The sequence below is a fragment of the Parabacteroides chinchillae genome (genome assembly GCF_900108035.1).
GTDB classification, from domain to species: domain Bacteria; phylum Bacteroidota; class Bacteroidia; order Bacteroidales; family Tannerellaceae; genus Parabacteroides; species Parabacteroides chinchillae.
In genome coordinates, this window is the sequence record NZ_FNVS01000002.1 from 230,687 (window position 1) to 283,856 (window position 53,170).

General features: G+C 40.0%; 49 protein-coding genes. 19 read left to right on the top strand and 30 right to left on the bottom strand.

Annotation, left to right across the window (positions count from 1 at the left end):
• Positions 1-49 precede the first annotated feature (49 nt).
• Together C4S38_RS02915 and ppdK are read right to left on the bottom strand one after the other, a co-directional pair.
• A complete protein-coding gene (locus tag C4S38_RS02915) occupies positions 50-994 on the bottom strand; it encodes a BF2992 family fimbrillin-A clan protein (RefSeq protein ID WP_103982482.1) in 945 nt (314 codons plus the stop codon).
• 162 nt (positions 995-1,156) lie between these two features.
• Entirely contained in the window at positions 1,157-3,877 is a 2,721-nt protein-coding gene (ppdK, locus tag C4S38_RS02920; RefSeq protein ID WP_103982483.1) for a pyruvate, phosphate dikinase, read from the bottom strand.
• A gap of 186 nt (positions 3,878-4,063) precedes the next feature.
• Between ppdK and rlmD the strand changes: the two genes are divergently transcribed.
• Both rlmD and C4S38_RS02930 read left to right on the top strand, forming a co-directional pair.
• Complete coding sequence (gene rlmD, locus C4S38_RS02925) at positions 4,064-5,476, top strand: 23S rRNA (uracil(1939)-C(5))-methyltransferase RlmD (RefSeq protein WP_103982529.1); 1,413 nt, start codon at positions 4,064-4,066, stop codon at positions 5,474-5,476.
• A gap of 11 nt (positions 5,477-5,487) precedes the next feature.
• Positions 5,488-6,882 (top strand): MltF family protein, encoded by a 1,395-nt coding sequence (locus C4S38_RS02930; RefSeq protein ID WP_103982484.1) that lies wholly within the window; start codon positions 5,488-5,490, stop codon positions 6,880-6,882.
• On the opposite strand, the gene C4S38_RS02935 is transcribed toward C4S38_RS02930, so the two are convergent.
• Genes C4S38_RS02935 through C4S38_RS02960 form a run of 6 tightly spaced genes read right to left on the bottom strand, consistent with a single transcriptional unit; the run spans position 6,879 to position 10,726 of the window.
• Positions 6,879-7,409 (bottom strand): hybrid sensor histidine kinase/response regulator, encoded by a 531-nt coding sequence (locus C4S38_RS02935; RefSeq protein WP_103982485.1) that lies wholly within the window; start codon positions 7,407-7,409, stop codon positions 6,879-6,881. The genes C4S38_RS02930 and C4S38_RS02935 overlap by 4 nt on opposite strands.
• 60 nt (positions 7,410-7,469) lie before the next feature.
• Complete coding sequence (locus tag C4S38_RS02940; RefSeq protein ID WP_103982486.1) at positions 7,470-8,231, bottom strand: PHP domain-containing protein; 762 nt, start codon at positions 8,229-8,231, stop codon at positions 7,470-7,472.
• Positions 8,228-8,566, bottom strand: coding sequence for a DRTGG domain-containing protein (locus C4S38_RS02945; protein ID WP_099465536.1), 339 nt, complete (start codon positions 8,564-8,566; stop codon positions 8,228-8,230). The genes C4S38_RS02940 and C4S38_RS02945 overlap by 4 nt, the downstream gene beginning before the upstream one ends.
• Positions 8,553-9,932: a [Fe-Fe] hydrogenase large subunit C-terminal domain-containing protein gene (locus C4S38_RS02950; RefSeq protein ID WP_103982487.1), complete on the bottom strand. Its 1,380-nt coding sequence runs from the start codon at positions 9,930-9,932 to the stop codon at positions 8,553-8,555. Before C4S38_RS02950 ends, C4S38_RS02945 begins: the two co-directional genes overlap by 14 nt.
• Before the next feature lie 19 nt (positions 9,933-9,951).
• Positions 9,952-10,365, bottom strand: a complete 414-nt coding sequence (locus C4S38_RS02955; RefSeq protein ID WP_103982530.1) for an ATP-binding protein — start codon at positions 10,363-10,365, stop codon at positions 9,952-9,954.
• Positions 10,366-10,381: 16 nt separating this feature from the next.
• Positions 10,382-10,726 carry a hypothetical protein gene (locus C4S38_RS02960; protein ID WP_103982488.1) on the bottom strand — a complete coding sequence of 115 codons (345 nt, stop codon included), beginning with the start codon at positions 10,724-10,726 and terminating at the stop codon, positions 10,382-10,384.
• A 619-nt stretch (positions 10,727-11,345) separates the two neighbouring features.
• On the opposite strand from C4S38_RS02960, the gene C4S38_RS02965 reads away from it, so the two are divergent.
• From C4S38_RS02965 to C4S38_RS02975, 3 genes are all read left to right on the top strand, one after another.
• Positions 11,346-12,803, top strand: a complete 1,458-nt coding sequence (locus C4S38_RS02965) for an MBOAT family O-acyltransferase (protein WP_103982489.1) — start codon at positions 11,346-11,348, stop codon at positions 12,801-12,803.
• 263 nt (positions 12,804-13,066) lie between these two features.
• On the top strand, positions 13,067-13,726 hold the full coding sequence (locus C4S38_RS02970; RefSeq protein WP_146059439.1) for a hypothetical protein: 660 nt from the start codon (positions 13,067-13,069) through the stop codon (positions 13,724-13,726).
• Between the two features lie 66 nt (positions 13,727-13,792).
• A complete protein-coding gene (locus C4S38_RS02975; protein ID WP_103982491.1) occupies positions 13,793-15,166 on the top strand; it encodes an aminopeptidase P family protein in 1,374 nt (457 codons plus the stop codon).
• Between the two features lie 73 nt (positions 15,167-15,239).
• On the opposite strand, the gene C4S38_RS02980 is transcribed toward C4S38_RS02975, so the two are convergent.
• Positions 15,240-15,740 (bottom strand): thioredoxin family protein, encoded by a 501-nt coding sequence (locus tag C4S38_RS02980; RefSeq protein ID WP_103982492.1) that lies wholly within the window; start codon positions 15,738-15,740, stop codon positions 15,240-15,242.
• Positions 15,741-16,291: 551 nt separating this feature from the next.
• Positions 16,292-16,831, bottom strand: coding sequence for a hypothetical protein (locus C4S38_RS02985; RefSeq protein ID WP_103982493.1), 540 nt, complete (start codon positions 16,829-16,831; stop codon positions 16,292-16,294).
• 154 nt (positions 16,832-16,985) lie between these two features.
• On the opposite strand from C4S38_RS02985, the gene serB reads away from it, so the two are divergent.
• From serB to C4S38_RS03000, 3 genes are read left to right on the top strand one after another with little or no spacing between them, the layout of a single operon-like run.
• Positions 16,986-18,212, top strand: coding sequence for a phosphoserine phosphatase SerB (gene serB, locus C4S38_RS02990; RefSeq protein ID WP_103982494.1), 1,227 nt, complete (start codon positions 16,986-16,988; stop codon positions 18,210-18,212).
• A gap of 18 nt (positions 18,213-18,230) precedes the next feature.
• The gene (locus C4S38_RS02995; RefSeq protein WP_103982495.1) at positions 18,231-18,533 is read left to right on the top strand and encodes a Dabb family protein; all 303 of its coding nucleotides are present in this window, start codon (positions 18,231-18,233) and stop codon (positions 18,531-18,533) included.
• Positions 18,534-18,559: 26 nt separating this feature from the next.
• Entirely contained in the window at positions 18,560-19,033 is a 474-nt protein-coding gene (locus C4S38_RS03000; protein ID WP_103982496.1) for a C-GCAxxG-C-C family protein, read from the top strand.
• Between the two features lie 5 nt (positions 19,034-19,038).
• On the opposite strand, the gene C4S38_RS03005 is transcribed toward C4S38_RS03000, so the two are convergent.
• Positions 19,039-19,743: an MgtC/SapB family protein gene (locus C4S38_RS03005; RefSeq protein ID WP_099465290.1), complete on the bottom strand. Its 705-nt coding sequence runs from the start codon at positions 19,741-19,743 to the stop codon at positions 19,039-19,041.
• Positions 19,744-19,868: 125 nt separating this feature from the next.
• Here C4S38_RS03005 and C4S38_RS03010 point away from each other — a divergent pair, with 125 nt between their 5' ends.
• Positions 19,869-20,633, top strand: coding sequence for an exodeoxyribonuclease III (locus tag C4S38_RS03010; RefSeq protein WP_103982497.1), 765 nt, complete (start codon positions 19,869-19,871; stop codon positions 20,631-20,633).
• A gap of 90 nt (positions 20,634-20,723) precedes the next feature.
• Here C4S38_RS03010 and C4S38_RS03015 read toward each other — a convergent pair whose 3' ends face one another.
• The 5 genes from C4S38_RS03015 to C4S38_RS03035 all read right to left on the bottom strand — a co-directional run bounded on the left by C4S38_RS03015 (position 20,724) and on the right by C4S38_RS03035 (position 25,558).
• Positions 20,724-21,635 carry a dihydroorotate dehydrogenase gene (locus C4S38_RS03015; RefSeq protein WP_103982498.1) on the bottom strand — a complete coding sequence of 304 codons (912 nt, stop codon included), beginning with the start codon at positions 21,633-21,635 and terminating at the stop codon, positions 20,724-20,726.
• Entirely contained in the window at positions 21,623-22,402 is a 780-nt protein-coding gene (locus C4S38_RS03020) for a dihydroorotate dehydrogenase electron transfer subunit (RefSeq protein ID WP_103982499.1), read from the bottom strand. Before C4S38_RS03020 ends, C4S38_RS03015 begins: the two co-directional genes overlap by 13 nt.
• 61 nt (positions 22,403-22,463) lie before the next feature.
• A complete protein-coding gene (locus C4S38_RS03025; protein WP_200817935.1) occupies positions 22,464-22,913 on the bottom strand; it encodes a helix-turn-helix domain-containing protein in 450 nt (149 codons plus the stop codon).
• A gap of 833 nt (positions 22,914-23,746) precedes the next feature.
• A complete protein-coding gene (gene holA / locus C4S38_RS03030) occupies positions 23,747-24,769 on the bottom strand; it encodes a DNA polymerase III subunit delta (protein WP_103982500.1) in 1,023 nt (340 codons plus the stop codon).
• Between the two features lie 12 nt (positions 24,770-24,781).
• Positions 24,782-25,558: an AMP nucleosidase gene (locus C4S38_RS03035; RefSeq protein WP_099465297.1), complete on the bottom strand. Its 777-nt coding sequence runs from the start codon at positions 25,556-25,558 to the stop codon at positions 24,782-24,784.
• A gap of 46 nt (positions 25,559-25,604) precedes the next feature.
• Here C4S38_RS03035 and C4S38_RS03040 point away from each other — a divergent pair, with 46 nt between their 5' ends.
• Positions 25,605-26,060: a type I restriction enzyme HsdR N-terminal domain-containing protein gene (locus tag C4S38_RS03040; protein ID WP_103982501.1), complete on the top strand. Its 456-nt coding sequence runs from the start codon at positions 25,605-25,607 to the stop codon at positions 26,058-26,060.
• Between the two features lie 414 nt (positions 26,061-26,474).
• On the opposite strand, the gene C4S38_RS03050 is transcribed toward C4S38_RS03040, so the two are convergent.
• The 7 genes from C4S38_RS03050 to C4S38_RS03080 form a co-directional block, all read right to left on the bottom strand.
• Complete coding sequence (locus C4S38_RS03050) at positions 26,475-26,693, bottom strand: hypothetical protein (protein ID WP_103982503.1); 219 nt, start codon at positions 26,691-26,693, stop codon at positions 26,475-26,477.
• Between the two features lie 198 nt (positions 26,694-26,891).
• A complete protein-coding gene (gene nqrF, locus C4S38_RS03055; RefSeq protein WP_103982504.1) occupies positions 26,892-28,181 on the bottom strand; it encodes an NADH:ubiquinone reductase (Na(+)-transporting) subunit F in 1,290 nt (429 codons plus the stop codon).
• A gap of 28 nt (positions 28,182-28,209) precedes the next feature.
• Positions 28,210-28,827, bottom strand: coding sequence for an NADH:ubiquinone reductase (Na(+)-transporting) subunit E (gene nqrE, locus C4S38_RS03060; protein WP_099465302.1), 618 nt, complete (start codon positions 28,825-28,827; stop codon positions 28,210-28,212).
• Between the two features lie 23 nt (positions 28,828-28,850).
• Positions 28,851-29,480 carry an NADH:ubiquinone reductase (Na(+)-transporting) subunit D gene (locus tag C4S38_RS03065; protein WP_099465303.1) on the bottom strand — a complete coding sequence of 210 codons (630 nt, stop codon included), beginning with the start codon at positions 29,478-29,480 and terminating at the stop codon, positions 28,851-28,853.
• Positions 29,481-29,483: 3 nt separating this feature from the next.
• Positions 29,484-30,296: an NADH:ubiquinone reductase (Na(+)-transporting) subunit C gene (gene nqrC, locus C4S38_RS03070; protein WP_103982505.1), complete on the bottom strand. Its 813-nt coding sequence runs from the start codon at positions 30,294-30,296 to the stop codon at positions 29,484-29,486.
• An 8-nt stretch (positions 30,297-30,304) separates the two neighbouring features.
• Entirely contained in the window at positions 30,305-31,516 is a 1,212-nt protein-coding gene (locus tag C4S38_RS03075) for an NADH:ubiquinone reductase (Na(+)-transporting) subunit B (RefSeq protein ID WP_099465305.1), read from the bottom strand.
• A gap of 22 nt (positions 31,517-31,538) precedes the next feature.
• A complete protein-coding gene (locus C4S38_RS03080) occupies positions 31,539-32,888 on the bottom strand; it encodes a Na(+)-translocating NADH-quinone reductase subunit A (protein WP_103982506.1) in 1,350 nt (449 codons plus the stop codon).
• Positions 32,889-33,020: 132 nt separating this feature from the next.
• Here C4S38_RS03080 and C4S38_RS03085 point away from each other — a divergent pair, with 132 nt between their 5' ends.
• Together C4S38_RS03085 and C4S38_RS03090 are read left to right on the top strand one after the other, a co-directional pair.
• On the top strand, positions 33,021-34,292 hold the full coding sequence (locus C4S38_RS03085) for a type IX secretion system plug protein (RefSeq protein ID WP_103982507.1): 1,272 nt from the start codon (positions 33,021-33,023) through the stop codon (positions 34,290-34,292).
• 201 nt (positions 34,293-34,493) lie between these two features.
• Positions 34,494-35,063: a 3'-5' exonuclease gene (locus C4S38_RS03090; RefSeq protein ID WP_103982508.1), complete on the top strand. Its 570-nt coding sequence runs from the start codon at positions 34,494-34,496 to the stop codon at positions 35,061-35,063.
• A 64-nt stretch (positions 35,064-35,127) separates the two neighbouring features.
• Here the strand turns inward: C4S38_RS03090 and C4S38_RS03095 are convergent, their stop codons facing one another.
• Positions 35,128-35,358: a hypothetical protein gene (locus C4S38_RS03095; RefSeq protein ID WP_099465309.1), complete on the bottom strand. Its 231-nt coding sequence runs from the start codon at positions 35,356-35,358 to the stop codon at positions 35,128-35,130.
• A gap of 154 nt (positions 35,359-35,512) precedes the next feature.
• On the opposite strand from C4S38_RS03095, the gene C4S38_RS03100 reads away from it, so the two are divergent.
• The 4 genes from C4S38_RS03100 to C4S38_RS03115 all read left to right on the top strand — a co-directional run bounded on the left by C4S38_RS03100 (position 35,513) and on the right by C4S38_RS03115 (position 40,706).
• Positions 35,513-36,514 (top strand): N-acetylmuramoyl-L-alanine amidase family protein, encoded by a 1,002-nt coding sequence (locus tag C4S38_RS03100; RefSeq protein WP_103982532.1) that lies wholly within the window; start codon positions 35,513-35,515, stop codon positions 36,512-36,514.
• Positions 36,515-36,610: 96 nt separating this feature from the next.
• Positions 36,611-37,846, top strand: a complete 1,236-nt coding sequence (locus C4S38_RS03105; protein WP_103982509.1) for an anaerobic sulfatase-maturation protein — start codon at positions 36,611-36,613, stop codon at positions 37,844-37,846.
• Between the two features lie 6 nt (positions 37,847-37,852).
• On the top strand, positions 37,853-39,385 hold the full coding sequence (locus C4S38_RS03110) for a TldD/PmbA family protein (RefSeq protein ID WP_103982510.1): 1,533 nt from the start codon (positions 37,853-37,855) through the stop codon (positions 39,383-39,385).
• Between the two features lies 1 nt (position 39,386).
• Complete coding sequence (locus tag C4S38_RS03115; RefSeq protein WP_103982511.1) at positions 39,387-40,706, top strand: TldD/PmbA family protein; 1,320 nt, start codon at positions 39,387-39,389, stop codon at positions 40,704-40,706.
• Between the two features lie 343 nt (positions 40,707-41,049).
• On the opposite strand, the gene C4S38_RS03120 is transcribed toward C4S38_RS03115, so the two are convergent.
• From C4S38_RS03120 to C4S38_RS03135, 4 genes are all read right to left on the bottom strand, one after another.
• The gene (locus C4S38_RS03120; protein ID WP_103982512.1) at positions 41,050-43,446 is read right to left on the bottom strand and encodes a S9 family peptidase; all 2,397 of its coding nucleotides are present in this window, start codon (positions 43,444-43,446) and stop codon (positions 41,050-41,052) included.
• A 145-nt stretch (positions 43,447-43,591) separates the two neighbouring features.
• Complete coding sequence (trhA, locus tag C4S38_RS03125; protein ID WP_103982513.1) at positions 43,592-44,242, bottom strand: PAQR family membrane homeostasis protein TrhA; 651 nt, start codon at positions 44,240-44,242, stop codon at positions 43,592-43,594.
• A 5-nt stretch (positions 44,243-44,247) separates the two neighbouring features.
• Positions 44,248-44,457, bottom strand: coding sequence for a heavy-metal-associated domain-containing protein (locus tag C4S38_RS03130; RefSeq protein WP_099465315.1), 210 nt, complete (start codon positions 44,455-44,457; stop codon positions 44,248-44,250).
• Positions 44,458-44,477: 20 nt separating this feature from the next.
• On the bottom strand, positions 44,478-46,691 hold the full coding sequence (locus tag C4S38_RS03135) for a heavy metal translocating P-type ATPase (protein WP_103982514.1): 2,214 nt from the start codon (positions 46,689-46,691) through the stop codon (positions 44,478-44,480).
• A 118-nt stretch (positions 46,692-46,809) separates the two neighbouring features.
• Between C4S38_RS03135 and C4S38_RS03140 the strand changes: the two genes are divergently transcribed.
• The gene (locus tag C4S38_RS03140; RefSeq protein ID WP_103982515.1) at positions 46,810-47,259 is read left to right on the top strand and encodes a YhcH/YjgK/YiaL family protein; all 450 of its coding nucleotides are present in this window, start codon (positions 46,810-46,812) and stop codon (positions 47,257-47,259) included.
• 36 nt (positions 47,260-47,295) lie between these two features.
• On the opposite strand, the gene C4S38_RS03145 is transcribed toward C4S38_RS03140, so the two are convergent.
• Together C4S38_RS03145 and hypD are read right to left on the bottom strand one after the other, a co-directional pair.
• On the bottom strand, positions 47,296-48,201 hold the full coding sequence (locus C4S38_RS03145) for a glycyl-radical enzyme activating protein (protein ID WP_103982516.1): 906 nt from the start codon (positions 48,199-48,201) through the stop codon (positions 47,296-47,298).
• 2 nt (positions 48,202-48,203) lie between these two features.
• The gene (gene hypD, locus C4S38_RS03150; protein ID WP_103982517.1) at positions 48,204-50,588 is read right to left on the bottom strand and encodes a trans-4-hydroxy-L-proline dehydratase; all 2,385 of its coding nucleotides are present in this window, start codon (positions 50,586-50,588) and stop codon (positions 48,204-48,206) included.
• 172 nt (positions 50,589-50,760) lie between these two features.
• On the opposite strand from hypD, the gene C4S38_RS03155 reads away from it, so the two are divergent.
• Both C4S38_RS03155 and C4S38_RS03160 read left to right on the top strand, forming a co-directional pair.
• Positions 50,761-52,425 (top strand): AMP-binding protein, encoded by a 1,665-nt coding sequence (locus tag C4S38_RS03155; RefSeq protein WP_103982518.1) that lies wholly within the window; start codon positions 50,761-50,763, stop codon positions 52,423-52,425.
• Positions 52,426-52,798: 373 nt separating this feature from the next.
• Positions 52,799-53,170 (top strand): hypothetical protein (locus C4S38_RS03160; protein WP_146059440.1); only part of this gene is annotated, 372 nt, incomplete at its 3' end.

Here is a 53,170-nt window from a genome sequence, read left to right on the forward strand (position 1 = left end):
CATTTTGAAATAAATAAATATTATTCAAATTACTTTGAAAACAAATTCATCATTTCAACGTAGGATAAAGAGGTTTCCCCGTTTCATCCACTTCTGTCCAGCTTTTAATAGAAACCTGAGAAAAATTCACCGAGTTTTCGTCTATTATCGCATTAAACAAATAAGAATCTCCTGATTGTAACTCTCCATTAGGAACTGGGACATTTACACTATAGATCCGAGAAGTACTCTCGTTATTTACCATTACTTCCAAAGTCAATGACATTGGAGATGTAGTCTTCAGCGGAAGCATAATATACTGAGCCAACAAGCCGTTTATACCCATTTTATCCGCTTTATCATATATTGATGCAGGAGGAATAATTCCGGTATACAAATTCATACGAGCTCCTGTCTCCGGCGGAGTAATCATGGCCGAGACCAACTTATTTAAAATTATTCCTTCGCCACCCGATACTTCAAAAACAACTTGTGTAGCTGCATGTAAATACATAATCGGTATATTTACCTGGTTACTCATGATATCTTGTTCCGGACTATGCCACCACAAATAGTCAATGCCATTAAACAAAGGCTCAGACAGACCAGACGTAAACTTAGGAGGTATTGTAGAAAAGTTGTCAGACACAGCATAAAAATCATATATGCCGGATTCCAAATACATCTTATAACCATCATTACCTGTTAACACACCGGGGGCAGATGTTATATATAACCCTTCAGCGTATGGTATTCCTTTAGCTCCATCTCCATTTGTTGAAGTAAAAGCATATAATTGGTTCTGAATCCCCTTTTTCATAGGAGCCATTGTCCTGGTCAATAAATTACGATCTTCTACTGCTGCATTAAATGTAACCAATGCTTTTCCGTCGGGGTTATTACTATTTGGATTTTCCCAACCATCCTCAAAAATAATTGTATTTTTAGAACATCCCGCAAACAGCAAAACTATATAAACAAATACTACCAAGCTTACAATCTTGTACTTTTTCATAATAAACCATTTTTAGAATTCATATTATATAATACATTTCTGATCCCTGTTTGGTTCACGATGAAAATGTTAAGCATTCAACTCTATTTCACTTTAAATAAATTTTCAAACACAAAAGGCTGTCTCAAATGAGACAGCCTTTCTTTTTTTCTCTTTTTATTTTCAATCCTCCAACGCTGCTTGAGCCGCAGCAACACGCGCAATTGGCACCCGGAAAGGAGAACACGACACATAATTTAATCCTACCCTATGGCAGAACTTAACGGAAGAAGGTTCGCCTCCATGTTCACCACAAATTCCGCATTTTAAATCAGGACGGATAGTGCGACCTTTCTCTGTAGCCATACGGACTAATTGTCCTACACCATTCTGGTCTAACACCTGGAACGGATCGACTTTCAAAATCTTCTTTTCCAAATATACCGGCAAGAAAGAAGCTATATCATCACGAGAATAACCAAATGTCATCTGTGTCAAGTCATTTGTACCGAACGAGAAGAACTCGGCAGATGAAGCAATACGATCAGCCGTTAGCGCCGCACGCGGAATCTCAATCATTGTACCAACCTTGTAATCAATACTGTCATCCATTTCCTTAAACAGGTCGGCTGCAGCTTTACGAATTACATTTTCCTGTTCTTTAAATTCATATAGAATACCCGTCAGAGGAACCATAATTTCCGGCTTAGTATCAATGCCTTCTTTCTTTAACTCCAGTGCAGCACCTAAAATAGCACGAGTCTGCATTTCCGTAATTTCGGGATATGTATTACCTAAACGGCAACCACGATGGCCTAACATCGGGTTATGTTCACAAAGAGATTCCACACGCTTCTGGATTTCCTTAACAGAAACACCCATTGTTTTTGCCATCTCTTCTTGTCCCTTCAAATCATGAGGCACAAATTCATGTAATGGAGGATCTAACAGACGAACTGTCACCGGACATCCGGCCATAGCTTTGAAAATACCTTTAAAGTCTTCTTTCTGGTATGGCAGTATCTTCTCCAGCGCTTTCTTTCGCCCTTCCGCATCATCGGCCAAAATCATTTCACGCATAGCTTTAATCTTTTCGCCTTCAAAGAACATGTGCTCCGTACGACAAAGACCAATACCTACAGCACCAAAGTTACGGGCTATAGAAGCATCATGCGGAGTATCTGCGTTCGTACGCACCTGCAATCTGGTGTATTTATTTGCCAGATCCATTAATGCTGCAAAGTCACCCGACAATTCGGCTGCCATTGTTTCTACCTCGCCCAGATATACTTCGCCGGTGGTTCCGTTGATTGAGATGTAATCTCCCTCCTTCAGCGTTACACCACCCACTTCCATTGTTTTATTTTTATAGTCTATGTTTAATCCACCTGCACCCGAAACACAGCATTTACCCATACCGCGTGCAACAACCGCAGCATGTGAAGTCATACCACCACGGGCTGTAAGAATTCCTTCAGCCACAGCCATGCCTGCAAGGTCTTCAGGAGAAGTCTCAATACGAACCATGACTATTTTTTTACCATCAGCATACCATTTTGCAGCATCATCAGCAAAAAATACGATTTGCCCGGTAGCAGCTCCCGGAGATGCGGGTAAACCTTTTACTAAAACTTTAGCTTTCTTCTCTGCTTTCTTATCAAACACAGGATGAAGCAATTCATCAAGTTTATTAGGCTCTATACGTAAAAGGGCTGTTTTTTCATCAATCATTCCCTGACGCAACAAATCCATGGCTATCTTAACCATAGCAGATCCGGTACGTTTACCGTTACGGGTTTGTAAGAACCATAGTTTTCCCTCTTGTACGGTAAATTCCATATCCTGCATATCACGATAGTGATCTTCCAATTTTGTCTGAAGCATATCCAGTTCCTTATAAATAGAAGGCATTGCCTCTTCCATAGAAGGATATTTAGCTACCCGTTCTGCTTCAGAAATACCAGCACGTTCAGCCCAACGCTGCGAACCGATTTTTGTAATCTGCTGTGGAGTGCGTATACCGGCTACCACATCTTCACCTTGCGCATTAATCAGATATTCACCATTGAATAAATCTTCTCCATTACCTGCATCACGAGAAAAACATACGCCTGTTGCCGATGTTTCACCCATATTACCAAATACCATAGCCTGGACATTAACAGCCGTACCCCACTCTGCCGGAATACCTTCCATTTTACGATACAGAATAGCACGTTCATTCATCCAACTGTCAAATACAGCACAAATAGCTCCCCAAAGCTGCTCATAAGATGAAGTCGGAAAATCTTGTCCGGTCTGTGCTTTAACTGCAGCCTTGAACTTGGCCACCAATGTCTTTAAGTCTTCAACATCCAGTTCATTATCTAATTTAACGCCCTTTGCTTTCTTCACTTCCTCGATTATCGCTTCAAACGGATCGATGTCTTCCTTGCTGGTCGGTTTCATGCCCAATACCACATCACCATACATTTGGACAAAACGACGATACGAATCCCATGCAAAACGGGCATTACCAGTCTTGCGGGTTAACCCTTCTACAACATCATCGTTTAAGCCCAAGTTCAGGATTGTGTCCATCATACCCGGCATAGAAGCACGTGCACCGGAACGAACAGAAACCAATAACGGATTCTCTACATCCCCAAACTTAGAATTCATCAAAGTTTCAATATTAGCAATAGATTTCTCTACGTCTTTCTTCAGTAGTTCTACAACTTTATCTTTTCCTAATTCATAGTATTCAGAACAAACATCAGTAGTAATCGTAAATCCGGGAGGAACCGGAACGCCAATCAGATTCATTTCGGCAAGGTTTGCCCCTTTACCACCAAGCAGATTTTTCATATCTGCTTTACCTTCGGCTTTTCCATTCCCGAACGTATAAACTCTTTTTCTTTCCATATTCGACAGTATTATTTTAGATTTCAGTTTTGCTATCTCAACATTGCAATACCACAAATATATGTTATTTAATAGTAGCTTATACTTATAAAGTTAAATAAATTTATATGTTTTATAACCACTCATTACCATTCGTATCAGGTAAATATGTACATTTGTGTGGCGAAAATTTTAAACTTAACAACATTGGCAAGAAATAAGAAACAGTTACCCTTGCTGGAAAAGGTAACAATAACGGATGTAGCCGCAGAAGGAAAGGCTATTGCAAAGGTAAACGACATGGTAGTATTCATTCCTTTTGTTGCTCCTGGAGACGTTGTAGATATTCAACTTACCCGTAAAAAACACAGTTATGCCGAAGGGAAAGCTGTATATTTCCATGAATATTCTCCTAACCGGACAGAACCTTTCTGTGAACATTTCGGTGTATGTGGCGGCTGTAAATGGCAACATCTTCCTTATAAAGAACAACTTAAATATAAGCATAAACAAGTTATAGACAATTTAACACGTATCGGAAAAATAGAAATGGAAGAAATCCTTCCTATCCTGGGTTCCGAAAACACCACTTTCTACCGCAACAAATTGGAGTTTACTTTTTCCAATAAGAAATGGTTAACTGAAGAAGAAGTAAAGTCCGGTGCTACATTTGAATGTATGAACGGTGTCGGATTCCATATTCCGGGAATGTTCGATAAGGTGCTGGATATCCATAAATGCTGGTTGCAGGACGATATATCCAACCGTATACGCCTCTGTATTAAAGAATATTGTCTCTCACATGAAGGTTTCCCGTTTTTTGACTTGCGCAACCAGGACGGTTTTGTACGAACTCTCATGATCCGTACTGCCTCTACCGGAGATTTGATGGTCGTTCTTTGCTTTTATCACGAAGATGTAGAACATCGCGAAGCATTAATGTCGCATATTGCAGAACAATTTCCGGAAATAACTTCGTTATTATATGTAATCAATGAAAAATGTAATGACACCATAACCGACCAGGAAGTACTTGTATTCCGCGGTAGGGATCATATTATTGAAGAAATGGAAGGCCTGAAATTTAAAGTTGGCCCGAAGTCGTTCTATCAAACGAACAGCGCTCAGGCTTATAATCTATATAAGATAACCCGCGAGTTTGCCGGCCTTACCGGTAATGAAATGGTATACGATCTTTATACCGGCACTGGAACCATCGCAAACTTCATCTCTCGTCAGGCAAAAAAGGTGATCGGTATAGAATACGTACCTGAAGCTATAGAAGATGCAAAAGTAAATTCGGCTCTGAATAAGATTGAAAACACATTATTCTACGCCGGCGACATGAAAAATATCCTTACGCAAGACTTTATAAACCAACACGGACGTCCTGATGTTATTATAACAGACCCGCCCCGCGCCGGAATGCATGATGATGTGATCAACACCATTTTGTTTGCCGAACCGGAGCGAATCGTTTATGTTAGTTGTAATCCGGCAACACAGGCGCGCGACCTAAGTCTGCTTAGCGTAAAATACGCAGTCAAAAAGGTGCAGCCCGTAGATATGTTCCCTCACACGCACCATGTGGAAAACGTAGTGTTGCTTCAAAAGAAATAAACATATATATAATGTATAAAAAATGTATCCCCTTCTTGCTCTTTTTGTTTCTCTTGGGCAGTTGCTACAGTAACAAACAAGGGAAAGAAGAGGATATTGATACACATCCTGTAGATCTGACACAATTAAAAGAAAAAGGCGAAATCACTGCTGTTACTCTGTATAGTTCTACTTCCTATTTCCAATACAAGATGCAACCTATGGGTTACGAATATGATCTTATCAATGATTTCGCCAAATCCGAAGGTTTAAAACTCAATATCAAAGTTGCCGAAAATGCTACCCGGTTAATAGAAATGCTTGAGGCCGGCGAAGCTGATGTTGTAGCCTATCCCATCCAAATAACCAACAAACTAAAACAAGAAGTACTTTTCTGCGGACGCGAAGAACAATCCAGCCAAGTCCTGGTGCAACGAGCCAATAAAGGCGATACTATACTTACCGATGTCACTCAATTGATAGGCAAAGACATTTACGTCAAACCCAATACAAAATATTCCGAACGTCTACATAATCTGGACGTAGAACTTGGTGGCGGAATAAACATTAAGGATATTGAAAAAGATACAGTCACGACAGAAGACCTTATAGAGATGGTCTCAAAGGGGCAAATCCCCTATACTATCAGCGACGATAACACTGCCCGGCTAAACAAAACTTATTATTGGAATATCAATATAAACCTGAAAGTCAGTTTTATGCAGCGCTCCGCATGGGCTGTACGCAAGAATAGTCCGGAGTTAGCCAAAGCCATCAATGAATGGGCATCCGACAAATCCGGTTCTTTTACCTTTAAAGCCGTGACCAAACGCTATTTTGAATTAAGCAAAGAACCATTCAGGGCAGAACTGCCGGAAGTAAAAAACGGACATATTTCTCCATACGACCAATTATTCCGAAAGCATGCCGCCAATATCGGATGGGATTGGCAATTGCTTGCTTCTATTGCTTATCAGGAATCACGTTTCAATCCATCCGTAGTTTCATGGGCAGGAGCAGAAGGACTTATGGGCATCATGCCAAACACTGCAAAAGCTTTAGGCGTAACTCCGCACGAATTAAAGAATCCGGAAATAGGCATACGTACCGGGGTAGATTGTTTACGACGGTTCAGACAAGGCTTTTCTAGCATAAAAGATCCACAAGAAAAGCTGAAATTCACATTGGCTTCATATAATGCCGGCATCGGTCATGTTTATGATGCCCAACGTTTGGCTGAAAAATATGGCAAAGACCCTAATAAATGGGACGGTAATGTTGCCGAATATGTCCGGCTGAAAAGCGATCCGCAATATTACAATGATCCGGTTTGCAAACACGGCTATCTTCGTGGTTCGGAAACCTATAATTACGTACAGGAAGTAATGCAACGGTATAAATACTACAAAGAGAAAACAAATAGCTAGTTACCGCCTATATTTTCACGTATCATATCCTTTATGAACAGCATCACTTTTGGATGGCTGACAGGCATACCATCCAAAGCTTCTTTTATATCATTCGTACTTAAATCGAAAAACTCTTTTCCTGACTGGTAACTAAAACAAATATTCACATCCGGATTTCCGGTAATCAACATAGCCACAGTTGCCGGCAAATCTCCCCACGGAGGACAATCTATATTAGTAGAAATAAAACGGGCCGTAACAGTTGTCCCTTTCCCCAATTCGGATATTATTGAAACACTTCCGCCCGTTTGTTCTGCATTTTGTATCAGAAAAGGAAGCCCCAGGCCTACCTTTCGGGTAGTTCGTGTGGTATAAAACGGATTAGTCACTCGCGCCAATGTTTCTGCATCCATTCCGCAACCATTATCTTTTACACATATTTCTATGGCGTCTTTGCTATCAGAAATCAAAAGACCTATTTCGGTTGCACCGGCACGGATGCTATTGGCTGTTATATCGGTTATATGAAAAGAAAGATTATCCATTCATTCTGTTTTAATTATTTTAATCCTCTGCAGAGCAAATGTGTTACCGAAAGAAACAGGCTATGCAATCTCATCGGTTTGTCCTGATGCAGACAAACTATAGTCTTTATCTCCGGCATAAGTTTTCCGTAAATCATTGAAGGTTAAATACTCTGTTTGCCACAAAGAGGGCTTGGTTCCTATTTGTCCGGGATAATGTGCATCCGAAGCAGAATAGCAAACATATTCATGTAAGTATGAATGCTGATTTAACAAAACCTTAAAACGCAATTTATCATTATATTCGACTGCATTTAAAGAAATGGCCGGATCAATGAATCCAAGTTGGCTAATCAAGCTAAATGAAGGACGTTCTATATGGGCTGCAACAACAAGACACCTTAAAGCCTTTGCCTTTGCTGTTATCTGGTTTATGCTTTGATCAAGTGCGGAAAGAAGAAGATAAGGCATTTCTCCGACGATTTCATCCCGGCGATTTACCCACACCTGGTCGCCGAAACGTTCCGTATCATTCGGAATTGGCGGCAAATGTAAATCCAAATAATGTTGAAATGCGGCTCTAGCATCCTCCGATGGAAAGAGTATAAGGCAATGTGCTTCTTCGCGGGTGGTAACTTCCACCCCGGGAAAAACCTTTAAACCCAATTCTTTCCCCAGAGCTTGTACTTCGGGACATTGCAACGTGCTATTATGATCCGTCACGGCTATAGCATCCAAACCTCGCGAAAGCGCGGTTTCCACAATAACCTGAGGGCTCATATCCAGGCTTCCGCAAGGCGAAAGACAAGTATGAATATGCAAATCTACTTTATACCGGTTCATTCGTTAAGCAATAATTGATATATTTTTCCGGTTACTTCGAAAGCGGAAAGCGACGTCCCAAGTACGGGGACATCTTCTTCCCTACCTTTTTGCAACGTTTCTTCATCAGGAGAAGCTCCGTTTACTATTAAAACAGCCGATATATCTTTCAGGGTAGCAACAGCAAGAATATTCTGGTGTGTCTGCATGGTTATCCAGATCATGCCTTCGTCTACATGCCCCATCACATCACTAAGCAAGTCGCTGGTATAACCTCCTGTTATTTCTTCTTCGAGGCCTTTTTCACCACAAAACACAGTCAGGCTTAATTCTTTTACTAACTCATTGACCTTCATATTTAGCTCCTTTCTTATAACAATCTTTGTTTAAACGATCTTTACCCCATGTTTTCTCTACCAAGCGAAAAGCATGCTCCTGATCCAGTTTACCATACTTCTCCATATTACGTTGCATAAAGATACAGTCGCTAAACTGTGCTTCGTGACGAACAATATCTTCGGCCAAACTCTGGCAATTGGGACTTCCGCAAGCTCCGCAATCTATCCCTGGCAAAAAACACATTAGCTTACGTACTTGCTCCATCTTACTCAATATTTCCTCTATCGAACCATTATAAAGCAATTTAGGATTGGGTTTAAGAGGTGGAATGGTAATATGTTGTTTCAGATAAGCCAGCGCTTCTTTCTGCTCGGCTGCATATATAAGTGGTGCTTTGTCACGCTTCATAGAGCGTTTCATAATACGTTCGGCCGTAAGGAAACGATTAGCGAATGTAAGAACCCCACCGGCACAGCTACGATCGCAAGCCCTCAGTTCCAGAAAGTCCACGTTGCGCACTTCTGTGGTTGTCTCCATCCGTTCCAGAAAATCAATTACATTATGTATTTCATCTATAGCAAGGCTACGACCGGAGAAGTGTTTTGCTTCACCTCCGGTCTGACTCCAACGCATTTCTTTTTTAGTAAGTGTCGGAGGAAGCTGGCATTCGGGTTTATAATCACGCGGACGGTTTTTTAGTATATGATATACCTTATTATATAAGGTGTCCATATTAATTACTCCCTTGATAGTAGATGAATAACCGTCAGCTCCTTTTAGTGCTGCGATCTTGGCGGCACAAGGGGTAATATAAAACATGCCAATCTCATTGGATGGTATGCCCTGTTCCTCTAAAACTTTATGATAATAAGTGGCTGTAGCATTTACTGGAGACTTTACAAGAAGCACGTTATCCACCAAAGCCGGAAACCTAACTTGTATCAAACGTATTATGGCCGGACAAAAAGAACTGATGACCGGCTTTTCATCAGCATTTTCCATCTGTTGGAGCATCTCACGATATATCATATCGGCAGTGAACTCTACCTGAAAGACATGGGTAAAGCCTAATTCATATAAAGCACTGAATATCTCCTTTTCGGTTGTATATTTGGAGAATTGCCCTATAAAGACAGACGGAACCAATACAACACGGTTCTTATAATCAAAGATACGTTGAAAGTCATCCTGCTCTACATAAATTGCGTCGGTTGGGCAAGCCTTGAGGCATTCGCCACAATCCACACACCAGTTTTTTCGTATAATTGCTTTTCCGTCACGAATACGGACAGCACCTGTCGGACACTTCGTCATGCAATGCGTACAACCAATGCATCGCTCATTATCTATTTTAAGTGCATGATAAAACTTTTCTTCTTCCATTTGGGTAAACCTCCTTTCTTCAGCCGAAATGTGTAACCATACGTACAGTCGTTCCCCGACCGACTTTACTATCTATTATCAACTCATCTACATTCTTCTTCATATTAGGCAATCCCATACCTGCACCAAAGCCCATTTCCCGAACAGCAGAAGATGCAGTAGAATATCCTTCCTTCATAGCCAACTCTATATCCGGTATTCCGGGACCTTCATCTTCCAGGGTCAATGTAATCTTATCTGCATCCAGGTCAGCCACAACCGTACCCCGCCATGCGTGGGCAACAATATTCACTTCGGCTTCATACAAAGCCACCACCACACGCTTGATAATTTTTGGATCGATAGACAATTGTTTAAGCACTTTCTTTATATTACTTGAAGCATATCCTGCTTTGGAAAAATTACCTCCTTCCAGTTCAAATCTAAATTGCATACGGCTTTTCTCCTTATCAATAAATAGGCGGAAGTCCACCTGCATATAACTCTCCTACCGTATGATACATAGAGTGTCCGGTTTCAAGCAAAACCATATTATTTTCTTCAGCAAGTTGTTTCATTTCCGGAGTAACTTTCTTGCCGCGCACAAATAAAATATAGGTTATCTCGGCAACTTCCGCCGTGCGAATCGTTTGCAAATTACAAAGGCCTGTCACCAAAAGAACATCACAACAGTCGAGTGTGAGCACATCGCTCATTAAGTCGCTTGCAAAGGCACAATCTATCTCGCAAGCCGGTTTATCTGAGCCACACACAATAATCGCTTCGGTAAGTTCCTGTATCCGTTGAATTTTCATAATGCTTATCAAAGGTTATATTCATAGTGGCAATGTAAGAAATATTTCGATTAGTTGGGATTGGTACGGTGAAAATCTTATTAATCTTTTACCTGATGGCGCTCAATAACTACCGTAAACCTGTCCAACCAACCTAAATTATCAATCAACATATAATAAGAAAAGTCTGACATATACTGGTTTTCTTTTAGAGTACAAAAATATAAATTCTTACCCATTAGGAATCAAATGCTACAACAGACATCATATACAAACCATAAATAATGCTTATCTTTGCATTAATTCTGTAGACTTATAGAGATAAGCCGCTACAGAAGGACATAAATCAGAACGAAGAGCGTTTCTAAAGATATTATTCTTGTCATAGAAAATCCCCAATTTTCGAAGCCGTACGGGAATAATAACAACAGAAATAGCTCACGCCTGTGGTATATGAACATCTCAGAGATGAGAGGGTTATATCATATCGGCGTGGGACTGTTGTTTATTATTTGTACGGTGGGTATGGGGATACCTCTATGACAAATAAGACATAAAGACAGTTCCCACGCTCTTTATTTATAATACTCTATTAGCTTATCGTCAGGGAATTGAGATAAGATATGACACAACTCTGCTTATGTTATTCAATTCATTTGAATTCTTTATTTTCCTGCCGCTGGTATTCCTGGGGTATTGGTTTGTGTTCAAACCGTTAAAATGGCAAAACCTGTTTGTTATCTTTATTAGTTACCTATTCTATGGTTGGTGGGACTGGAGGTTCCTGGTGCTTATTGCTTTCACGTCGTTATGCAGCTACCTAAGTGGTATTTACCTTGAACGAAACGAAGGTGATCGCAATAAACAGAAATGGATTAGTGCGAGCAATATTACTCTGAACCTCTTTATCCTATGCTTGTTTAAGTACTTCAACTTCTTCTCTGAGAATCTGGGGATTCTATTCAAAGCATTCGGAATACAATTGGACTTTGTTACGCTAGATATTCTTCTACCTGTTGGCATCAGTTTCTATACCTTCCAAGCCTTAAGCTATACAATCGATGTTTATCAACACAAAATAAAAGCGACACATGATCCGATTGCCTTCTTTGCTTACATCAGCTTTTTCCCCCAATTGGTGGCCGGGCCTATCGAGAGAGCAACGAATCTGCTGCCGCAATTCAACCGTCCCCGTACCTTCGACTACGACAAGGCAGTAGACGGTATGCGCCAGATGCTTTGGGGATTCTTTAGGAAAATGGTAGTTGCGGATAATTGTGCCTTATTTGCCAATGGTATTTTCGAGAATTACCAGACGATGAGTGGAAGTGCCTTATTCATGGGGGCATTCTTCTTTACAATACAAATTTACGGTGACTTCTCTGGTTATTCGGATATAGCAATCGGTTGTGCCCGTTTGTTCGGAATCAATTTGATGCAAAATTTTAATTATCCCTACTTCTCAAGAGATATCGCCGAATTCTGGCGCAGGTGGCATATCTCACTTACAACCTGGTTCCGCGATTATATCTATATTCCCTTAGGCGGAAGCCGTGCGGGTAAATGGAAAGGATTTCGCAACACAATGATTATCTTTCTAGTTAGCGGCTTCTGGCATGGCGCAAACTGGACGTTTATTGTCTGGGGAGCTTATCATGCGTTGCTATTCTTACCTCTGCTCCTTTTGGGCAAAAACAGAAAATATAAAAATATAATTGCGGAAGGGAAACTATTCCCTTCATTCAAAGAGATAATTCAAATGGCAACAACCTTCCTGTTGGTAGTTATTGGTTGGGTTATATTCAGAGCAGAAACAATTATGCAAGCCTTTGAGTATTTGAAGGGGATGTGTGATTGGTCGTTATTTACAGTACCCCAAATGCAAGGAATCGGGATAACCCAAACACAAGCTGCAATTACATTATTATCAATCTTTATCTTATTTATTTTAGAATGGACTTATAGGAATAGACCTTATGGTATAGCGATACTCTTTCCTAACAAAACATACCAAAAATGTATTTATATATTAATAGGTATTATACTTCTTTTATTTAGACAACTTGATCAATCTGCTTTTATTTATTTTCAATTCTAATTTAGCTTATGAAAAAGTTCTTTGTATTCTTGGTTAAATGTAGCTGTATCTTTATGTTATGTTACGTTTTATTTATCATTTTATTAGTAATATTCTATACTAATAAAAATATTACGGACTCCTATATAGCGTCAGACTTTGATAAACATAATCGTTTAATTCAAATTTCTTCTCCTAAAATAGTATTTATAGGAGGTTCTAACATTGCGTTCGGATTACATTCTGAACTAATAAAAGATTCTCTACATATAGAACCTGTTAATATGGGTATAAGTGCCGGCATAGGACTGAAATATATGCTTAAAGAAGTTATTCCTCATTTAAAAACAAAAGACATATTAGTCATAATACCCGAATATGAACAGTTTTCACCTAAATGTTATTACGGAGAGGAAACTTTGTCTGAATTATTACAAATTAAAAAAGAATGGAAAGAGTTAGTGTTTCAAACTGACTGGGTTGCATTTCCAAGTTCTTTAATTTCGAGAGTCATAACAGATATAATCTACCACTTTACAAATAAAGCAACTCCTGAACGTTATAGTCGAATAAAATTTAATGAATATGGAGATTACATAGGACACTGGCAGTTCAAGCATCATTTAATATCAGCCCCGCCAATCACAAGCTCTTTCAGTCCTAAAGTAATTGAAGATATTAAAGGCATCATTTTGCAACTAGAGCATAAAGGAGTAAAAATATATTTAATACCGCCATGTTATCATGCAGATAATTACAGCTTAGATTCTCAACGGATTCTGTCCATTCAAAAAGAGCTGCAAAAACAAGGAATTCCTTTTCTATCCAACCCGGAACGTTATGTATTTAATGATTCCTTATTTTATGACACTCAGTACCATCTTACAAAAGAAGGAGGTCTAATCAGAACCCAACGTTTGATTGAAGACTTAAAGCGCAAATGATTACTAAAGCATAATTATTCAAAAGATTATTTCTATCTTTGAAAACAACATATAAAACGTAATACTATGTTTAACAAAGAAATCTATATGGCCCGCAGGGCAAAATTAAAACAGACGCTGGGCTCCGGTCTGTTATTATTTCTGGGTAATGACGAGTGTGGAATGAATTATGCAGATAACACATATCACTTTCGTCAGGATTCTACTTTTCTTTATTTCTTCGGACTTCCGTATGCCGGATTAGCAGCAATTATTGATATCGACAATGATCGTGAAATTATCTTCGGAGACGAATTGACAATCGATGCTATTGTCTGGATGGGTACGCAGCCAACTTTAAAAGAAAAGAGCGAAAGTGCCGGAATCAAAGATGTCAGACCATTCAATGAAATAGAAACATATCTGAAAGATGCACAACAAAAAGGCCAGGCAATTCATTACTTACCTCCTTATCGTGCAGAACATCAGATCAAGCTACTGGCCTGGTTAGGTATTCGTCCGGGAGCTGAAAAACCATCCGTACCATTTATATATGGAGTTGTCAATCAGCGTAACTATAAGAGTAAAGAAGAAATTGCAGAAATAGAAAAAGCTTGTATCGTTACGGCAGATATGCACTTAACGGCAATGCGCACCGTACGTCCCGGAATACGCGAAAGTGACGTAGCTGCAGCTGTAGGCGAAGTTGCCTATGCTAACAATTACGAACTCTCCTTCCCTATTATCGCGACGATAAACGGACAGACGTTACATAATCATGACCACAGCCACATGATTAAGAGCGGCGATATGCTATTGCTCGATGCCGGTGCCGAAACAGAAATGGGCTATGCAGGTGATATGTCATCAACTATTCCTGCCGATTCTCAGTTTACGCCGCGTCAGAAAGAAATATACGACATTCAGGTAGCTGCCCACGAAGCAGCCGTTGCAGCTCTTCGTCCCGGTATTCCTTTTGTAGATGTCTACGAATTATCCTGCAAAGTAATTATGGAACGTCTGAAAGACCTTGGTTTTGTAAAAGGCGATCCGATGGAAGCCGTAAAAGCAGGTGCCCACGCACTATTTATGCCTTGTGGTCTTGGGCACATGATGGGATTGGATGTACACGACATGGAGAATCTTGGAGAAGTATACGTAGGCTACAACGGACAGCCCAAAAGCACAGAATTCGGACGCAAGTCCTTACGCCTGGGGCGTAAACTTGAACCGGGTTTTGTCCTTACAATTGAACCGGGCGTTTACTTCATACCCGAATTGATTGACTTATGGAGAGGCCAGAATAAGTTTACCGAATTTATCAATTACGAAAAAGTAGCAACTTATAAAGACTTCAGCGGTATCCGCAACGAAGAAGACTATCTGATTACCGAAAACGGCGCACGCCTGCTAGGTAAAAAGATACCTTTGCACACCGAAGAAGTAGAAGCTATCCGATAAGGACTAGACAAGCATAGAAATAAAAAAGGCTGTCCTCAATTAAAAGGACAGCCTTTTTGATAATAATCTTTCTTTAGATTTTCTTCAACACTTCAGTAAGTTTTTCCGGAGTCACGTTAGCTGCTACTATTACTCCTTTGTCGTTAATCAGAAAGTTTCTAAGTCCCCTTTGGAGATTATACTTCCGATACATTTCCGACTCCTTACCCAGTCCATCATGAAATTGCGTAGATAAATCCAGTTTATCAGCCTTTACTGTTTCAGTAAATATAGACGTCTTTTCGTCCAATGAAACAGAACGCATCGCAATTTTGTCCGAACCTAATTTGTTAACCTCATTCGCTAATAACACGTTACGTGCCCTCGATTCAGCATCGTAAGCCGCCCAGAAGTTGAGCAAAGTGTAACGTCCTGAATGATTCCGGAAATTGAAATCGCTTTCATTTCCTAAAGACTCTATTCTCGGAGCAAGATCACCTGGATTCACACCCTCAGTGAGCTTAGCTTCTTTTGAACCGGCAGACATTCCTAAGAAAGCAACCGATGCAATGAGAACATAAGTTCTAATCTTCATAATGTTATTTTTACGTTAAACTTAATCGGAGAAGAAAAAACAAACTCCGACTCCTGATTTTCAGGAAGGTATATAAAGACTGTTTCTTCGCTAAGAAACATATTCTTTACCCTTAACGGCAGCAAAGATACAGTTAATTATAGGTTTCCACCAAATTGTATAATATATTTCTACTTATTTACAAGCTTTTTTATATGTTTTATCGCATATATCAGCATAAATTTAACTGTTTTACAGCATATTTTTAGCAATTTCTAATTTACAAGTCCGGATATTATGTGTTTCTTTTCCTGCCTTTTTAGTAAAAAGTACAGTATAATTTATTCTTTTGGGCTGCTGAAAATTAATTTTGTCCTAGCTAAAATTTAATTTTGCCCCAGGTGAAAATTGATTTTTACCTGGGGCAAAAGAATAAATCATACTATAGAAACTGATAAATAATAGCCTGTCCGGAATTAAAAAACAAAGAGAAAAGATTCATAAACGGCATTGATAAATTCATATTGAACGGGCAGGAAATATGGGTAAAATAGAACAAAAAAGCCTGGTAATTAATTACCAGGCTTTTTCTTTATGTTTTCAGGAGGTGGCAAAGGCACACCTTCATTAATATATTCATCATATACAACCTTCGGATGATCTTGCGGTGAGGCCAGAATATTTTCCCCTTCAAAATTATCACGGCGAAAATTCTTCAACTTTAAGTTTTCCGCACTATAGTTTCTCAACGTTTCTTTTTTATCACCAAACAAAGAGCTATTCAGCACTTCCGAATTGAGTATATTCTCTTTTGGCGTTAACGATGGAAGGAGATTTTGCTCCAATAAGCCTCTGTAAGCTCCGATATACTCACACCAAACAGTTTTTCCACGTAAATAAATGCGATAGGTATAATTAGACCAGGCAGTAGTAACATGGACCTCTTCTTCCCAAATGTCGATTGAAGCCTCCGAGTCGAAATACGGATCCTTTATAATAACCCGTTTCAAGCCATGTTTTTCTTCCTTTACAAGGGTAAGCCATTTGTCTGAATGTAATACTTCGTCAATTATTTCGGGAAGCGTCTCTCTTATCTCAAACTGAATTCTCATACACATATGCCTGCCAGTCAGGACTTATTAAGGTCGCCAGGTTCTAAGTTAAACAATCCCTTTTTCTATATGTAACAAATATAGGGAAATTTGTTCGATGCTATGTCATATATTTACCTAATTCTTATGTACCTTTGCGCTATAATATCTTAATATGGTACAAAAAGACGAAATAATTCTGATTAATATAAACGGAACAGACCGACCTGGCGTAACTGCCGCCCTTACTGAAATATTAGCCAAGAACAATGCTGTTATCTTAGACATCGGCCAGGCCGACATCCATAGTCATTTATCACTAGGCATTTTGTTTCAAAGTACCGAAGGCAATTCCGGAGAAATACTAAAGGAACTTTTATTTAAAAGTTATGAATTAGACGTGAATATCCGGTTTAAGCCAATTACGGAAGACGAATACAACCAATGGGTCGGCATGCAAGGCAAGAACCGTTATATTATTACTATTTTAGGTCGTAAATTAACGGCTAAACAAATAGCAGGCGTTTCGCGCATTGTTGCCGAACAGGATATGAATATAGATGATATCAAGCGACTTACCGGACGTATTCCGCTGGATGAAAATGCACGTACACCCAAAGCCAGTGCAGAATTCTCTGTTCGCGGTACGCCCAAAAACAAAGAACAAATGAAAGCTGATTTCATGAAGCTATCATCTGAACAGGAAGTAGATATCTCATTCCAGGAAGAAAGTATGTTCCGCCGTATGCGCCGCTTGATTTGTTTTGATATGGATTCTACATTAATTGAAACAGAGGTCATAGACGAACTGGCAATACGTGCCGGTGTTGGAGATCAGGTTAAAGCCATCACAGAAGCAGCCATGCGTGGTGAAATTGATTTCTGTGAAAGTTTCCGCCAACGTTGTGCTTTACTGAAAGGATTGGATGTTTCAGTCATGCAAGAAATAGCAGAAAACCTGCCTATAACAGAAGGCGTAGATCGTTTGATGCATATTTTAAAGAAAGTCGGATTTAAAATAGCAATTCTTTCCGGAGGATTTACATATTTTGGTAACTACCTGAAACAGAAATACAACATAGATTATGTATACGCCAATGAACTGGAAGTTGCAGACGGCAAACTAACAGGTAACTATTTAGGCGATATAGTAGATGGTAAACGCAAAGCAGAATTACTCCGTTTGATTGCGCAAGTGGAGAACGTAGATATACGCCAGACTGTGGCCGTAGGCGACGGAGCAAATGATCTTCCTATGATTAGTATTGCAGGATTAGGTATTGCCTTCCATGCAAAGCCTAAAGTAAAAGCAACGGCAAAGCAATCTATTTCCACAATAGGGCTGGATGGTATATTATATTTCCTGGGATATAAAGATTCATACTTAGATGAGCAGATATAACTATTAAAATATAAAGATATGGTCAGACACATTGTTATGTTCAAGTTAAAAGAGTTTGCAACTCCGGCTGACAAACAAGCAAAAATGCAAGAAATCAAAGAAAAACTAGAAGCTTTGATTAACAAGATAGATGTTTTACGTATGATTCGCGTAGATTTCAATATCAACCCGGCAGAAACATGGGACCTAATTCTTACTACCGAACTTGATACCCTGGAAGACGTAAGCACATATGCCAACCATCCGGAACATGTTGCTGTATCTAAAGGAATTATAGGTCCGGTTAAAGAAGACAGAGCTTGCGTTGATTATAAATTCTGATAATCAACTTTTAATTTTGTATTATTATGAAAGACTTTGACATTGAAGAACGTGTAAAGCAAGCTGTAGAAAATTTTAATTCTGGTTATAACTGTTCGCAATCGGTTTTTCTGGCTTATGCAGATGTTTTTGAATTAACTTTAGATATGGCTAAAATGATGTCCGGTTCTTTTGGAGGCGGCATGGGACGTATGCGCGAAGTTTGTGGAACAGTAAGCGCAATGTCTATGTTAGCTGGATTCAAATATCCGGTATTAGATACTTCTGACCAGGCTGCACGTACAAAAAACTATGCAATGGTACAGAAAATGGCCGAATTGTTTAAAGAAAAACATCAAACAATTATTTGTCGCCAATTGCTTCCGGCAGCAGCAGCCGAATCAAACAGCCCTACTCCTTCTTTACGTACATCCGAATATTACAGCAAACGTCCGTGTGGCAAATTTGTTGAAGATGCAGCGCGGATAGCCGGAAGGATGCTTAAAGGAGAGCTGGAATAGACATTTTATGCCAATAATCTGATTTGGGATATATATCCAAGTTTTCGTATTTCAGCAAATAAAATGCTATACGAAGACTTGGATTTTACATTTACTTTATAAGTAATTATGGAAGTATTCTTATCATAATTATGTTCGTAAGACAAACTCACAATAAAGATGTTATTGTTTTCAAGGATCTCCCGTATGCCTTTTAAGTCTGGAGTTGAAGTAGAGCAATTAATAGTCAGCACTTTATTTACGCCATCCAGATACATTTTTCTTTCTAAACGTTCCAAGGAAACCAAAACAAATAGCGTAAAAGCCGTTGCGATTCCTGCTGCCAGAAACATACCGGCTCCAACAGCCAATCCAATAACAGCCATCACCCAAATACAAGCAGCAGTTGTTAAACCATGAACACTGCCATGGCTTTGTATAATAGCGCCGGCCCCAAGGAAACCAATGCCAGTCAATACTTGTGCAGCAATTCGTCCCGGATCGCCATTCAGAAAGTTAGGATAACATTGTGGAATCCAAATAGAAATCAACATTGCTGCTGCCGAACCCATACAAATCAGCGTAAAGGTACGCATACCTGCATCCCGTCTTCTGAATTGTCGCTCTACACCAATGATAGCGCCCAGAAAAAAGCTGATTGCCAATCGTACGGTTGCCGTATAAGGCGTCACAACCGTGCTATTAAGTATTTCCTGCAAATGATCAAGCATAATTGTTTCTTTTATTAACGCAAATATATAGAAATAATCTATCGTGTATACAGATTTCTAACAACATAAAATGGATGAAAGTTCGTATCTTTGGATCAAGATATTTATTTATAAGATAAAAAGATATGAAAATCATAACCTATAATGTAAACGGATTAAGAGCAGCAGTTGGAAAAGGTCTGCCCGAATGGCTTGCCAAAGAGGCTCCTGATGTTTTATGCCTACAAGAAACAAAACTCCAGCCAGAACAATTTCCGGCAGAAGTCTTTGAAAGCCTGGGATATAAGTCTTTTCTTTATAGTGCTAAAAAAAAGGGATATAGCGGAGTTGCCTTATTGACAAAAACGAATCCCGATCATGTAGAATATGGTATTGGTCTAGAAAAATATGACAATGAAGGAAGATTTATTCGTGCTGATTTCGGCAATCTTTCTATTGTAAGCGTATATCATCCGTCCGGTACCAGCGGCGATGAAAGACAAGGTTTTAAAATGATATGGCTGGAAGATTTCCAGAATTATGTAGTTGAATTGAGAAAATCGCGCCCTAATCTGATTTTATGCGGAGACTATAATATATGCCATGAACCTATCGACATCCACGATCCGGTCAGGAATGCCAGAAACAGTGGATTTCTTCCAGAAGAAAGAGAATGGATGACGCGCTTCCTATCAGTTGGTTTTACCGATACATTCAGGTTTCTGCATCCTGATAAGCAAGAATATACGTGGTGGAGTTACCGGTTTAATTCGCGGTCTAAAAATAAAGGTTGGCGTATAGATTACTGTATGGTTACAGATTCCGTTAAGCCTTTACTTAAAGATGCTTACATATTAAATGATGCCGTACATTCAGATCACTGTCCGGCCGTTTTGGAGATTACGGAATAAGAAAAAAGCTAAAAGGAGAAAAGATCCCATTCGGATAAAATTCATATTTCTTTCGAGAGAAATCCAAATTCCTTCCGAATGGGATTTATTTTAAGCATCTAATGCACCTATCAATTCGCTGGCAGATTTAAAACCGTGGCGATTACAATATTCATTCAATCCATCAATTACTTTAACAGAAACTGTAGGATCTATAAAATTATAAGTACCGATCTGTATGGCAGTTGATCCTGCCAACATAAACTCTACAGCATCTTTCCAATTTGAAATGCCGCCTAATCCGATAATAGGAATCTTTACAGCCTTATAAGTCTGCCAAACCATACGTAAAGCTACAGGTTTCACACACGGGCCAGATAAACCTCCCGTAACTGTAGACAATACCGGTTTACGCTTTTCCGCATCAATAGCCATTCCCAGCATCGTATTTATAAGAGATACAGAATCTGCACCTTCAGCTTCTACAGCTCTGGCAATTTCCGTAATATCCGTCACATTAGGAGATAATTTAACTATCAGTGTTTTAGGATAAACCTTACGGACTGCGCGAACTACTTCTGCAGCTCCACCACAAGTGACCCCGAAAGCCATACCGCCTTGTTTCACATTAGGGCAGCTAATATTTAACTCTATTGCCGGAATTTTATCTAATTCTGCTATTTTTTCGGCACATTGCACGTAAGTTTCAACGGACGATCCGCTTACATTTACAATCATGTGCGTATCAATATCCTTAATTTCAGGATAAATATGTTCAGCAAAATAATCAGCACCTTTATTCTGAAGACCTACAGCATTCAACATACCTGCAGGTGTTTCTGCCATACGCGGATAATTATTGCCTTCACGAGATTGAATGGTTGTCCCTTTTACAAAAATACCACCTAAACGGGTAATATCTATTAAATCGGCATACTCGATACCATATCCGAAAGTTCCGGATGCAGTCATAATCGGGTTTTTCAACTCCAGATTACCAATATTTACATTCAATTCAGCCATGTCAACTTATTTATATTAAATACAGGCCCTTCAGTACACACACACACATGATGGCCTTCGTTATCCTTTTCAACACAACATAAACATGCTCCGATACCGCACGCCATCGTATTCTCCAAAGAAACTTCACATGTAATAGACTCAGATGCCGCATATTTAGCTACAGCAACCATCATTGGCTTAGGTCCACATGTGTAAATCCTATCAAAATGTTGAGCTTTTAGTATAGAATGATTGGTTACATATCCTTTTTCGCCCAAAGAGCCGTCTTCTGTTGTAACATATACGGTACCAAATTGCTCAAATTGTTCCAATTGTAATACATCTTCCTTTGAGCGAGCACCTAAAAGAAACATAGGTTCCAATCCTGCACTTTTTAGTATAGCGCCAAGATATAGCATTGGGGCCGTTCCGACACCGCCGCCAATCAGTAAAACTTTTTCAGTATTACATTCCGGAATGGTAAATCCATTTCCTAAAGGTAAAATAATGTTGATAATATCCCCAGGACGATATTCGGCCATTTTTCGGGTTCCATCTCCAACTAATTGTATAAGCAACCATAGCTCATTAGTTTCCTTATCTATATAATTGATAGAAATAGGACGACGAAGAAATGTCGTAGGAGAGTTATCTACACGAACCTCCACAAATTGGCCCGGAATCATTTCTGGTAGAGTCTGATCGGAGGTTAGCTTTAGCAGGCAGTAATTTTTATGAAGGCAACGATTTTCAGTAACCTTCATATCTAAGATGTACTTCTTCATATATGATCACTCAATTTGAGTACAAAGATACATGAATATGGCATATATACCCAATATTGAGCTAGTCTTTCTTATTTTTTTCTGATACAAAAGTATCGAATGTATTATCTGAATAAAAAATCATTATTTTACTTACATTTTTAGAAGGTTTTTCTATTGGTATAACTTGTTCAACAACAGCTTGTTTACAAGTGTTTACAGGTATCTCAACCCCATTTTCCCTGCGATATTCGGGAACAACTTGTACTACGGGCGGATTTATTGGAGTATTAGAGAATAAATTCGGCTCTGTTAATACATGTTCCCTTATCATTTCGCCTTTTCCAAATAACAACCAGTCAGAATCTACATAAGTAAATCTCTCCAATATCTTAATAAGTACGTCTAAACTCGGATTATTTCTACCTGATATAATATGTGACATAGCAGAACGTTGAATCCCGATAGATTCAGCAAATTTAGAAGGGGTAAGTCCTTCTCGTTCCATTAGTTTTAATATACGATCTCTCATTATCTCTGATAGATATTATTGTTATGAAAACACTGACAATATGACTTGTTTACAATAATGATATACACATTTGTAGAACGACACAAATATATATTATTATTTCCATTTATGCAATTTATTTTTATAAATCTAATCAGATACAACAGTAACATAAAATATACAATGATATACACTACGGTTGTAAACATCTAAAAAAGCTCAGTAAAATATCATAAAGTAAAACTTAAGAAATAGTATATAAACGATTGTTTATGTGATAATTATAATATATAAATAGGCGTAATTAAGCCTTCTTGTTTACATTTAGATTAGTAATAAAGGCAAAGTTTAAATAAGAAAATCAATAAACTTATATAAAATACTGGTTTTTGATTATTTATACTTTAATATATCGTAAATAAATAATTGAACTTTTTATACTGTTTACTTTACTAATATATACACTATACATATGTAACACAAATGTGTGATTGTATTTATGTAAACGTCACAATCATATGAATTACTTTTGCAACTGCATTTACATTTGTATCAAGAGTGATCCTTATCACATTTGTAACAAAAAGAGAATGCTCCTATTTAAAGTTACTGTCATATTGTCTTATTTACAAAAAAGGGAATAAGACTAACAATGATAAAAAGCCTAAACACCCTATTATCGGCAGTATTTCTGTATAATTATGTTGACCGTTGTAAATATTAAATTCTCAAGAAGTAAAAAATGGCGTAAATAACTGAAATATAAAAAGAAAGGGCACTTTTTCAGAATAATTATTTCTTTTATTCTGGAAAAAGTGCCCTTTCCTCCTTATTCAAATTGATAAAATATAGGCTCAGTGTAATATTTTAAATAAAAGTTCTTTTAGTAAATCCGAATCAGTAGCAGAACTATTCTCTACACCTTTTGATCTTGCGTCGGTAGTTCGTATATCCCCGATCAAATTAAAAACTTTCATTGCAGGATAATTTCTTAGACCGGTAATATAATCCTTCACCTGAAAATTACCTCTTAAACCTAATGCAGCCATAAGCCCCGCTTCCGAACGATCTTTTGTATAATAACAAATCAAAAGATTAGAAAAATAATTAAACAACACAGGAAGTGTCATTTGTATCGGATTATTTTTTGGATTTTTTTCAAAGTATTGCGCTATACGATTTGCTTTAAGTATATCTTTCGAAGCTAAGGCTTTTATTAATTCAAAATTATTATATTCTTTACTTATCCCGATGTTCTGTTCGATCATTTCCGGAGTGATGCGTTTTAAGCCCTTTTCAGGCAATAAAATTGCCAGCTTGTCCAATTCCTTATTCAGGCGGCTCAAATCGTTTCCAAGGAAGTCTGAGAGCATCTGAGAGGCTTTCATGTCGATATCTATAGCCCGCTGTTTCATTAATGAAATGATAAAAGTAGGCATTTTGTAATCCGGTACTTTTTTTGACTCAAATAAAACACCTGTTTTTTCCGCTGCTGCAGCTAGAGATTTCCTTCTATCCAGATTTTTATATTTATAATTTATAACAAGAACCGTAGATGCTAATGGATTTTTTACATAATTAGTCAATAATTCTATATCCCGCACCATTTGTGCTTCGCGCACAACGATGAGCTGATAATTAGACATCATAGGAAATCTACGTGCAGCATTGATTATTGCCGAAGCATCCGTATCTGCACCATACATAATAATTTGGTTAAAATCACGCTCCGATTCTTCCAAAACACTGTCTATCAACAAATCTGTAATTCTATCCATGAAAAAAGGTTCGTCACCCATCAATACATAAACAGGTTGAAACTTTTTTGCAGTTATATTCCTACAGATTTCTTCAAAATTATATTCTTTTTTAGCCATCCTTATACCATGTTACCAGCTGAAACGAATATGACGAATTGTTTTCTTTCCATTTATTATCTGTAACAAAGCCTCTATTCCCAACAAGACATGTTCACCTACAAAGCTTTGTGTCACTTTCCGGTCACTTTCCTCGGTTTTTACCCCTCCTTCATCCATTGGTTTATCAGAAATCATAAGTAAAGCGCCAGTCGGTATTTCATTGGCAAAACCGGCGGTAAGTAATGTTGCAGTTTCCATATCAATGCCTGTAGCGTGTGTTGAACGCAGATAATCCTTAAAATCCCTATCGTACTCCCAAACCCTACGATTCGTAGTATATACTGTCCCCGTCCAATAATCGCGCCCTTTATCACGGATGGCGGATGAAATAGCACGTAACATGGAAAATGCCGGTAATGAAGGAACTTCCGGCGGCAAATATTCATTAGAAGTACCTTCACCCCGAATGGCAGCTATAGGAAGAACGTAATCTCCTAAGTTATTTGCTTTTTTCAGGCCACCACACTTGCCTAAAAATAATACAGCCTTCGGTTTTATAGCTGATAATAAATCCATTATAGTTGCAGCATTCGCACTCCCCATTCCAAAATTAATGATAGTAATACCTTCTGCCGAAGCGTTAGGCATTGAACTTTTCAATCCTAAAATCGGGACTTTAAAATGATCAGCAAATATCTCGACATATTTAGTAAAATTCGTCAGAAGAATATACTTAGTAAAGTCTTCCAGCCTCCGCTCTGTATATCGAGGCAACCAATTTTCTACGATTTCTTGTTTTGTTTTCATAAATAACTACCTTTGATGGTAAAATATCAATTAGCAAATATAGTAAATGCTCTCGTTAAATTTACCAACATTCGCTGTCAATATAGCCGAAAAAGAAGGGAAGCGCATGATTTTGGATATTGTAAGACGCAAATACGTAGCTCTCACTCCAGAAGAATGGGTACGGCAACACTTTGTTAATTATCTTTTTACTACAAAAGGGTTTCCACATGAACTTTTGGCCAATGAAGTTTCCATCAAACTGAACAACACGTCAAAACGTTGTGATACAGTAATCTACAATCGTTTTTTAATTCCTTTAATGATCATAGAATATAAAGCTCCTCACATAGAAATAACGAAAGAAGTATTTGACCAAATTGCGAGATACAATATGGCTTTAAAGGTAGAATACCTGACAGTAAGTAATGGTATACACCACTTCTGTTGCAAAATTAACTACAACACACAAACATATACTTTCCTGGAAGATATACCCGAATATACTGATTTGGGGAAATAAAAAACTTTCTATCCTTAAAAAAAGACAGAATATTCACATTATAAAATGACTCTCCCCTTATCCTTCAACGCATAAACTGTAGACGGATAAGGGTTCGTCAGCCCAACCATTGATAAGGAGGAGGCAAATAGCTTTTCCTAAAAAAGATATCTGACAAAAAAACGCGGATTGTTACTTTTCCGGAAAAAACGAAAATAGTTTCAGAAGAGAAAGTTTTATTTTGGAATTCCAGTCCGGGGAAAGGGAATAGTATCAAAATAAAACTCTGCACAATAGACAAAACAGTAAACCACAGAGAATCTTGAATATATTGAGTTGAAAAATATTGCATATTTTGTACGTTACTAATTAAATTGCAACAAACATAGCAATATTTATTTATCAAGCAAATAATATTTGACCAAAAAGATGTTTTTAATTAAAAAAACTATTTTTTTCCATCATCTTCAGTATATTCAAATTCATTTTCTTTGCATATAACTCGATAGAATCTGATTTATATTCATATCTCATGGCTTCAGGTGTAGTAGTAATAACCTGTTCCGGAGTACGTAGTTTCATATCTTTCTCCTTATCAAAGAATAAAGAATAACCCAATAACACTACAAAAAATGATAATATCAACGGCTTCATGTCTACTTCTTTTAAATCTACATTAGCTTAGATGTAATTATAACGCTAAACGCTGCATTATATTTCATGTTTTTTGGAGAATAAGGTAATTTATTTTCTTTTTCCGCAAAAAAACATCTGGTAATGTGCTTTTTTTAGAAACAAAAACGGGGAAAGAATGTTCTCCTTTCCCCGTAATAAATAAACCGTGATTTATCTTTAAGCTCCGAAATCATCGAAGTGTAACATCTCACGCGGAACACCCAGATTATCAAGCATATTTTCTACAGCTTTTGACATTGGGCCCGGACCGCACATATAGTATTCTATATCTTCAGGAGCTTCATGATCCTTCAAATAAGTATCATAAATTACCTGATGAACAAAACCTGCCGTATATTTTACACCTGCAGCATCTGCAGCAGGATCCGGACGATCCAATGCCAAATGGAATGTAAAATTAGGAAATTCCTTTTCAATTGACAGGAAGTCCTCCAAATAAAATACTTCATTCAATGCACGGGCACCGTAGAAGTACGACATCTTACGATCCGTAGTCTTCAAAGTATTCGTCATATGCATAATCTGAGCACGTAGAGGAGCCATACCGGCACCACCACCAATCCACATCATTTCGCGCTTAGAGTTGAAAATCGGGTGGAAATCACCATAAGGGCCGCTCATAGTCACTTTATCACCCGGCTTCAGGGTAAAGATATAAGAAGACGCGATACCTGGCATTACATCCTGGAATCCAGGACCCTGATCTTTCGGTTTGAACGGCGGAGTAGCAATACGTACAGTCAACATGATACGATCGCCTTCTGCCGGATAGTTAGCCATTGAATAAGCACGGATAGTCGGCTCGTCATTCTTACATTTCAAGCCGAATAAACCAAAGTTTTTCCAGGCTCCCATATATTCGTCGCCAATTAAGTTCTTATCTATATCCTTGTCATAGTCCATAGAATAAGCAGGAATCTTAATCTGGGCATAAGAACCCGGAATAAAGTCCATGTGTTCTCCCTTCGGCAAAGCAACGATAAATTCTTTGATAAAAGTAGCAACGTTCTTATTGCTGATAACTTCACATTCCCATTCTTTAACACCGAATACTTCATCCGGAACCTGAACAGTCATATTTTCCTTTACTTTACACTGGCATGCCAAACGCCAATTATCTTTCACCTGCTTACGAGAGAAAAATCCCTTTTCTGTTGGCAAAATTTCACCACCGCCTTCAATAACCTGAGCACGGCACTGTCCACATTTACCACCACCACCACAAGCTGACGACAAGAAAATACCGCCACTCTGCAAAGCGCCAAGCAGCGTTCCACCTATAGGAGTTTCTATTTCTTTTTCCCCATTTACCTCCAGCTTCACATTACCGGACGGTACCAATTTTGCTTTAGCGTACAACAATGCACCTACAAGGATCAGTGTAACCAAAAGGAATACAACTGCCCCTGTTGCAATAGTAAGTCCGCCAGACATTAATAAAGTCATCTTTATTTCTGATTTAATGCGTTAATACTTAGATCTTAAGTCCGGAGAAGCACATAAATGCAATACCCATCAGACCTGTAATGATAAAGGTAATACCCAGACCTTTCAATGGTTTAGGGATATCTGAGTAAGTCAATTTCTCACGGATTGCAGCCATACCAACAATAGCCAGCATCCATCCGATACCAGAACCTAAGCCATAAACAGTAGCAACTCCCACGTTAGGGAATGCTTTCTGCTGCATAAACAACGAACCACCCAAGATAGCACAGTTTACAGCGATCAGAGGTAAAAATATACCCAATGATGCATATAATGACGGTGAAAATTTTTCGACAGCCATTTCAACTAACTGTGTAAAAGAAGCGATTGTAGCAATAAAGAGGATAAATGAGAGGAAGCTCAGATTTACATTCTGAAAATCAGCCCCTAACCAACTAAGCGCTCCTTCTTTCAATACATAGTTCTCAAGCATATAGTTAATAGGCAATGTACAAACAAGGATGAATGTTACCGCCATACCTAATCCTAAAGCAGTCTTCACATTCTTAGAAACAGCCACGAACGAACACATACCCAAATAGTATGCGAAAATCATGTTGTCAACAAAGATTGAGCGGACAAATGTGCTTAAATATTGTTCCATTCTATTTTCTGTTTAATGGTTTCTTAATTTTCCTGTAGTTCTTTGTTACGTGAACGGTGAACCCATATAATTACGGCGACAACGATCAGGGCCATAGGAGGCAGAATCATCAACCCGTTGTTTACATAGCCGAAGTCATAAAATGCCTGCGGGATAACCTGGAAGCCCAGCAATGTACCAGAACCAAGTAATTCACGAAAGAATCCAACAATAATCAGAATCAACGCATATCCTAAACCATTACCGATACCGTCCAGAAAAGATTCCCACGGACCATTACCCAAAGCAAATGCTTCCAAACGTCCCATCAGAATACAGTTTGTGATAATCAAACCTACAAATACAGACAATTGCTTATTGACATCATAAGCAAAAGCCTTCAGAACTTCACTTACAATTGTTACCAAAGCCGCAACAACTACCAACTGAACAATAATACGTATACGATTAGGAATCGTATTACGAAGCAGTGATATAATTACATTGGCAAAAGCCACGACAGCCGTTACTGAAATACCCATTACAATAGCCGGCTCCAGTTTTGATGTTACAGCCAATGCAGAACATATACCCAGCATCTGAACGATAACGGGGTTGTTTGCACTCAACGGGCCTAACAACGTTTCCTTATTCTTATTAGATAATAATCCCATTTTTTACTGATTTTGTGAAGTTAAAAACTTAACATAGCCATTCAAACTATTGAACAACATGGCATCAACACCTTTACTTGTAATTGTACCACCGGAGATGCCGTCAATATAATCCTGACCGGCAACACTCTTTCCTGGTTTGACAACAGCAATTGACTTGAATACACCATCTACAAAAATATGTTTACCAACAAACTCTTTGCTGAACGCAGGCTTAGAAATTTCAGCACCCAGACCCGGAGTTTCTCCCTGGTGGCTAAAGTCTGCGCCATAAACTGTATTCTTATCCTGGTCCAAAGAGATGTAACCCCAAAGCGGTCCCCAAAGCCCTGCACCGTGCAAAGCCAGAATATATTTGGTTTTACCGTCTACATTTGCAATAAATACCGGATACTCATGTTCTGCTGCTGCTTTCACCACATCAGCGCTAAATGCGTCACCTTCTACTTTTTCACCATTTTCATTAACTAAGAATGCTTCCTTAATCAATTCATTATATTTGGCTTCGGCTTCAGAAGCAGGAACCGTTACATTAATAGAACGAAGAATCTGTTGTCTCTTATCGTTTTCTTCATTCTTTTGCTGGAAAGATCTCAGGGATTGAGAAGTAAAAGCCAGCACAACTGCAACTAATACAACCATTACGGATGCATATATTATAGTATAAGCATTACTATTACGGTCTATTCCTTTCTTCTCAGCCTTTACTTCTTCAAATTCTGAAGCAGGAGCTGCACAAATAGGACACACGTCAGGCGCCTTATCTCCTTCGTGGACATAGCCACATACTTTACATCTAAATTTCTTTGTAGCCATACTCCTTCTTATTTATTCATTGTAATACTACGTTTCAATCTGTGGGTAATATTAGCTTCCACTACATAATAATCGATCAACGGAGCAAATACGTTCATCAGCAAGATAGCCAACATCATACCTTCAGGATAACCAGGATTCAATGCACGGATAATAATAGCCATAGCACCAACAAGGAAACCGTAGATATATTTACCTGTTTCCGTACGGGCTGATGTTACAGGGTCTGTTGCCATAAACACAGCACCAAAAGCAAAACCTCCTAAAAACAAATGATCAAGAGGAGTCACAGCCATTGCTACCGTACTACCGATCATATTAAATATTGCAGCCATGAATGCTCCACCAACAAATACAGAAATCATAGTTTTCCAACTAGCAATCTTTGTAATTAATAAGATGGCTGCTCCAATTAAAATAGCCAAAACAGAAGTTTCACCGATAGAACCCGGTATCAATCCGATAAATGCATCCATAGTTGTAAGCGGATGTCCCAAAACATCAACGGCTTGGAAAGAACCAACCATATCATTCGGAGCAACAGCAATCTGACCTAATGGAGTTGCACCGGAGAATCCGTCTACAACCTGACCGCCTCCAATTCCAAATGTATCAGTAGTACGAACCCAAACCTGATCGCCGGACATTGCTGCCGGATAAGCAAAGAACAAGAATGCGCGGGTTACTAATGCCACATTAAATACATTATAACCTGTACCTCCAAATACTTCCTTAGCAAATATTACAGCAAATGCAGTAGCTACAGCAATCATCCACAATGGAGTATCCACCGGAACAATCATCGGGATCAAGATACCGGATACAAGGAAACCTTCCTGAATTTCCTCCTTCTTAGCCTGAGCAACAGCAAATTCTATACCCAAACCAACTACATACGAAACAATGATCTTAGGCAATACGGCCAAAAGACCAAAAATAAAAGTCATGCAAAATCCGGGATCAGCACCTACTGCCAAGTTATGCTGATAGCCGACATTATACATACCAAAAAGCAAAGCAGGCAACAAAGCAATCACAACAACTATCATTGTGCGCTTTGAGTCAATACTGTCATGAATATGTACGCCTGATTTTGATGTTGTATTCGGAACAAACAAAAATGTTTCGAAACCATCAAACACAGAACGGAACATCGCCAGCTTTCCGCCCTCCTCAAAGTTAGGCTTAATCTTGTCGAGATAATTCCTTAACGCTTTCAATGTATTCTAATTTTTAATGTTATTAATTCATTTCCTTGTACATCAGGTCAAGACCATTGCGTACTATTTTCTGTATTTCTATCTTCGAAGTATCTACAAATTCGCATAAAGCAAAATCTTCAGGAGCTACTTCGTATATACCCAGGTTTTCCATCTTATCAATATCAAAAGCAATAATCGCTTTCAACAGATATTCCGGATAAATATCCATAGGGAATACTTTATCATACTCGTTAGACATGATCATGGCACGTTTACCACCTTTAATACGGGCATCTATAACATATTCTTTGTTTTTGCCAGACAACCAGGTCAGATAAGAATGACTTGTACTATACTTTCCAAAACCGGGAACACCCCAACCCAGGAACTCATGAGTATCATCACCTTCAGGAATAATAGTTATCTGATTATCGTATGCACCCAGATAGCCGTCATTCAAAACCTTAGTACCGGTCAATACATTGCCACTGATAATACGAACATGTTCATTATTATTCAATATCTTACCTTTTACAAGACTTTCGATTGTACATCCGGCTATTGTTTTGATATATCCTCTTTCTGTCGTTTCAGAACCTGTTATCGCAACCAAGCGGCTAAAGTCGGCAACACCTTTATTAAATAAGCGTCCGATCATAATAACATCAGCAGGATTAACGGTCCAAACAACTTCCCCTTTATTAATAGGCTTAACATGATTAATCTGTACCCCTACATTAGCTGCAGGGTGCGGACCTTCCACTTCTATAATTTCAACATTATTTGCTTTTACGGAAGAACCTCTCCTTATTCCAACATATACCTTTCCGGTGGTAAGTTTAGCAAGAGCATCCAATCCTGTCTGAAAATCAGCTTCTTGTCCTTTTATAATAAAATCGAAGTCTGGAGCTAACGGAGCCGAATAAAACGCAGAAACAAAAATGTCACGCGGAAAATCGGTAGGCGTTGCAACAATGTCATACGGACGTTGTTTGATACAAGGCCACAAGCCGGCATTCAAGATAGCATCTCTTACTTCTTCACCATTCAGCGAGGCTACATTCTTTTTGCCGAATTCTTCATATTCGATCTGCGCATCCGGCTTTACAACAATGTTCAGCACTTTACGCTTTTCTCCTCGGTTTACGGCAGTTACTTCACCACTTACTGGCGAACCAAACTTGATTTCGGGACGGTTCTTGTCAATCATTAATACAGAACCTGCTTTGACTTTATCTCCTACTTTGACAACAACTTTAGGGATAATACCGTTATAATAATCGGGGACAATAGCATACGTGGCACTATTTCCTCCGTTTAACAGTACATCCGAAGCTTTGCCCTTCAGATTAATGTCTAAACCCTTTTTAATCTTTATCACATTTGCCATGATACAACTAAAATTGTTTATATGTAATTTTCCCGCAAAAGTAAACATTTTTTTATGCTTAAAAGCAGGTTTAGAGAAATAATTAGAGAAATAATTCCATAATTTTGCACCGGCAAAGAAATAATAAAGAAAATGAAAGTATTTGGTACACTAATAATGCTACTCTGCTTCATCGGAATACCGGTGAAAGCACAACAAACGACGTATTATACAAACGTTAGCAACAAGCAAATAAAAACGCTCCAGGTAAAGGTTGCCGGAGAAATGTTTTCTAATCCATGTATCGAATTAAACGGAGAAGATCGTATAGAAATAAATTTTGATGCATTGAATTCAGGAGGAGTACGTTATGCTTATTCTTTGATCCATTGTAATGCCGATTGGACGAAGTCTATCCTTTCTCCTATTGAATACATGAATGGTTTTCAAGGTATGACAATCGATGATTTTGCAAATTCAATGGGTACTACCGTACAATACACCAACTATCGTCTTCTTATACCGAATGAAGATGTGCAACCAAAAGTATCAGGGAATTATGCTCTTACAGTATATAAGGAAGATAATCCCGCTGCAATAGTATTTACGGCTTGTTTTTCTGTTGTAGAACCTATCGTAGGGGTTTCTGCCTCCGTTAGTGGCAACACTGACATTGACACAAACCAAAGCCACCAGCAGGTAAGCTTTGCCATCAACAACAAAAACTTTTCAATTCCTTATCCGCAAACCGACCTGAAAATATGGGTGTACCAAGACAATCGCCGCGATAATGCAGTAACAGGATTACAACCTATGTCTATCCTGGAAAACCAAATCACCTATTCCAACAACCCAAAACTCATATTTGAAGCAGGAAATGAATACCGGCGTATGGAGTTTCTGAGCAACAAATATAACGGTATGCATATACAAAATATCACTTTCCACAACCCGTATTATAATGTGGAACTTATGAAAGATTACAAACGCACCAGCGAAAGTTACCAGTATGACCAGGATCAGGACGGACGCTTTTTTATTCGTTGCAGCAACTGTAATGATCCCGACACGGAAGCCGATTATTTTATAGTTCACTTCACATTAGCTTGCGATGAAATCCCTGAAGGGAATGTCTATTTAAACGGAGAGCTATATAATAATGTATTAGACAACAATAGTAAAATGGACTATAACCCGGAAACAAACCAATACGAAAAAGCTGTATTATTAAAGCAAGGAAGTTACAACTATCAATATCTGTTTGTTCCGGATGGGCAAACTGTTGGAGAAACCGCTCCTATCGAAGGAAATTTCTATCAAACGGAAAACGAATATTCAATTTATGTATATTATCACCCGATGGGGACAAGATATGATCGTTTGATTGGTGTAACATCAGTTAAAAACGCTATGCAGGTATTTTAAAACCGTCCCGATGATTTTATAAAAAGATCCCGATGTTTTTTCGAAACCATCGGGATCTTTTCTAAATCATTGTTGTTTCCGCTCCTGTCTATAACCAAAGTAGCAGATAATATCATTGTATTTTCCCGCCGCACCATATTGGATACTATAAAATTCTTACCTTTACGGAAAATTTATATTTTCTAACATGGCACAAATACTATGAAACTACTATTTTTCGACCTGGAAACAACAGGTATCAAATACTGGCGTAACGGAATCCATCAACTAAGTGGAGAAATTATCATAGATGGCGTTACGAAAGAATCTTTCAACTTCAATGTATGCCCCCATCCGAAATGCGATATAGAAGAAGAAGCTCTGAAAATATGCAATGTAACCAAAGAACAAATACTGTCTTATCCCCCAATGGGGGAAATATATAGTAAATTTGTAGGCTTGCTGTCCAAATATATAGATAAGTATGATAAGAAAGACAAATTTTTCCTTGTTGGTTATAACAATGCTTCTTTTGACAATTATTTTCTAAAAGCTTTTTTCGTTCAGAACGGGGACAATTTCTTTTATTCGTGGTTTTGGGTAAACTCGATAGATGTAATGGTATTAGCCAGCCAGCACTTATTGGATAAACGTCCAAGCATGACCGATTTCAAACAAGAAACCGTAGCACGTACATTAGGAATAAAGCTTGACCCTACAAAACTTCATGATGCTTCGTATGATATTTATATCACCAAAGAGATATACAAGAGACTAACTACCCTATTTTAAGGAAACAAGAGAATGCAGGAGTATCCTTCCTGCATTCTCTTCACAAAACAATTTATTACGTTACTTAATTTGATGTACTATTCTTCGCAGCACCTGTAACATGTTCAACCCTATCTTTAACATATTCTACCTGATTTTTACCGGCATCTACCGCATTCTTAACAGCTCGTTTCGTTTTATCGGCAAATTTATCCAGATCATCATGCAAACAATCAAAATCACCATGATCTTCCATACGGCGGATCATATACCCAACAATAACACCAAGCCCTAAGCCTAAAAGTAAATCTTTCATAACCAACTTATTTTAAATGATTAATATAATTATTTCTTATATCTATGAAACAGAAAAGCCAGTAAGATAGTTCCGCGCTTTTTCCTTTTAATAATTCATTTTGGTTCCTGTTAACACAGAAATACGTATCTTTACTGCACAAAAAAAACAGGGTATGGCCTTTAAAAAGATAACATTCGTATTAATCGTTCTATTTTTAATATCAGCATATACATTAAGCGCACAAGAGAAAGCAGTTCCTAAATCAGGAGAAGGGATTACTTTATTCCTCAAACGACACAACCGTACCGGCAAAGAGCATTACAAACAGTTCATTGAATTAAATAAAAACAAATTAGGGAAAGGTAACACCCTGCGTATGGGTGTAAAATACACCTTGCCTCCACTACAAAAGAACACAGCCGTTACCAGGCGCAAAAATTACGAACCGTTATTCGGTAAAGAACTGGCACGATACAACGTAACATCGTCTGAACTAAAAGACGCATGTTTTTATTTGGTAAGCGGCCATGGAGGTCCCGATCCGGGCGCTATTGGCAAAGTCGGGAAAACAGAGCTGCATGAAGATGAATATGCCTACGATATCATGCTCCGGCTAGCCAGAAATTTATTAATGAAAGGAGCAAAAGTACACATCATAATACAAGACCCCAAAGATGGCATACGCAACGCCAAATACCTGAACAACAGCAAGCGAGAAACTTGTATGGGCAGCACAATCCCTTTCAGCCAATTCAGAAGACTGGAACAACGTTGCAATAAGATTAACGGACTATATAAAAAAGATAAAGAATCTTATCGACGGGCACTCTTTATTCATGTGGATAGTCGTCATAAGGGAAAACAAACCGATGTATTTTTCTATCATTCTTTAAAAAGCGAACAAAGTAAACAACTGGCAAAAACTCTCCGTTCCACTTTCAACAGCAAGTACAACAAGCATCAACCGGGACGAGGTTTTAAAGGGACAGTCGAGAAACGAAGCCTATACGTACTCAACCATACGGTTCCTGTATCAGCGTTTGTAGAACTGGGTAATATACAAAACAGTGACGATCAAAAGCGCCTTGTGCTTAGCGACAACCGTCAGGCATTAGCCAACTGGTTATGCGAAGGATTTGTAACAGATTACAAACGAACCATAAAAAAGAAATGATTCCACTGTTTTCGGTTAACTTATTACGTATATGAGAGGCTAATCTAATATTTTTCATAACTTTGTAATTCAATACATATTCGTATAAAAACACCTATGGATAATCCCTATATATCACCGTTTGCGAAACCTGTATACGTGATGTTGAAGCCGGTTGGTTCAGTTTGTAACTTAGCATGTAAGTATTGTTACTATCTGGAGAAAGGGAAGTTGTACCCTGAAGTTAAAAATCATATTATGACAGACCAACTTCTGGAAAAGTTTATCCAAGAATATCTGGAATGTCAAACCATGCAGCAAGTTCTTTTCACCTGGCATGGAGGAGAGACATTAATGCGTCCGATCAGCTTCTATAAAAAAGCACTAGAACTACAACGAAAGTATGCCCACGGCCGGCAGATAGACAACTGTATCCAGACAAACGGAACGTTGCTGAACGATGAATGGTGTCGCTTCTTTAAAGAGAACAACTTTCTTGTAGGTGTCTCTATCGACGGGCCACAGGAGTTTCATGACGAATACCGCCGAAACCGGCAAGGTCTTCCCTCCTTTTACAAAGTGATGAAAGGCATCGAATTGCTGAAAAAACACGGAGTGGAATACAACGCAATGGCAGTGGTAAACGACTATAATGTAGATTACCCGCTTGAATTTTACAATTTCTTTAAAGAAATAGACTGCCGTTACATACAGTTTGCCCCCATTGTAGAACGCCTCTCGCAACACGCAGATGGCACGCAACTGACTTCTCCCGAACAGCAGGATGCGAATATCAAATTAGCATCATTCTCGGTAGACTCTGGTAAGTGGGGCAACTTCCTGTGTACCATTTTTGATGAATGGCTCAAAGAAGATGTGGGTAAATACTACATCCAACTGTTCGATTCCACACTAGCCAACTGGATAGGCGAGCAACCCGGAATCTGTACTCTTGCCAAGAACTGTGGACATGCAGGCGTAATGGAGTTCAATGGCGATGTATATGCCTGCGACCACTTTGTTTTCCCCGAATATAAATTGGGTAATATCCAAACGCAGACATTAACAGAAATGATGTACAGCCAACGCCAGCTAAAGTTCGGAACAGATAAACACGATAAGCTGCCATTACAATGCAAAGAATGCGAGTACCTCTTTGCCTGCAATGGCGAATGTCCCAAAAACCGCTTCATGCATACGACATCCGGCGAACCCGGCTTGAATTATTTGTGTAAAGGCTATAAGAAATTCTTCCACCATGTAGCTCCTTATATGGACTTCATGAAAAAAGAACTGTTAGCACAACGTCCGCCGGCAAATGTAATGAAATGGGCAAAAGAACGTAACATATAAAACAATATGAAATACAACAGACGTGATTTTATTAAAACAGGAGGTATGGTTATGCTTGGCTCTTTAGCGACCCCCTCTTTTCTAGGAAGTTGTACCGGTAACACTGCTGATAAAGCGGCCGGTATCTCATTTGCATTAAACCATTTCGGTTTAAGTGAAAACGACATGAAAAAAGTGCTGTCCGCAGCATTGGAAAAAGGAGGAGATTATGCAGATCTTTTCTTTGAACACTCTTACCGCAATAATATCAGTTTGCAGGATGGAGCAGTAAACCATGCTTATTCCAACATAGACTTTGGAATGGGTGTACGTGTACTTTCCGGAGATCAGACAGGTTATGCATACGTAGAAAACATTTCGCTTGACGATATGTTGAAAGCCGCCCAAACAGCAGCCAGGATTGCAAATAGTACAGCTACCAAAGGTCCTGTCAAACTCACAGAAGAACCTATTGTCAACAATTTCTACGGCGTGCAAACACCCTGGGACGAAATTGCTGTTAAAGAGAAAACGCCTTACCTGCAAAAACTGAACGACGCTATTTTTGCTTTAGACAAACGGGTGCAAAAGGTAATGGCTTCATTGGGAGACATGACTTCACACATACTGTTCTGCAACTCCGAAGGACAGATGTATTATGATTATCGTCCTATGGTAACATTGGGAGCCGTATGTATTATGGAAGACAATGGTAAGATTGAAAACTCGTATGCCTCACGTGCATTCCGCATGGGAGCAGAATTCCTTGCAGATGATATTATTAACGAAGTAGCCAAAGAAGCAGTAGATAAAACGTCTATACTCTTTCAGGCCATCAAGCCTAAAGGTGGAGAAATGCCCGTTGTAATGGGAGCCGGAGGTTCAGGTATCTTGTTGCATGAAGCGATAGGACATGCGTTTGAAGCCGATTTCAACAGGAAGAATACATCCATCTTCTCCGATCAACTAAATAAGAAAGTATGCAACGAGCATATCAATGTGGTAGACGATGGAACCATTCCGTTTAACCGCGGCTCTGTAAATATAGACGATGAAGGCATAGAAGGGCAAAAGACATACATCGTAAAAGAAGGTATTCTTACAAGCTACCTGCACGACCGCATCAGTGCCAAGCACTATGGAATCCGTTCTACAGGCAATGGCCGTCGCGAATCGTTCCGTCAGATGCCTATTCCCCGTATGCGTGCCACTTACATGGAAGCCGGAAACGTAACGGAGGAAGAGATGATCTCTACAATCAAGAAAGGTATTTACGCTTCCAGTTTTACAAACGGGCAAGTACAGATTGGCGCCGGCGACTTTACATTCTTCGTAAAAGACGGATATCTGATTGAAAACGGAAAACTGACCCAACCTATCAAAGATATCAACATTATTGGCAACGGGCCTAAAGCTCTAGCCAATATCACAATGGTTGGCAACAACTACAAGATGGATAACGGAACGTGGACATGTGGCAAGGACGGCCAGTCGTGTCCGGTAACCTGTGGCATGCCGTCTGCCTTAGTTAGCAAACTTACTGTAGGAGGAGAAAATTAATATGATAACTAAAGAAAATAAAAAGCTAGCCCAGTGGGCTATGGAATATGCGTTAAAGAATGGTTGCCAGGCATCGCGCGTAAGTCTGTACAATGGTTCGAGCAGCTCTTTCGAAATTCGCGACATGAAAATAGACCGCCTGCAACAGGCTTCGGAAAACAGTTTGGTGATCCACCTGTTTGTAGACGGCCGTTATGGTTCATTTTCTACGAACCGTCTGGACAAGCAGGAATTGGAAAAGTTTATCCGTAACGGAATCGACTCTACCCGTTATCTGGCAGAAGATAAAGCACGCACCCTGCCGGATGCTTCCCTCTATTATAAAGGAGGCAGTGCTGACTTACAGTTGCTGGATCCCAAATTCGATTCTATCCAACCGGACGACAAAGTTGCCCTGGCTATGAAAACCTGCGAAGAAATGATGGGAAAAGACGACCGCATTATCTCAGCCAATTCTTCGTACAGCGACGAAAAGGACTTTAAATATATGGTTGCCAGCAACGGCTTTGAAGGAGACGCATGCGGTTCGTCTTTTAGTTTGGTGGCAAGCGTAAGTATCCGCGGCGAAGGCGATGCCCGCCCCGAATCATATTGGTATGATTCTTCCCTCTATTACGATACTTTAATGAAGGAAGGAATCGGAGTAAAAGCCCTTGAACGTGTTTTCCGGAAACTGGGACAGAAAAAGATAGCATCAGGCAAGTACACGATGATTGTAGACAACATGAACTCGGCCCGTCTCCTATCTCCCGTAATTGACGCACTATATGGTTCTTCTATCCAGCAACGCAACTCTTTTTTACTTGATAAACTGAATCAACAAGTAATCGGAGAAAAGATTACATTAATGGATGAACCACATCTTATCCGGGCATCGGGGGCGCGTTACTTTGACGGCGAAGGAGTGGCAACCAAGAAACTGCCTGTATTCGAAAACGGTATTCTTAAAACATATTATATCGATACCTACACGGCAAACAAGATGGATATGGAACCAACTATTGCTTCTCCTTCCATTCTGGCTCTGCAACCGGGTGACAAAGATTTAAACGGATTGATTGCGTCTGCAGATAAGGCAATCCTTGTGACCGGTTTCAACGGAGGTAACTGTAACAGTACAACCGGAGATTTCTCATATGGTATAGAAGGCTTTCTGGTCGAAAAAGGGAAACTTGCACAACCCGTTTCCGAAATGAATGTTACAGGAAACATGCTTACTTTGTGGAGCAATCTGGCAGAGGCAGGCAATGATCCGCGCACATCTTCAAGCTGGAGGATACCATCGCTGGTATTTGAAGGGGTAGACTTTAGCGGACTGTAAAAAAGAACTTCTTATACGAAAAGGTAGGGGGTGTGTCAAAACGCTATTACCGGACGCAGATAACGCAGAACACGCAGAAAAACGCAGACTGATTTTATTAATAATCAATACGGTCTGCGTTTCTCTGCGCTCCGTCTGCGTAGTCTGCGTTCCTTAATTCCGACTTTTGACACACCCCCTTCCTTTTCGACTGATAATTCCAAACACTCTGCAGGCATAACTCTAAAGACTTTGCACCCATAACTCTAAAGACTCTGCACCCATAACTCCAAAGACTCTGCACCCATAACTCCAAACACTCTGCACTTATAACTCCAAAGAGTTTGGAATTGTAAGCCGTCTGTTATCTGTTCGGTATATCTACCGATGTCTCAGACGTACCCAGCAAATGCTGCGAGAAATAATCCACCAGGCGCCAGTAGAAATACTCGTTCATATCACCAAAACCGTGGCGTTGCTGCGGAAGAATAAGCATATCGAAACGTTTATTGGCACGAATCAAAGCATTTACCACACGAAGCGTATTACCCGGGTGTACGTTGTTGTCTATATCCCCGTGAATAAGCAATAAATGGCCTTTTAGCTGCTTAGCTATTTCAGGGTTGCTCTTGATATTGTACACAAAAGCAGTGTCGCCTTTGTCCGTCACTTCCTCCTTTACGCCGTGATGCGTTTCGCTCCACCAGCGGTTGTAAATCTTATTGTCGTGGTTGCCGGCACATGATACTGCCACCTTAAAGAAATCCGGATATTGCAGGATAGCCGCCGTAGACATAAATCCGCCACCCGAATGACCGTGAATACCTACGCGATGGATATCAATAAATTTATACCGGTCGGCCAATTGCATGATAGCAGCCTTCTGATCGGCCAGTCCATAGTCTCGCAGGTTGCCGTAGCCATAGTTGTGATACCATTTGGAGCGACTGGGATGTCCACCACGATTACCAACAGAGATAACGATAAAGCCTGCCTGAGCCAAACGGTCGGTACGCGGCGTCATGGCCTTAAACGGGTACACGGTAGCCTCCACCTGTGGACCGGGATATACATAATCAATAATAGGATATACTTTTGTCGAATCAAAATCGAAAGGTTTGTACATTACCCCGTACAAGTCGGTTATGCCATCGTCGGCCTTCACTTTGAAAGGTTGCGGAAACTGATAGCCGGCAGCAAACATCTGCGAGAAATCACTCTGTTCCAACGACATTATTTTACGTCCCGTATTGTCGTACAAGTCGGAAGACGGAACAGTATTAACACGTGAATAGTTATCTACAAAGTATTGGCAATCGTCATCCATACGGGTTTCGTGGAAGTAATCGCCGGCGGAGATCAACTGCAATCCGCTACCATCCAGATTCACACGATAGAGATGTTCGTAATATGGATTCTCGTCTTTCTCCTTTCCATTAGCCAGGAAATAGACTACGCGTTTAGCTTCGTCCACTTTTAATATCTGGTCTACATGCCAGGGGCCGGAAGTGAGACGTTTCTTCAGATTACCCTGATCATCATATAAATAAAGATGCGCCCATCCATCGCGTTCGCTCCAATGAACCAATTCCTTTCCGTTGTTGATAGCGGCCAGCGGACGGACTTCGATATAGGTATTCATACGTTCTTCTATTATAGGACGGATAGCGCTTTCACCAATCGTATATGAGCATATATCAATACGGTGCAAATCCCTGCTCGAACGTGTCACGAAGAAACGGTTATTGTCTCCCGCCCAGCAGCGGGGCTGTTCCTTCATATCACGTTGTTTCTCCAATAAAGGCTTACGGGCAATCTGCAATGTCTGATCTTTATAGGCAGATGTAGCAATCTGCTTATAGCTGTTATTATCCATGTCAAACAAAAGCAGGTATTCAACAGGAGCTTCTGCCTCTCCCGGCATTTGGTACTTATAGGTTTCCAATGTAGGACGGGGTTCTGCCACGGAGTTGATAACCCAAAGCTCCTTAACGGCACGGCTATCGGTCAGTGTAATGGCAAAATGGCGGGAGTCGGGAGACCAAACCAAATCATCCGGATAACGGCGTTTGCCATTACAAAGCGTATCTGTATTCAATAAGCTGCGAGGTTCGCCAAAGCCGAAACTCTTTACACAATCCGTAGTCAAAGGAATCTCTGTAATGGATTTATCGTTCCCGTCTTTCTTTATTTTCTCATAATCCTCACGCGACATACGATACAGATTCATATCCTTGGCATAGACCACCGTTTTGCCATCCGGAGAAATAGAAGCCCATTCAGGGTATTTGTCTTCTTTTTTATCTTTCAGTTCTGTCAGTTTGCGTGTATTATAATTGTATGAGAAATAGGCCGAGTCTTTCGGGGTCTTTACCTGGAACGTAAAAGTAGAACCATCCGCTTGGGCTTCCAGTTTTTGTATGGGAAGGTGCTGGGATGTAAACGGGGTTTTCATTATTTCCGTAACTTCAGAAGCCAGCTTATCAAGATCAAACAACGGATGCTTTGTCTTCGTTGCAGGATTGACTACATACCAGTTTGTGCCGTTGGTTGTCTTATACTCATACCAAAAACTATTTCCTTTCTGAAACCAATGCGGATCCACCGTAGTTGAGAAAAGCATATTCTTCAGTTTATCTTCGGTGAAACGTTGGGCCAACGTATAGTTTGGCGTTACATCGGAGGGCAATTCTTGTGACTTTGCTTCCTGAAAGTAGCACATACCGGCAGCAAGCAACACGAATAGTAATTGTTTTTTCATGATATTATAACAGATTTAAGTTTCCGTACCTCAAAAGTAAAAATATTATTCACGAATGCACAAAAATCATCCCGATCATTTTTTTAATCATACTGATGATTTTGAAAAATGATCGGGATGATTTTTTCCGGACACCGGGAACAGTTCATACTAAATTATAAATGGCAAAGAAATGGCATACAGATCCGCCCAACACAAACACGTGCCAGATAGAGTGCATATACTTATGGCTATCCAAATAAAAGAAGATGGTTCCAACCGTATACGATAATCCTCCGGCAATAAGCCAGTATAATACATCCATAGAACCGGTTTGCCTGAAAACATCTACCAGCGGCTTGAACGCAATAACCACTACCCATCCCATTGCCAGATAACAAACGGTTTTCAAATGGTCTTTCTTCTTCATCTTGCGGAAGCTAAGCCACACTCCTATTATTGCAGCAATCCAAACCGTAGCAAAAAGGCTCCATCCCCAATATCCTTCATTACGCAAAGCCAGCAATGTAAACGGAGTATATGTCCCGGCTATATGAAGATAAATAGCGCTATGATCGAACCGCCTCAACAGGCGTTTACGCCGTGCATGGGCAGATGCATGATAAAGCGTAGAAGTAACATACGATAACGTCATACATACAGCATACACGGCCACACTCCCTATAGCCCATGTATCGCCACTATAAACGGCTTTATATATTAAGACAGCAAGTGCTATCATCCCAAATACCATACCAGCACCATGGGTAAGCACATTGGCTAGCTCTTCTCCGTAGGTTTGTCGTTGTTTTACCATCTCGTTTACAATAGCTGTTCGGCCTTAAATCCTGCTTCAGTTACCGCAGCTATAATAGTAGTGGCAGGAAGTTCGGTTGTTACAATGAGTAACTTTTCCGGCTTCGTCAGGTCGATCGACCAATTGCCCGGGTTCAAAATCTTATTTAACTTATCACCAATGGCAGACACACAACCGCCACATTTGGCATTCGTCTTAAATTTCAATGTAGACATAATACGATTTGTTTTTAAGTTTATATTTTACTCCACTTCAGCCGAAGGCTGTTAAGCACTACCGATACCGAACTAAATGCCATAGCTGCACTTGCCAGCATCGGATTCAGCAACAGGCCGTTTATAGGAAACAGAACTCCGGCAGCCAGAGGAATACCGATCAAATTATAAATAAAGGCCCAGAACAGGTTTTGATGAATAAGCCTTACCGTACTTTTGGAAAGACGGATTGCTTCCGGCAACAACAGCAGATCTGAAGTTATTAAAGTAACCATAGCTACATCCATTGCTATATCAGTACCTTTCCCCATAGCAACACTAACGTCTGCACGTGCCAGGGCTTGCGAATCGTTAATGCCATCACCCACCATAGCAACCTGCTTACCTGCTTTCTGCAAATCTTTTATATATTCCTCCTTGTCATTAGGCAATACTTCCGCCTTATAATAACGTATACCTAAAGCAGACGCTACAGATTCTGCAGTCTTGATACTATCACCGGTAAGTAAATGGACTTCTATACCCATCCTAGTCAATTCTTTCACAGCAGCAGCCGAAGTCGGTTTAATACGATCGGCAATTGCCATTACAGCCAGAACTTCGTCATTCCGTCCGTAATATACAACACTTTTACCCTCTTGTTGCCAATTATCAATATGTACAGATGTAAAATGAGATACGGTTGCACCAAATAATTCCAAGAACCCCGCACTGCCAGCCCAGTAAGTCATGCCATCCACATTCACACGGATTCCTCTGCCTGTTATACTTTCAAAGCTGTCCACATCACAAGTCTGCGCTCCGGAAGCTTCTGTAGAACGCACAATAGCCGAAGCTAAAGGATGTTCCGACTTCAATTCCGCCGTATATAGAACATCCAAATATCGTTGTGTGGAACCTTCCGGCCAAAATGAATCCGTTACTTCGGGAATGCCTTCCGTTAAAGTGCCAGTCTTGTCCAATACAACGGTATTCACTTTACACATATTCTCCAAGGCAAAAGCATCTTTAATAAGAATATGCCGCTCGGCACCTTTGCCTATACCTACCATCAGAGCTGTTGGAGTAGCTAAACCCAATGCACAGGGACAAGCAATCACCAATACAGAGACCGCCGACAATAAAGCGTACGAGAAATAATTACTGCCGCCTATCAACAACCAACACGCAAACGTTACGACCGCCAGTCCTACAACTACAGGCACAAAGACTGCACTTATCTTATCGACAATCCGTTGAACCGGAGCTTTACTACCCTGAGCTGCCTGCACCATTTGTACAATCTGAGCCAGAACCGTAGCTCCACCTACGCCGGTAGCTTCCATCGTGAAAGCTCCTTTCTGATTGATAGTTCCCGCCAAAACCCGATCACCGCTTGTTTTTTCCACAGGAATAGGTTCTCCACTGAGCATGCTTTCATCCACAGAGGATGCCCCTTGTACCAATGTACCATCTACAGGAATTTTTTCACCCGGACGGACACTAATTACATCTCCTATCTGCAACAAAGAAATAGGTACTTCTTCCTCTTTCCCGTCTATAACACGACGAGCCGTTTTAGGTTGTAGTCCCATCAATCCCTTAATGGCCGAAGAAGTGCTATTCTTTGCCCGCTCTTCCAATAGTTTCCCCAAAAGAACAAAAGCGATAATTACACCGGATGCCTCATAGTATACATGCGGTTCCAATCCTCTATCATACCAGAATTGCGGATAGGCCGTATTAAACAAACTGAATACAAATGCTATAGAGGTACTTAAAGCAACCAAAGTGTCCATATTGGCACTCCCGTGCAACGCATGACGGACACCATTTATATAAAATGACCGTCCGAAAAAGAGCATAATTGTTAATGCCAGTACCATCATTATCCAGTTGGCATAAGGCATATGCATGAACACCATACCGAGCAAAGCCAAAGGAATAGAAAGCAACCACGCCCCTATCGTATTACGACGCAATTTATAATAATGCCTACGAGACATTTCTTCCTGTATAGCTTCTGTATCTTCTTCTTCAATTACCAGATCATATCCTGCCGCCTGTATGGCAGCCCTTATCTGTTTAAGATCGATTATAACGGGATGGTAAGTTACATTTAACGTATTGGCAGCAAAGTTGACAGTAGCTTTCTCCACGCCGACCAAATCTTTTACGGTATTCTCGACATTACCGGCACATACGACACAACTCATCTCCAACACCGGAAGAACTTTTGTTTCCAAGTCTTTCATTATATAATATCCTTTATAACCTTTTACACCTTATTTATATTATGTATAACAAAGGTACACCGAAAATGGTTACCTTTGGCAACAAAATTACCAAAAACAAAAACACAAAAATTATACCATGATACTAGATTCATTATGTAATTCAGCACGGTTTGAAAGTCTTCATCCTTTATTCAAAGAAGCTTTCGATTACCTGAAATCAACCGATTTTTCGAAAGTAGAAGATGGCAAATATGAACTGGAAGGTAAGCAAATAACAGCATCCATAGCAAGCCTTTTCGGCAAAGAAAAGGCAGAAGCCGCCATCGAAACCCATAAAAAATATATCGACATACAAGCTCCGTTGCTTGGTGTTGAGAAAATAGGATGGAAAGCCGGATGCGAGCTAAAAGAAGAGTCGATTCCTTATAACGAAGACAACGACATTGCCTTTTATGTAGATCGTCCTACCGCTTTCACCAAGATTTATCCGGGACAATTTGTTATCTATTTTCCTGAAGACGGCCACGCGCCAGGCATCGGCCAAGGCAACATCCGCAAAGTAGTGATTAAAATACCAGTATTATAACGGCTGTATGCTAAAGAAAAAAGAAGATGTAACCGATTAACCCCCTATCTTTGCATTTATTCCGTACGAATGGAATATCTCTACGCATTTCTGTTGTAGATTCTCTGACGGAGTTGACATGGGAAATTGGTCCGGATTATAAACAGAACCCAATTTCTCATGTTTATTTTTACCTATATCATGGTAAGGCAGTAGGTTTACAACCTTAAGGTGCTGCGGAAGTGAAGCAAGGAAAGATGCGCTTTGACGAATATTATCTTCATCTGTATTTATACCCTCAATCAAAGGTATACGGATAATGAACTCTTTACCGGCATCGGCTACCATCCGCAGGTTAGATAGAATTAATTCATTCGGCACACCACAATACTTCTTATGCCAAAAAGAATCCATCAGTTTCAAGTCGATAAGAAAAAGATCTGTATGTTCCATCACTTGCCGAACTAATTCAGGGCGTGCATACAAAGTCGTATCTACAGCACGGTGAATACCTTCCTTTCCACAACGTTGTAATAGTTCCAATAAAAAATCGGGATGCATCAGCGGTTCACCTCCGCAGAAAGTTACCCCGCCTTCGGAGCAGTCCATAAAAAGTATTTCCTTCCTGATTTCTTTCATCAGTTCGTCGGCCGTATATTCCTTACCGGATATTTCCATTGCCAGCGAAGGACACACATCCGCACACTTACCGCACACCGTACAAAGTGAAACATCGGAAGAAACACCTTCTGAAGTCAGCCGGAGAGCATGCCCGGGGCAAGCATCCACACAAGCACCACAGCCCAGACATTTCTGTTTTGTATAAAGTTTCTCTCTTTGTCCGGATATTCCTTCCGGATTATGACACCATACACATGACAGCGGGCATCCTTTCATAAAGATTGTTATACGAATGCCCGGCCCGTCATTAATAGCATATCGCTTTATATCGAAAACCAGCATAGTTAAAAGCTTTCCTGTTCCGTACGCGCAATAACATCTGCTTGTAAATCGGCATTCATATCATTAAAGTAGTCGCTATAGCCGGCCACACGCACCAGCAAGTCACGGTATTCTTCAGGACATTTCTGTGCAGCATACAGCGTCTCCGTATCTACTATATTAAACTGAATATGATGTCCTCCCATAGCAAAATAACTACGGATCAGAGAGCAGAGTTTGGATATATCTTCCTCCCGTTTCAACAAGGAAGGCATAAAACGTTGATTCAGTAAAGTGCCTCCACTTTTTACCTGGTCCAGTTTACCCAATGATTTAACCACAGCCGAAGGCCCATGCGTATCTGCCCCATGCGAGGGAGACGTACCATCCGATATGGCTTTGCCAGCCAGCCTTCCATTAGGCATAGCTCCCATCACTTTGCCGAAATAGACATGGCAGGTAGTTGATAGCATATTCAAATGGAAACACTCTCCTTTCGTGTTCGGCTTACCCTCTATAGCATCATATAAATCGTCGTAAACCTTTACGGCAATCTGATCGGCATAGTCATCGTCGTTTCCAAAGAACGGAGTCCTGTTTAATATACGTTGGCGCATGGCCTCCTTACCTTCAAAGTTAGTAGTTAAGGCTTCCAGCATTTCAGCCATACAAAATGTCTTATCCTCAAAAACATGCTTTTTCAGGGAGCAAAGGCTGTCAGTAACAGTTCCCAGGCCGGTACACTGGATATAGGTTGTATTATAGCGTGGCCCACAGTTATAGTAATCCTTTCCTTTAGCGATGCAATCGTCTATAAATAAAGAGAGAAAGGTAGCCGGAGCATACTTGGCAAACATACGGTCGATATAATTACTTACACGCACTTTCATATCCACAAAATAATGAATCTGCTTCAGAAAAGCAGCATATAACTCATCATAGCTTTTAAAATCACACGGATTACCTGTCTCCAGTCCGACCTTCTGCCCTGAAACAGGATCTACGCCATTATGCAAAGTAACTTCCAAAACTTTAGGAACATTCAAATAACCGGTCAACACATAAGCCTCTTTACCGAAAGCCCCTACTTCAATACATCCGCTACATCCTCCTTCGCGTGCATCTCGCAACGACTTGCCTTGCCGTATTAGTTCCTGTACATAAACATCCGGGTTAAACACTGAAGGATAACCATGTCCCTGGCGGATTACTTTACATCCGGCACGCAAAAACCTTTCCGGTGTACGCGTACCGACATGAATCGCACTGCCGGGTTGAAGAATATGCAATTCTTCTATCACTTCCAACATGATATACGACACTTCGCTTACCCCATCGCTACCGTCTGCTTTTATTCCTCCGATATTCAGATTTGTAAAATCATTGTATGTCCCGCTCTCCTTAGCCGTAATCCCCACCTTAGGGGGAGCTGTATGGTTATTGACTTTTATAAAGAAACACGACATTAGTTCCTTCGCTTCATCACGCGTCAAAGAACCTTCAGCTATTTCCTTTTCATAAAAAGGAGCCAGGTGCTGGTCAAAATGTCCGGGGTTCATGGCATCCCAACCGTTCAACTCCGTAATTGTACCCAAATGTATAAACCAATACATCTGAATTGCTTCCCAGTAGGTACGGGGAGCATGAGCCGGAACCCAACGGCATACTTCGGCAATCTTACGCAACTCGGAAGCCCGTTTAGGGTCTTTCTCTTCACAAGACATTTTATCAGCCATGTCCGCATGCCTTTCTGCAAAAAGAATAGCAGCATCACAGGAGATAGACATGGCAGTAAGCTCCTCCTGCTTATCGGTAGCTTCCGGATCATTCATGTAGTCCAATGCAGCCAGTCCGGAAGCAATCCGCTCTTTTAAATCCAACAAACCATATTTATAAACCTTCCCGTCCAAAGCAGTATGGCCGGGAGCACGCTGTTCCATAAATTCCGTGAACATACCGGTCTCATAAGCCAATTTCCATTCCCCGGGTACATGGCTAAAGATTCGTTCGCGTTGCGTACGTCCCTTCCAATAAGGTATAACCTCTCTTTCGTAAGTATCAATATCTTGTTGGGAAATAGTATAACGTTGCAATTCACGCGTATTCAATATATGCAGGTCTTCTATACTATGGCAAGTAAGTTCGGGGAAAGTAGGAACAGATTTTGGTGACGGGCCACGCTCTCCGACAATTAGTTCATCCCGGCCGATATAAATGGTTTTATGTTTGCATATCTCGAGGAAATTTAATGCCCTGAGAACAGGTATCGGATATTTACCTTCATTCTCCTTATAAAAACGGGTCTCGATAAGGGCACGTTCGATAGAAAGAGAAGGTTCTGCTTCAAACGTTTGTTTACGTAGCCGTTTGATACGGTCGTTCATGCCAAATGCATTTGTTGTCTCCATCTTGTATTTTGATTTATGCAAACAAGTAACATAGCCGATGCTACCCTACTTTTACTCCGGTTAATTATACTGAAATAAGAATATTACAATACCGAACAAACATATATGTTTTTTGCTATATTTGCAACATTCACTTTAACTTTCTGGTTATTCTCAATATAAATAAAACAACATGGAGAATCGTTTTTTGGAGCTGATAGAGAACAGCATAAAAGAGCATTGGGATTTGCCCGCTTTTTCCGACTATAACGGACATACATATCATTATAAAGACGTAGCCCGCCGAATAGAAAAGTTCCATATAATATTAGAACATGCGGGCATCAAACAAGGAGATAAAGTAGCTCTGGTAGGACGAAACTCATCCAACTGGGCTATCTGCTTTTTCGGCATACTGGCATACGGGGCTGTTGCAGTTCCCATCCTTCACGAATTCAAGCCGGATAACATACACCATATCGTTAACCATTCCGAAGCAAAGGCCGTACTTGCCGCTTCAAGCAACTGGGAGAATATGAATGAAAAGATGATGCCGGACGTCAGATTATTTATGATGCTGGATAATTTTTCCATTATTCATAGTAAGAATAAAGAAATAACTACCGTGCGGGAACGTATCAATGAATATTTCGGGAAAAAGTATCCCCGTTCATTCACCGCCGGCGATGTAAAATATCATCTGGAAAAACCAGAAGAACTGGCCGTACTAAACTATACGTCGGGTACAACCAGCTTTTCGAAAGGGGTGATGATTCCTTATCGCAGCTTATGGAGCAATACGCAATTTGCATACGACAATTTACCGTTTATTCATCCGGGCGACAATATTGTATGTATGCTTCCGATGGCACACATGTACGGACTTGCATTCGAGATACTGAATTCGGTTAACAAAGGATGCCATGTACACTTCCTGACCCGTACACCAAGTCCTAAAATCATTGCCGAAGCATTTGCTACCATCAAACCGTCATTAATACTGGCCGTACCTCTTATCATTGAAAAAATTGTCAAGAACAAAGTATTTCCGGAGCTGGAGAAACCGCTTATCAAACTTTTACTGAAGGTTCCTTACATCGATCAAAAAATACGTGATACAATTGCAACAAAGCTAAATACGGCTTTCGGCAACAACTTCGGAGAGATTGTTATAGGCGGAGCCGCTTTAAATAAAGAAGTGGAAGCGTTTCTTAAATCCATCAATTTCCGTTATACCGTAGGATATGGAATGACGGAATGCGGTCCGTTGGTTTCGTATGCACAATGGGATGTGTTCGAACAAGGTTCCGTAGGACGCATCGTAGACAGAATGGAAGCACGCATAGACTCCTCCGATCCTGAAAATGAAGTTGGCGAAATATTGGTGCGCGGCATGAACGTAATGCTTGGATATTACAAGAACCCCGAAGCGACCAAAGCCGTAATGATGCCTGACGGCTGGATGCGCACCGGAGACCTTGGTACCATAGATTCTACCGGTTCGCTCTTTATCCGTGGACGCAGCAAAAGCATGATACTAGGCCCTAGCGGACAAAATATTTACCCCGAAGAAATAGAAGACCGTCTCAATAATATGCTTTACGTGGCAGAGTCTATCATTATCTCGCAAAATGGCAAGTTGATTGCCCTTATCTACCCCGATTGGGAACAGGTAGACAAAGCCGGTATTCAGCACAGTGAGATAGAAAAACTTATGCAGGCCAATGTAGACCTGCTCAACACCGAGATGCCTGCCTATAGCAAAGTATCGTGCTTCAAACTTTATCAGGAAGAGTTCGAAAAGACACCGAAGCGAAGCATCAAACGCTATTTATACCAGCCGGCGGAAGAAAATTAAAGCAACAGTTCAAAACGCAAACAAGCGCAGATTTACGCAGATATTTTTCCTTACCGCGCAAGAAATCCCTATCTTTGCCCCCGCAACATCTCATAAACAAGATGAAATACATTCCTTGTATAAGACATATATCTGCGGAACATACATGTTCCGCAGTCCTTCTTCATGAAGAAGGAAATTTTGCAAAAAAAACGTAACCTTTCCTCCACCCGCCTTTTTCACGTAAAAAACAATCAAAACATAGCAGGTTGCCCTTGCAACCTGCCTAAAACGTGTGTCCGTACCGCACGGAAAACCTCCGTACACCTACAGAGCCTCTACAGAACGGATTTCTCAATTTTCAACCTAATATTAACTCTTTAAATTCAAAGTTATGGAACAAACAAAAGCGATCAAAACCCGCTACCTTACGACCGGTTTCCTGATAATGCTGGCAATGCTGCCTGCATTGACCGCATGCAACGACGACGACGAACCGGAAAAAGACCCCACAACAGGACACACCCTGACGCTTACGCTCAAAACCGGTGTAGAAGCCATACCGGAGACGAGAGCGCTGATCCGAGAAGCAGCCCCGGAAAGCGAAGCCGCGCAAGCAGGCTTCTACTACGAACTGGTATCGAGTGATGCGGACAGCATTGCTGTTTCCAGTCCGATGACCAAAGCGCCAACAACGCTGAAGAACGTCTACGCCCTCCTTTTTAAGAGCGACGGAACGTTCAACGGCAGAGCCAACATCGGAACC

What these genes read in the sequence shown, in the direction of transcription:
- C4S38_RS03010 (WP_103982497.1), top strand. Translation starts at nt 19,869, where the DNA reads ATGAAAATCATAACCTATAATGTAAACGGATTAAGAGCAGCAGTTGGA.
- C4S38_RS02950 (WP_103982487.1), bottom strand. Translation starts at nt 9,932, where the DNA reads ATGGAAGAAGAAAAGTTTTATCATGCACTTAAAATAGATAATGAGCGA.
- hypD (WP_103982517.1), bottom strand. Translation starts at nt 50,588, where the DNA reads ATGGAGACAACAAATGCATTTGGCATGAACGACCGTATCAAACGGCTA.
- C4S38_RS03140 (WP_103982515.1), top strand. Translation starts at nt 46,810, where the DNA reads ATGATACTAGATTCATTATGTAATTCAGCACGGTTTGAAAGTCTTCAT.
- serB (WP_103982494.1), top strand. Translation starts at nt 16,986, where the DNA reads ATGGTACAAAAAGACGAAATAATTCTGATTAATATAAACGGAACAGAC.
- C4S38_RS03110 (WP_103982510.1), top strand. Translation starts at nt 37,853, where the DNA reads ATGAAATACAACAGACGTGATTTTATTAAAACAGGAGGTATGGTTATG.
- C4S38_RS03100 (WP_103982532.1), top strand. Translation starts at nt 35,513, where the DNA reads ATGGCCTTTAAAAAGATAACATTCGTATTAATCGTTCTATTTTTAATA.
- C4S38_RS02955 (WP_103982530.1), bottom strand. Translation starts at nt 10,365, where the DNA reads ATGCAATTTAGATTTGAACTGGAAGGAGGTAATTTTTCCAAAGCAGGA.
- C4S38_RS03035 (WP_099465297.1), bottom strand. Translation starts at nt 25,558, where the DNA reads ATGAAAACAAAACAAGAAATCGTAGAAAATTGGTTGCCTCGATATACA.
- C4S38_RS03115 (WP_103982511.1), top strand. Translation starts at nt 39,387, where the DNA reads ATGATAACTAAAGAAAATAAAAAGCTAGCCCAGTGGGCTATGGAATAT.
- C4S38_RS03155 (WP_103982518.1), top strand. Translation starts at nt 50,761, where the DNA reads ATGGAGAATCGTTTTTTGGAGCTGATAGAGAACAGCATAAAAGAGCAT.
- C4S38_RS02930 (WP_103982484.1), top strand. Translation starts at nt 5,488, where the DNA reads ATGTATAAAAAATGTATCCCCTTCTTGCTCTTTTTGTTTCTCTTGGGC.
- C4S38_RS02960 (WP_103982488.1), bottom strand. Translation starts at nt 10,726, where the DNA reads ATGAAAATTCAACGGATACAGGAACTTACCGAAGCGATTATTGTGTGT.
- C4S38_RS03095 (WP_099465309.1), bottom strand. Translation starts at nt 35,358, where the DNA reads ATGAAAGATTTACTTTTAGGCTTAGGGCTTGGTGTTATTGTTGGGTAT.
- C4S38_RS02975 (WP_103982491.1), top strand. Translation starts at nt 13,793, where the DNA reads ATGTTTAACAAAGAAATCTATATGGCCCGCAGGGCAAAATTAAAACAG.
- nqrE (WP_099465302.1), bottom strand. Translation starts at nt 28,827, where the DNA reads ATGGAACAATATTTAAGCACATTTGTCCGCTCAATCTTTGTTGACAAC.
- C4S38_RS02915 (WP_103982482.1), bottom strand. Translation starts at nt 994, where the DNA reads ATGAAAAAGTACAAGATTGTAAGCTTGGTAGTATTTGTTTATATAGTT.
- C4S38_RS03050 (WP_103982503.1), bottom strand. Translation starts at nt 26,693, where the DNA reads ATGAAGCCGTTGATATTATCATTTTTTGTAGTGTTATTGGGTTATTCT.
- C4S38_RS02935 (WP_103982485.1), bottom strand. Translation starts at nt 7,409, where the DNA reads ATGGATAATCTTTCTTTTCATATAACCGATATAACAGCCAATAGCATC.
- nqrF (WP_103982504.1), bottom strand. Translation starts at nt 28,181, where the DNA reads ATGACTTTATTAATGTCTGGCGGACTTACTATTGCAACAGGGGCAGTT.
- C4S38_RS02940 (WP_103982486.1), bottom strand. Translation starts at nt 8,231, where the DNA reads ATGAACCGGTATAAAGTAGATTTGCATATTCATACTTGTCTTTCGCCT.
- C4S38_RS02965 (WP_103982489.1), top strand. Translation starts at nt 11,346, where the DNA reads ATGTTATTCAATTCATTTGAATTCTTTATTTTCCTGCCGCTGGTATTC.
- C4S38_RS03000 (WP_103982496.1), top strand. Translation starts at nt 18,560, where the DNA reads ATGAAAGACTTTGACATTGAAGAACGTGTAAAGCAAGCTGTAGAAAAT.
- nqrC (WP_103982505.1), bottom strand. Translation starts at nt 30,296, where the DNA reads ATGGCTACAAAGAAATTTAGATGTAAAGTATGTGGCTATGTCCACGAA.
- C4S38_RS03005 (WP_099465290.1), bottom strand. Translation starts at nt 19,743, where the DNA reads ATGCTTGATCATTTGCAGGAAATACTTAATAGCACGGTTGTGACGCCT.
- C4S38_RS03105 (WP_103982509.1), top strand. Translation starts at nt 36,611, where the DNA reads ATGGATAATCCCTATATATCACCGTTTGCGAAACCTGTATACGTGATG.
- ppdK (WP_103982483.1), bottom strand. Translation starts at nt 3,877, where the DNA reads ATGGAAAGAAAAAGAGTTTATACGTTCGGGAATGGAAAAGCCGAAGGT.
- C4S38_RS03020 (WP_103982499.1), bottom strand. Translation starts at nt 22,402, where the DNA reads ATGAAGAAGTACATCTTAGATATGAAGGTTACTGAAAATCGTTGCCTT.
- C4S38_RS03025 (WP_200817935.1), bottom strand. Translation starts at nt 22,913, where the DNA reads ATGAGAGATCGTATATTAAAACTAATGGAACGAGAAGGACTTACCCCT.
- C4S38_RS03130 (WP_099465315.1), bottom strand. Translation starts at nt 44,457, where the DNA reads ATGTCTACATTGAAATTTAAGACGAATGCCAAATGTGGCGGTTGTGTG.
- C4S38_RS03145 (WP_103982516.1), bottom strand. Translation starts at nt 48,201, where the DNA reads ATGCTGGTTTTCGATATAAAGCGATATGCTATTAATGACGGGCCGGGC.
- C4S38_RS02980 (WP_103982492.1), bottom strand. Translation starts at nt 15,740, where the DNA reads ATGAAGATTAGAACTTATGTTCTCATTGCATCGGTTGCTTTCTTAGGA.
- C4S38_RS02985 (WP_103982493.1), bottom strand. Translation starts at nt 16,831, where the DNA reads ATGAGAATTCAGTTTGAGATAAGAGAGACGCTTCCCGAAATAATTGAC.
- C4S38_RS02995 (WP_103982495.1), top strand. Translation starts at nt 18,231, where the DNA reads ATGGTCAGACACATTGTTATGTTCAAGTTAAAAGAGTTTGCAACTCCG.
- C4S38_RS03135 (WP_103982514.1), bottom strand. Translation starts at nt 46,691, where the DNA reads ATGAAAGACTTGGAAACAAAAGTTCTTCCGGTGTTGGAGATGAGTTGT.
- C4S38_RS03015 (WP_103982498.1), bottom strand. Translation starts at nt 21,635, where the DNA reads ATGGCTGAATTGAATGTAAATATTGGTAATCTGGAGTTGAAAAACCCG.
- C4S38_RS03065 (WP_099465303.1), bottom strand. Translation starts at nt 29,480, where the DNA reads ATGGGATTATTATCTAATAAGAATAAGGAAACGTTGTTAGGCCCGTTG.
- C4S38_RS03040 (WP_103982501.1), top strand. Translation starts at nt 25,605, where the DNA reads ATGCTCTCGTTAAATTTACCAACATTCGCTGTCAATATAGCCGAAAAA.
- C4S38_RS03085 (WP_103982507.1), top strand. Translation starts at nt 33,021, where the DNA reads ATGAAAGTATTTGGTACACTAATAATGCTACTCTGCTTCATCGGAATA.
- C4S38_RS02970 (WP_146059439.1), top strand. Translation starts at nt 13,067, where the DNA reads ATGGGTATAAGTGCCGGCATAGGACTGAAATATATGCTTAAAGAAGTT.
- C4S38_RS02945 (WP_099465536.1), bottom strand. Translation starts at nt 8,566, where the DNA reads ATGAAGGTCAATGAGTTAGTAAAAGAATTAAGCCTGACTGTGTTTTGT.
- C4S38_RS03120 (WP_103982512.1), bottom strand. Translation starts at nt 43,446, where the DNA reads ATGAAAAAACAATTACTATTCGTGTTGCTTGCTGCCGGTATGTGCTAC.
- C4S38_RS03090 (WP_103982508.1), top strand. Translation starts at nt 34,494, where the DNA reads ATGAAACTACTATTTTTCGACCTGGAAACAACAGGTATCAAATACTGG.
- holA (WP_103982500.1), bottom strand. Translation starts at nt 24,769, where the DNA reads ATGGCTAAAAAAGAATATAATTTTGAAGAAATCTGTAGGAATATAACT.
- C4S38_RS03080 (WP_103982506.1), bottom strand. Translation starts at nt 32,888, where the DNA reads ATGGCAAATGTGATAAAGATTAAAAAGGGTTTAGACATTAATCTGAAG.
- trhA (WP_103982513.1), bottom strand. Translation starts at nt 44,242, where the DNA reads ATGGTAAAACAACGACAAACCTACGGAGAAGAGCTAGCCAATGTGCTT.